The 57671-nt window shown below is 42.0% G+C and carries 54 protein-coding genes, 1 pseudogene and 3 riboswitches (1 of these 58 running past the window's edge); of the genes and pseudogenes, 20 read left to right on the top strand and 35 right to left on the bottom strand.

Features of this window, described 5'->3' with window-relative positions; translation table 11 throughout:
• Positions 1-235, bottom strand: partial view of a GntR family transcriptional regulator gene (locus FD05_RS01920; protein WP_020281380.1) — the 5' portion only. Its footprint begins 497 nt before the window's first position; only the first 235 of its 732 coding nucleotides appear in the window; the start codon lies at positions 233-235; the stop codon falls past the left edge of the window.
• A 119-nt stretch (positions 236-354) separates the two neighbouring features.
• On the opposite strand from FD05_RS01920, the gene ybaK reads away from it, so the two are divergent.
• Both ybaK and FD05_RS01910 read left to right on the top strand, forming a co-directional pair.
• Positions 355-855, top strand: a complete 501-nt coding sequence (gene ybaK, locus FD05_RS01915) for a Cys-tRNA(Pro) deacylase (RefSeq protein ID WP_020281381.1) — start codon at positions 355-357, stop codon at positions 853-855.
• A 4-nt stretch (positions 856-859) separates the two neighbouring features.
• Positions 860-1594 (top strand): hypothetical protein, encoded by a 735-nt coding sequence (locus FD05_RS01910; RefSeq protein WP_039932966.1) that lies wholly within the window; start codon positions 860-862, stop codon positions 1592-1594.
• Here FD05_RS01910 and FD05_RS01905 read toward each other — a convergent pair.
• From FD05_RS01905 to FD05_RS01885, 5 genes are all read right to left on the bottom strand, one after another.
• Positions 1587-2228, bottom strand: coding sequence for an HD domain-containing protein (locus FD05_RS01905; protein ID WP_020281384.1), 642 nt, complete (start codon positions 2226-2228; stop codon positions 1587-1589). The two genes, FD05_RS01910 and FD05_RS01905, sit on opposite strands and share 8 nt — an antisense overlap.
• A gap of 154 nt (positions 2229-2382) precedes the next feature.
• Positions 2383-3429 carry a hypothetical protein gene (locus tag FD05_RS01900; protein WP_020281385.1) on the bottom strand — a complete coding sequence of 349 codons (1047 nt, stop codon included), beginning with the start codon at positions 3427-3429 and terminating at the stop codon, positions 2383-2385.
• Between the two features lie 13 nt (positions 3430-3442).
• Positions 3443-5737: a DUF5776 domain-containing protein gene (locus tag FD05_RS01895; RefSeq protein WP_020281386.1), complete on the bottom strand. Its 2295-nt coding sequence runs from the start codon at positions 5735-5737 to the stop codon at positions 3443-3445.
• 195 nt (positions 5738-5932) lie between these two features.
• Positions 5933-6124, bottom strand: a riboswitch (cobalamin riboswitch).
• 182 nt (positions 6125-6306) lie between these two features.
• Positions 6307-8295 (bottom strand): glycoside hydrolase family 127 protein, encoded by a 1989-nt coding sequence (locus FD05_RS01890; RefSeq protein WP_020281387.1) that lies wholly within the window; start codon positions 8293-8295, stop codon positions 6307-6309.
• Positions 8296-8453: 158 nt separating this feature from the next.
• Positions 8454-9641 carry an MFS transporter gene (locus FD05_RS01885; protein ID WP_020281388.1) on the bottom strand — a complete coding sequence of 396 codons (1188 nt, stop codon included), beginning with the start codon at positions 9639-9641 and terminating at the stop codon, positions 8454-8456.
• Positions 9642-9815: 174 nt separating this feature from the next.
• Between FD05_RS01885 and FD05_RS01880 the strand changes: the two genes are divergently transcribed.
• On the top strand, positions 9816-10577 hold the full coding sequence (locus FD05_RS01880) for an AraC family transcriptional regulator (protein ID WP_020281389.1): 762 nt from the start codon (positions 9816-9818) through the stop codon (positions 10575-10577).
• Positions 10578-11045: 468 nt separating this feature from the next.
• Here the strand turns inward: FD05_RS01880 and adhE are convergent, their stop codons facing one another.
• From adhE to FD05_RS01865, 3 genes are all read right to left on the bottom strand, one after another.
• Positions 11046-13664, bottom strand: a complete 2619-nt coding sequence (gene adhE / locus FD05_RS01875; protein WP_020281390.1) for a bifunctional acetaldehyde-CoA/alcohol dehydrogenase — start codon at positions 13662-13664, stop codon at positions 11046-11048.
• 240 nt (positions 13665-13904) lie between these two features.
• Positions 13905-14432 carry a DUF1836 domain-containing protein gene (locus FD05_RS01870; RefSeq protein WP_020281391.1) on the bottom strand — a complete coding sequence of 176 codons (528 nt, stop codon included), beginning with the start codon at positions 14430-14432 and terminating at the stop codon, positions 13905-13907.
• A gap of 108 nt (positions 14433-14540) precedes the next feature.
• On the bottom strand, positions 14541-16919 hold the full coding sequence (locus FD05_RS01865; protein ID WP_020281392.1) for an HAD-IC family P-type ATPase: 2379 nt from the start codon (positions 16917-16919) through the stop codon (positions 14541-14543).
• Positions 16920-17093: 174 nt separating this feature from the next.
• Between FD05_RS01865 and FD05_RS01860 the strand changes: the two genes are divergently transcribed.
• Both FD05_RS01860 and FD05_RS01855 read left to right on the top strand, forming a co-directional pair.
• Positions 17094-17933, top strand: a complete 840-nt coding sequence (locus FD05_RS01860) for an aldo/keto reductase (protein ID WP_039932967.1) — start codon at positions 17094-17096, stop codon at positions 17931-17933.
• Between the two features lie 73 nt (positions 17934-18006).
• Positions 18007-18939 (top strand): AEC family transporter, encoded by a 933-nt coding sequence (locus tag FD05_RS01855; RefSeq protein ID WP_039932968.1) that lies wholly within the window; start codon positions 18007-18009, stop codon positions 18937-18939.
• Positions 18940-19037: 98 nt separating this feature from the next.
• On the opposite strand, the gene FD05_RS01850 is transcribed toward FD05_RS01855, so the two are convergent.
• Positions 19038-19403 carry a hypothetical protein gene (locus tag FD05_RS01850; RefSeq protein WP_020281395.1) on the bottom strand — a complete coding sequence of 122 codons (366 nt, stop codon included), beginning with the start codon at positions 19401-19403 and terminating at the stop codon, positions 19038-19040.
• 185 nt (positions 19404-19588) lie between these two features.
• Between FD05_RS01850 and FD05_RS01845 the strand changes: the two genes are divergently transcribed.
• The 3 genes from FD05_RS01845 (at position 19589) to nrdI (ending at position 24753) form a co-directional block, all read left to right on the top strand.
• Positions 19589-20995: a hemolysin family protein gene (locus tag FD05_RS01845; protein ID WP_020281396.1), complete on the top strand. Its 1407-nt coding sequence runs from the start codon at positions 19589-19591 to the stop codon at positions 20993-20995.
• Positions 20996-21099: 104 nt separating this feature from the next.
• Complete coding sequence (locus FD05_RS01840) at positions 21100-24216, top strand: YfhO family protein (protein WP_039932970.1); 3117 nt, start codon at positions 21100-21102, stop codon at positions 24214-24216.
• Positions 24217-24303: 87 nt separating this feature from the next.
• Complete coding sequence (gene nrdI, locus FD05_RS01835; RefSeq protein ID WP_020281398.1) at positions 24304-24753, top strand: class Ib ribonucleoside-diphosphate reductase assembly flavoprotein NrdI; 450 nt, start codon at positions 24304-24306, stop codon at positions 24751-24753.
• Positions 24754-24932: 179 nt separating this feature from the next.
• Here the strand turns inward: nrdI and FD05_RS01830 are convergent, their stop codons facing one another.
• The 3 genes from FD05_RS01830 to FD05_RS01820 form a co-directional block, all read right to left on the bottom strand.
• Positions 24933-26111, bottom strand: coding sequence for an MDR family MFS transporter (locus FD05_RS01830; protein WP_039932972.1), 1179 nt, complete (start codon positions 26109-26111; stop codon positions 24933-24935).
• A gap of 98 nt (positions 26112-26209) precedes the next feature.
• Positions 26210-26821: a sugar O-acetyltransferase gene (locus FD05_RS01825; protein WP_039932973.1), complete on the bottom strand. Its 612-nt coding sequence runs from the start codon at positions 26819-26821 to the stop codon at positions 26210-26212.
• A 206-nt stretch (positions 26822-27027) separates the two neighbouring features.
• Positions 27028-27753, bottom strand: coding sequence for an Ig-like domain-containing protein (locus FD05_RS01820; RefSeq protein ID WP_020281401.1), 726 nt, complete (start codon positions 27751-27753; stop codon positions 27028-27030).
• A gap of 279 nt (positions 27754-28032) precedes the next feature.
• On the opposite strand from FD05_RS01820, the gene zwf reads away from it, so the two are divergent.
• Together zwf and gndA are read left to right on the top strand one after the other, a co-directional pair.
• Positions 28033-29511 (top strand): glucose-6-phosphate dehydrogenase, encoded by a 1479-nt coding sequence (gene zwf / locus FD05_RS01815; protein ID WP_020281402.1) that lies wholly within the window; start codon positions 28033-28035, stop codon positions 29509-29511.
• 337 nt (positions 29512-29848) lie between these two features.
• Positions 29849-31282 carry an NADP-dependent phosphogluconate dehydrogenase gene (gndA, locus tag FD05_RS01810; RefSeq protein WP_020281403.1) on the top strand — a complete coding sequence of 478 codons (1434 nt, stop codon included), beginning with the start codon at positions 29849-29851 and terminating at the stop codon, positions 31280-31282.
• A 261-nt stretch (positions 31283-31543) separates the two neighbouring features.
• Here gndA and FD05_RS01805 read toward each other — a convergent pair whose 3' ends face one another.
• The 4 genes from FD05_RS01805 to FD05_RS01785 form a co-directional block, all read right to left on the bottom strand.
• Entirely contained in the window at positions 31544-31849 is a 306-nt protein-coding gene (locus FD05_RS01805; RefSeq protein WP_020281405.1) for a hypothetical protein, read from the bottom strand.
• Positions 31850-32278: 429 nt separating this feature from the next.
• Positions 32279-32584: a hypothetical protein gene (locus FD05_RS01795; protein WP_020281406.1), complete on the bottom strand. Its 306-nt coding sequence runs from the start codon at positions 32582-32584 to the stop codon at positions 32279-32281.
• A gap of 254 nt (positions 32585-32838) precedes the next feature.
• A complete protein-coding gene (locus FD05_RS01790) occupies positions 32839-33522 on the bottom strand; it encodes an NADPH-dependent F420 reductase (protein WP_020281407.1) in 684 nt (227 codons plus the stop codon).
• A 2-nt stretch (positions 33523-33524) separates the two neighbouring features.
• Entirely contained in the window at positions 33525-34571 is a 1047-nt protein-coding gene (locus FD05_RS01785; protein ID WP_039933007.1) for an LLM class flavin-dependent oxidoreductase, read from the bottom strand.
• A 171-nt stretch (positions 34572-34742) separates the two neighbouring features.
• On the opposite strand from FD05_RS01785, the gene FD05_RS01780 reads away from it, so the two are divergent.
• From FD05_RS01780 to FD05_RS01770, 3 genes and pseudogenes are all read left to right on the top strand, one after another.
• Entirely contained in the window at positions 34743-35009 is a 267-nt protein-coding gene (locus FD05_RS01780; protein ID WP_020281409.1) for a type II toxin-antitoxin system prevent-host-death family antitoxin, read from the top strand.
• Positions 35006-35353, top strand: a complete 348-nt coding sequence (locus FD05_RS01775) for a type II toxin-antitoxin system RelE/ParE family toxin (protein WP_020281410.1) — start codon at positions 35006-35008, stop codon at positions 35351-35353. Before FD05_RS01780 ends, FD05_RS01775 begins: the two co-directional genes overlap by 4 nt.
• A gap of 310 nt (positions 35354-35663) precedes the next feature.
• A pseudogene (locus tag FD05_RS01770) lies at positions 35664-35999 on the top strand (zinc-binding dehydrogenase); the annotation flags it as partial.
• Between the two features lie 1044 nt (positions 36000-37043).
• On the opposite strand, the gene FD05_RS01760 reads toward FD05_RS01770, so the two are convergent.
• The 15 genes from FD05_RS01760 to thiE form a co-directional block, all read right to left on the bottom strand.
• A complete protein-coding gene (locus FD05_RS01760) occupies positions 37044-37814 on the bottom strand; it encodes an ABC transporter permease (protein ID WP_020281412.1) in 771 nt (256 codons plus the stop codon).
• A 4-nt stretch (positions 37815-37818) separates the two neighbouring features.
• A complete protein-coding gene (locus tag FD05_RS01755) occupies positions 37819-38706 on the bottom strand; it encodes an ABC transporter ATP-binding protein (protein ID WP_020281413.1) in 888 nt (295 codons plus the stop codon).
• A 14-nt stretch (positions 38707-38720) separates the two neighbouring features.
• Positions 38721-39068 (bottom strand): hypothetical protein, encoded by a 348-nt coding sequence (locus tag FD05_RS01750; protein ID WP_020281414.1) that lies wholly within the window; start codon positions 39066-39068, stop codon positions 38721-38723.
• Positions 39065-39295 (bottom strand): helix-turn-helix transcriptional regulator, encoded by a 231-nt coding sequence (locus tag FD05_RS01745; RefSeq protein ID WP_020281415.1) that lies wholly within the window; start codon positions 39293-39295, stop codon positions 39065-39067. Before FD05_RS01745 ends, FD05_RS01750 begins: the two co-directional genes overlap by 4 nt.
• A gap of 210 nt (positions 39296-39505) precedes the next feature.
• A complete protein-coding gene (locus FD05_RS01740) occupies positions 39506-39817 on the bottom strand; it encodes a hypothetical protein (protein WP_051990620.1) in 312 nt (103 codons plus the stop codon).
• A complete protein-coding gene (locus FD05_RS01735; RefSeq protein WP_020281418.1) occupies positions 39811-40272 on the bottom strand; it encodes an ABC transporter permease in 462 nt (153 codons plus the stop codon). The genes FD05_RS01740 and FD05_RS01735 overlap by 7 nt, the downstream gene beginning before the upstream one ends.
• Positions 40265-41170, bottom strand: a complete 906-nt coding sequence (locus FD05_RS01730) for an ABC transporter ATP-binding protein (protein ID WP_020281419.1) — start codon at positions 41168-41170, stop codon at positions 40265-40267. Before FD05_RS01730 ends, FD05_RS01735 begins: the two co-directional genes overlap by 8 nt.
• A 52-nt stretch (positions 41171-41222) precedes the next feature.
• Positions 41223-41804, bottom strand: a complete 582-nt coding sequence (locus FD05_RS01725) for a helix-turn-helix domain-containing protein (protein WP_020281420.1) — start codon at positions 41802-41804, stop codon at positions 41223-41225.
• Between the two features lie 332 nt (positions 41805-42136).
• Positions 42137-42358, bottom strand: a complete 222-nt coding sequence (locus FD05_RS11925; RefSeq protein ID WP_020281421.1) for a peptidase S53 — start codon at positions 42356-42358, stop codon at positions 42137-42139.
• Between the two features lie 402 nt (positions 42359-42760).
• The gene (locus tag FD05_RS01715) at positions 42761-43165 is read right to left on the bottom strand and encodes a putative periplasmic lipoprotein (protein ID WP_152436173.1); all 405 of its coding nucleotides are present in this window, start codon (positions 43163-43165) and stop codon (positions 42761-42763) included.
• 31 nt (positions 43166-43196) lie between these two features.
• The gene (locus FD05_RS01710) at positions 43197-43439 is read right to left on the bottom strand and encodes a helix-turn-helix domain-containing protein (protein ID WP_039932983.1); all 243 of its coding nucleotides are present in this window, start codon (positions 43437-43439) and stop codon (positions 43197-43199) included.
• 16 nt (positions 43440-43455) lie between these two features.
• Positions 43456-43968, bottom strand: a complete 513-nt coding sequence (locus FD05_RS01705; protein WP_039932985.1) for a hypothetical protein — start codon at positions 43966-43968, stop codon at positions 43456-43458.
• Between the two features lie 382 nt (positions 43969-44350).
• On the bottom strand, positions 44351-45742 hold the full coding sequence (locus FD05_RS01700) for a hypothetical protein (protein ID WP_223602591.1): 1392 nt from the start codon (positions 45740-45742) through the stop codon (positions 44351-44353).
• Positions 45743-45747: 5 nt separating this feature from the next.
• Positions 45748-46479 (bottom strand): ABC transporter ATP-binding protein, encoded by a 732-nt coding sequence (locus FD05_RS01695; protein ID WP_020281426.1) that lies wholly within the window; start codon positions 46477-46479, stop codon positions 45748-45750.
• Between the two features lie 228 nt (positions 46480-46707).
• Positions 46708-47340 (bottom strand): thiamine phosphate synthase, encoded by a 633-nt coding sequence (gene thiE / locus FD05_RS01690; RefSeq protein ID WP_020281427.1) that lies wholly within the window; start codon positions 47338-47340, stop codon positions 46708-46710.
• 142 nt (positions 47341-47482) lie between these two features.
• Positions 47483-47575: riboswitch (TPP riboswitch) on the top strand.
• Positions 47576-47704: 129 nt separating this feature from the next.
• Between thiE and thiS the strand changes: the two genes are divergently transcribed.
• From thiS to FD05_RS01660, 6 genes are all read left to right on the top strand, one after another.
• On the top strand, positions 47705-47902 hold the full coding sequence (gene thiS, locus FD05_RS01685) for a sulfur carrier protein ThiS (protein WP_020281428.1): 198 nt from the start codon (positions 47705-47707) through the stop codon (positions 47900-47902).
• A gap of 26 nt (positions 47903-47928) precedes the next feature.
• Positions 47929-48576, top strand: a complete 648-nt coding sequence (gene thiF, locus FD05_RS01680) for a sulfur carrier protein ThiS adenylyltransferase ThiF (RefSeq protein ID WP_039933012.1) — start codon at positions 47929-47931, stop codon at positions 48574-48576.
• A 13-nt stretch (positions 48577-48589) separates the two neighbouring features.
• The gene (locus FD05_RS01675) at positions 48590-49366 is read left to right on the top strand and encodes a thiazole synthase (RefSeq protein ID WP_020281430.1); all 777 of its coding nucleotides are present in this window, start codon (positions 48590-48592) and stop codon (positions 49364-49366) included.
• A gap of 10 nt (positions 49367-49376) precedes the next feature.
• A complete protein-coding gene (locus FD05_RS01670) occupies positions 49377-50597 on the top strand; it encodes a M20 family metallo-hydrolase (protein ID WP_039932987.1) in 1221 nt (406 codons plus the stop codon).
• 17 nt (positions 50598-50614) lie between these two features.
• Positions 50615-51862 carry a dicarboxylate/amino acid:cation symporter gene (locus FD05_RS01665; protein WP_039932988.1) on the top strand — a complete coding sequence of 416 codons (1248 nt, stop codon included), beginning with the start codon at positions 50615-50617 and terminating at the stop codon, positions 51860-51862.
• Positions 51863-52063: 201 nt separating this feature from the next.
• Entirely contained in the window at positions 52064-52885 is an 822-nt protein-coding gene (locus FD05_RS01660; protein ID WP_020281433.1) for a hypothetical protein, read from the top strand.
• Positions 52886-53059: 174 nt separating this feature from the next.
• On the opposite strand, the gene FD05_RS01655 is transcribed toward FD05_RS01660, so the two are convergent.
• Complete coding sequence (locus FD05_RS01655) at positions 53060-53305, bottom strand: hypothetical protein (RefSeq protein WP_020281434.1); 246 nt, start codon at positions 53303-53305, stop codon at positions 53060-53062.
• Between the two features lie 72 nt (positions 53306-53377).
• Complete coding sequence (locus FD05_RS01650; RefSeq protein WP_020281435.1) at positions 53378-53722, bottom strand: hypothetical protein; 345 nt, start codon at positions 53720-53722, stop codon at positions 53378-53380.
• A 108-nt stretch (positions 53723-53830) separates the two neighbouring features.
• On the opposite strand from FD05_RS01650, the gene FD05_RS01645 reads away from it, so the two are divergent.
• On the top strand, positions 53831-55345 hold the full coding sequence (locus tag FD05_RS01645; RefSeq protein ID WP_020281436.1) for a multicopper oxidase family protein: 1515 nt from the start codon (positions 53831-53833) through the stop codon (positions 55343-55345).
• 57 nt (positions 55346-55402) lie between these two features.
• A riboswitch (M-box (ykoK) riboswitch) is annotated at positions 55403-55569 on the top strand.
• Positions 55570-56232: 663 nt separating this feature from the next.
• Here the strand turns inward: FD05_RS01645 and FD05_RS01640 are convergent.
• Positions 56233-57531, bottom strand: coding sequence for a cation:dicarboxylate symporter family transporter (locus tag FD05_RS01640; protein WP_039932991.1), 1299 nt, complete (start codon positions 57529-57531; stop codon positions 56233-56235).
• Between the last annotated feature and the right edge of the window lie 140 nt (positions 57532-57671).

Raw genomic sequence — 57671 nt, 5'->3', positions numbered from 1 at the left:
GAAAAATCGTCTGATTCTTTTGGTACAGCGGATTAATAAACGTGCCTGACCCCCGTTTTTTGAAAATAATCCCCTGATTTGCCAAAACATTCAAAGCTCGTTTAATTGAACTGCGGCTAACACCGTAGGATTCGCTGAGGCTGCGTTCATCCGGCAGCTTCTTTGACGCAAACTCGTTGGCCTGGATGCGCTCCTTTAAATCCTTCATGATGTTGCGATATACTAAATCAGCCATTTGTGCTCCTTATTAAATCGTTAAATTGATCTGCTGAAATAAAGTATAACAGATTATCTTCTTTTCTTCAGACAGATTATATCGCAGGTTGTGATAAAATATCTCTGAGGTGTTATGAAATGTCAAAGAAAAAGAAGAATCAGGTTCATAAAACTTTAGTTGAACAAATTTTAGATAAACACAAGATTCCGTTCACTCAAATGGCCTTTCCGACCCATAAAGAAGGCGACGTGGAACAAATCAGCGTTGACCATTTGGATACCGACGAACACCAGATTTTCAAGACGTTGGTGTTCTCAGGCAAAACGACCGGGCCGGTGGTGGGCGTCGTTCCCGTTGACGAACATTTGAATGAGAAAAAGCTCGCCAAGGTTTCCGGCAACAAGAAAGTCAACTTGGTGCCATTAAAGGATCTTTTGAAAACCACCGGTTACCAACACGGCGCCAACACGCCAATCGGGATCTGGGAAAAGTTCCATTATCCAATCTACGTTGACCAAGAAGCCAAAGAGATGGGCGATATCATCGTCTCGTCCGGACAAATTGGCCGTTCGGTTAAAGTCGACGCCCAGCAAATGGTTGACTTGATTGGCGGCAAGTTTGCCGACATAAAGGAATGATGGCATGCTCAAATATATTCTGACCAATATTGGGTTGGTACTCGGATTAGTGATCGGAGTGCCATTTCTTTTTATTTTCCTCCTTTCAGCAATCAACCGGAGTACCAAGCAGCAGATCGCCAATCAATTCGGCACCGGTGGGCAAATTGGGTTTGGCTTTCTTGGCATCATGATTCACGAAGCCAGCCACCTGTTGATGGCGCTGGTATTCGGCCACCACGTCGACCAGTTTCGCCTGGTGCGCTTTCCGACAGCTGAAAACAGCACCCTCGGATACGTTCACCACACTTGGAATAAGCGCAACCTATATCAAAATATGGGCAACTTATTCATTGGTGTGGCACCAATCTTTGGGTGCTGCTTATCAATTCTGTTCTTGGCAAAATTCACAATTCCGGAAGTCTATCAATCGCTGATCAGTTCCACTCAGCAATCCTTTAGCCAAGTGAGCTTCATGATGCCGACCTTTAACTGGCTGCCAATGGTCATCTTTCTGGTGGTAGCCGCAAATATCTGTATCGGTGGCTTTGACTTGAGTTCTGCAGATTTTGATAATTCCAAGCAGGGGTTCTGGCAGGCCGTGATCTTTTTGATCTTAGTCACTTTAATTATTTCCATTACGCCGCTCCAAGATGATCTGCTCGCCGTATTGAGCCACTTCACGATGATAGTTATCGTGATTTCACTTTTTAATCTCGTCATTTCAGTCATCATGAATCTCATATTTCGCTTTATTTAGTCCCATTCCATTCGTCGACAAATTCGCCCACAAAGTCTTGCATGATCTGCTGGCGGTGTTCGGCGATTTTTTTGGCGGTCGGCGTGTTCATCTGGTCCTTCAGCTTGAATAATTTCTCGTAAAAATGGTTAATAACCGTGCCGCGTTTACGGTACTCAGCCTTATCCATTCCTGTCCGTGGCATGATCCGCGGATTATACATAATTTCACCGAAGTGGCCGCCAAAGTAAAATGTTCGGGCAATTCCGATGGCGCCAATTGCATCAAGCCGGTCAGCATCTTGGACGATCTGCCCCTCAATCGACAATTGATGATGCGTCTTTAAGTTGGCACTGTATGACATGTTATCAATGATTTCGAAGACTTTTTTGACAAAATCGTCATCATAGCCAACCCCGATCAATTCGTTGGCAATCGCCTTGCGCTTGGCTGCAGGATTAGTCGTTACCTTATCGTCACTGACATCATGCAGGTAAGCAGCAATAATGACGAGTGCTTCATCGGCATCCTCACCCTTCAAAATCAGTTTGGCCAAACTAACGACCCGTTCAATATGCGTGTAGTCGTGGCCGGTTGTTTCGTACCCGAGTTCTTTTTGAACGAACCCGCGAATTTGTCTTAGTCCATTAATCATGTGGAAACTCCTTTTTACAATTTCTATTGACTATTGTTCATAGATTCACTTCATTAATTAGTATATCTTTTATTATTTAGAAAATCTTCAGAAAAAGCCTTAGCAATTTGATTTCTCGCATTGCTAAGGCTCCTTTTTAATCATATATTTTTAACTAATTAATGTTGTAAACCGACTGTCCTTTCAAAGCAGCCTTATAAGCTGCCACGGCCAAGTTCACCTGACCAACACCATACAGCTGGCTAGTGGCATTTTTGATCGACCCAGTCTTATTCACATACGTCAGCACCGCATACAGCGGGGTGGCCTTTTGACCCGACCGCATTGGACTAACATTGACATACTTCTTCGTTGTTGAATTATTTGACAGCGCAATAATCGCCTCTGCCGTTGAGTTGGCATTCGGCGTCGTCTTGCCGTTAAACGTGTATCCAAAGGCACCGTTACTTTGTGCAAGGCTATATAGGAACTGTTGCCCCTTTTGAATACTTGATTCGATGGAGCTGGCGCTTGACTTACCTCGTGATAAGCCAGTCAGCACCATGCTGGTGGTGTCGGCATCCTTGGCACCCTGGGCGTTATTGTAGGTCCAGCCATGATTCTTCAGCTGAACTTTAACCAGTCGGTAACTCAAGCTGGCCTTACTAAATTTCGCATGACTGGGCTGCTTGAATTTGCTGCTCATGGAAACAGCGATCAGCGTTTCCGCCTGCGAACTGGCTGTCTGATTGCTGACACTTGTCCGGTACAATCGTGACACCAGGTTAATTCCTGTCTTGTGACCATATGCCTTGTAGTTCTGGGCATTTAATCCCATTGCTTGAACGGCCATGACGGCGTTGGCCAATGTGGCAGCCGTACTGCTGTTTTTGATAACCAAATTCTTCCGCAGTAGATTCTTTTCACTAGTCGTAAATTTATAGTGATTACCCTTCAATCCCAGCAGGAAATCGGAATAGCCAGAAGCCGCGCCGGTTTCCGAATATAATTTATGGCTGAATATGGAACTGGTTTTGCCGGATAACCCGGTTTTGTTTTCTTTAAGCATCTTCTTAGCGTACGAATACGTGAGTGCAGTTCGTCGATGAATGGTTGCCGAACCGGCCTTATGGATGGACGCTGCGCCAACACTCGTGGTCAACGTGACCGTCATCAACACGGCACTTACGGATGCCAAAATACTTTTGGTTAATTTATTCATCATCAATACCTCTTTATTTATTGTAGTTCAGGGAAATGCGATCACCATTGGCAACCACATAAGCGCCGATCGACGTATTTGGCTGGTTGCCATTAATCGAGTACAGCCAACCGGTCATAGTACCTGCAGGTCCGGCGTTGTAGCCATTAATACCTTTGACATAAGCAGTGATGCCGGAACCGACCGTGGTGATTGATAAACCGTGTTGAGCTGCGAGCGTATTGAGCGCATCCAAAGCAGTCGCTCCCTTGGAAACTGTCACGCTCCCACTGGCAATCACGGATCCGTTGGCGTTAACGCTGACAGTCACCGTTTCAGTGGTTGGGTTGGTATTGGAACCAGAATTACTACTATTGTTTCCAGAACCATTTGTCGGTGTATTGTTTGAACCGTTTGAGGTACTTGAACTTGTGCCGGCAGGATTGGTGGTTGTACTAGTCGAGGTTGACGTGGTCGTAGATGACGAGGAGCTGGAAGTCGAAGGTGCCGGTGTAACCGGCGTCTCAACGGTATCCGTATTCTGCCCACTTGTCTTGGCGATCTTGGTTGCCATGACCAACTTTTTATTGGCTGAAATGTAGCGCCCGTTGGTCAATAACAACCGGGTAGTGTGTCCATACCCAACGACTTTTTGAACGGATAATGACTTGTTCTTCTTAACGTGCTGCTTCTTATTCGTTAAATCAAGATAGTTAGATTCATTGATTCCTTTTGGGTTGATCACTTTTACTCGAGTAACCTTTGCGGAATAGTAAGCCCCGGTTAAATATTTACGAGCTGACAACATGTAGCCGGTTTTACCGCTCTTCATGTCTTTAACACGATATACAGCATGCCCCTGTTTACTAGTAACTTGACGAAGGACTAAGAACATCGGTCGGTTGGTACGATGCTGTTTCTTGTAAGTCTTAGCAAGATTATGTTTGGTAAAATTAGTGCTCTTATACAATTTAAGGGTTGTTAAACCATAGACAACTGAGCCCTTGGCACTCTTGGACTTCTTGGTTGTGGTTGGTTTGGTAACGGTTGTAGTCGTCGACGAACTGGATGCAGCTGAAGGACTTGAGGCGCTTGGTGTACTGTTGATGATTGTCGTGTAGTTATTGTTAATTGTCGTTGCACTGGAAGACTCGGCACTTGAATCGACGACTTTCACGTTATTCATCTCGGCAACCCCGACTGCCCGATCCGCAATTGCTGCCTCACTGGTGGTATCAGCATTAATCTTGGTGATATAGTTCTCAAGTGTTTGATTAATCGTGTTGATGGCAGTGGCCTTATCACCTGCCGAGGCCTGGGAATCATTGTTAATCGCTTGCTGCTTCGTATTCGCGGCAGCATTTAATTGTGCTAGTTCACGTGGTCTGAAAGTGGGGTTTTTGGCAAAATCAAAGATCCATCCCTGACCACCATCCTTGGTAAATCGGGCCTGTTCCAGCGTGTAGGTTGCTTGTTGGAGCAGCATTGAATTACTGTCAGCAGAAATGTCTTTTTGATCAAGCAAACGTTGAACTGGTGCCACATAACCAGGTTTACCATTCAGCGATGTGTAGACATCCACACCAGCAGCCGCAAGGGCGTTGACCATGGTAATGTTGTTGTATTGGTCTTCTTGGTTGGTTTTATTGCCAAAGCCACCATTTTGCTGATAATAATTATTTTCAACCACGGTGACAGCTTTTTGAATGGCAGCCGGAACCCCAGGCTGGTTCATATTCATTGAGAGAGCTTGAATCGCCCGTCCGGTGAGGTCAACATCGCCCCAGGTAGACGTCCAAATACCGGATGTGGCATCACGGTCAGCTAAAATTTTCGCAGTCAACGTTGCGCGAGCAGCTTCACTTGTTTTGCCATAGCTGCCTGTGCTTAGGGCTTCAAGATCGTTCACCAAAGTGTACAAACTTGGCTTATCAATTTTGGCTTGGGGATCGTTAATCACCTGGCCAACCAAATCTTTCTTTTCAACGTTCGCTGGATCCTTATCCAGTGCGCGCAGGCCGATAACTCCGGCAACGTTTGAGACACCACTTAAATTCTGGGTGTTTCCGCTTAAAAAACCATTCGTGGTAACGATATCCTGATAGGCATTATCTGCTTGAGCATCGGTAATGCCGCCGTCGCTGGTTGCCAAAATGGCGGCATCCCAAGCATCCAATGTGTCTTTTTGTGCGGTCAGCTTCACGCCGGTCACGATCGCCGAATCGACGTTTGCCGCGGTATCGGCCTTGGCAAAGTTGCCGCCACCAATCGCTAGCAAGAACATCCCCATTACCAGGGATATCCAATAAATCAACTGTTTCTTCTTCATACGTCTGCTCTCCTCCAAATCATTAAATAGTGATGAAACCCTCAACCAAAAATGAACACAACAAAAAAGCCCGACTAGTTTAACTAGCCAGGGCCGTTTCTCAATCACTAATAACCTAAATTCAGACATTGAATTTGAGCATACAAAATATCCGAGAGATACGCTATTAATTGACAAAGCCGACCCTAAGAAGCTTTGCAATCGGCATAACAAGCGTATCCTGACTCGATATCTACCTAACACCGTCCTCTTTCCAGTTTTACCCAGTGAGTTACGACGGCGTAGTCAATCTTACAGTAGCGAAGGGGCTGTAAAGGCTTTTCACCTTTTTCCGTTTTATTATGCTTCTTTACATGGAAAAGTATAGCATATCATGAGGGATAGTTTATGGGCTTTTGGAAAATGAGTGTCAACTATTGTCTAAAAAACGTCATATCTTGAAATTGTCAGAAAACACTTAACGGCATGGCCCTGTGTCACATGGGTCATGCCGTTAAAGAAGTACATATCAACTAATTATTTAAGTGACTTATTATCTTTGAGGCAGACGATTCCCCGTAGATAACTGTCTATTTGTGAAGCCAAACACTCATCTGGCCTTCATCCCGGTTAGCCCATGAATAATATGGGATCAGGGTTAACTTGGTCGACGCTCTTCTAGGGGCCTGGTTGAACTGATACAAGCTTTCCGAGTCGGGCTCTGTTTCGACCTTGGTTGCATCGTTAGTCGTTAAGACACCAACGCCATTCAAAAGGCCTTCCTGGTAGGCAAAGTCAAAACTTGGAACTGTATCAAGCTGGTAATTCCAAAGATTACCAGGATTGTCAACTTGTTCTGCACAATAGACGATTGGGCCACGTTGAACCGCAACATCGTCAGCATTTGCACGAACCTTAGCGTTGGCATAAATCAAATTAGTCTTCATATCCAATACAACTTCAATCGATGTTTTTTCGTCCGTGATCGGAACGACAACAATGCCATCTTTTCCGTCTACATCAATCACTTGATCATTGACGGTGATTTTAAATGAGTCTCTGCTCCAATTAGGAATTCGAACCGCAAAATTGAAATGAACATTGTTTGGATTGGTAATCTCAAAGTTTGCAGTACCATCCCATGGTAAATTACTGTCCTGATCAATTTGGATACCATCACTAAAAGTGGTGGAATTAGCAATATATTGATGGGCAAAGATTGTGTTGTCCTTAATTTCATACAGGTAACGGTCCATCGATGCAATCAATCTGGTGATATTTGATGGGCAGCAAGCCGTTCCAAACCAAGCTTGACGACGTGGCAAGACGTGTTTCTTATCCGGATTCTTTTCAGATTCGCTAGGATTAACTTCCAACGGATTGACATAGAAATAATGAGTCCCATCCAATGCCATACCACTCAAAGCGCCATTGTAGATTTCCTTTTCGATTACATCACCATACTCACCTTTAAAGTCACCGGCAAGCATCTGACGGGCAAAGAAAGTCATTGCAACCGAAGCACAAGTTTCACCATAGTCGGTGTCGGTTGGCAGATCGTAGTCAAAGGTAAAAGCCTCTCCGGTAGATGTTTGACCAACATTACCAGTGATATACATTTGCTTCTTGACAATGTCATTCCAAATCCTCTGAGCAGCATCCTTCAAGTCTTGATCGCCAGTTACACAAGCAAGATGGGCCAATCCGGTTGCCAAGTATACACAACGCACGGCGTGTCCATGAGCATCGGTCTGTTCCGTCACGGGTTTATCTGCGTAATAATATTCGTTACCAATCGTATTCAGGTCTGGCCAAAAAGCATTATCCCAACCGTCGGCTTCGTTTTGCTTGTCAAAGAAATCGGGATCCTGACCGCGTTGGCGAATGAAGTAATTCGTCAGATTCAAATATTCTTCTTTTCCGGTGACTTCATAAAGTCGCATTAATGCCAATTCAATTTCAGGATGGCCACCATAACCGTGAATCTTATTATCTTCAAGTCCAAAGTTGTCCTCTAAACAAGCCGCCATCTTTTCTGCAATGTCTAGGGCTTTTTGATTGCCAGTTGCTTCAAAATAGGCAACTCCGGCTTCAATATAGTGTCCCATTGAATATAATTCATGAGATTGTTGGAGCCGTTTGAACTTTCTTTCGGGAAATTTGATTTGAAAAATCGTTGAAAGATAACCATCAGGTTGTTGAGCTTTAGCGATCAAATCAACGACCGCGTCAGTTTCAGCTTGTAAGTCTTTATCTGGATGGTATTGCAGCGTATAAGCTGCTGCTTCCAGCCATTTATAAACGTCGGTATCTTGGAAATTCATGCCGACGTGTTTACCCTTGCTGATGCCGGCAGCAATCTTCAAGTTTTCAATGGCGTGGCTTTGCAAGCCGTCTTGATAAGCTTCCTTATCAGTAAATGCATCGTCACCAATTGTCGTATCATTTTTGTCGCTGATTGTTTCATACTGATATGGGACCACCACGTTAGCGACTAAATCGCGGTATCTCTTCCAAAAATCAGATGTGATTTTAACTTGATTAATTGATAGATTAGTTGTTGCAGTTGGCTTTGTCATTTGAATTGTCCTTTCATATCCAAAAAGCAATATCCATAATATAGCTTATATTGTAAGCGAATTCAGAAGTGATTTGGGGCACATTTTCAATGAAATAGTGACAGTTTTTTAGTAACTAGAACCTTACATGTTTAATTAGTGACAATTAAAATGGTGCCTTATACCACATCATTTTTAGCTGCTTTGCTAAAACGATGAGTGATCCTAACTAAATAAGTTACCAACCCGAGCGATGCAATGGCAAATACTGCTGCACCGATCCCCAGACTGGACAAACCGGCAGTTAATAGGAAGGCCGATCCTACTGCGGACCCAACTGAAATACCTAAATTCGAGAAGATTGAATTAAACGACGATGCTAATACCATCGATTGAGGATAATCAGATTCTGCAATCTGCATAAAATGAATTTGGATGGGAGCATTTAGTAGATACATCGCCATCCCCATAATCAACAAGAGTGGGAAGCCAAGTAACTGAGAGTGAATCAGAAACGGCATTGTCAGAAATACTAATGATTGAATCACATAGACGAGTGGCATTCGAGATAGACTGCCATGGCTGGCAAGGAACCCGGAAAATTGATTACTGAATATTGAAGCAACACCATAAATCGCTAGTATCAAACCAAGTGATGCCACGGAGAATTTCATCATTTCCGTTAAAATCGGTTGTAAGTAAGTATAAACAACGTAGGTTCCTGCTAAATTGCACATGACCAAGGCTGACCCGATAATCACCCGCCGATCGCGAACGATTGCCAGTTGGCGCATGAGTGAACTCTTGGTTTGCCTGATGTGTTTTGGCAGCAGCCAAATAACAGCCGCAAGACAGGCGATCCCAATAACAGTAATTAATATGAATGAATACCGCCAACTAGTTGTATTGGCAATTAATGTTCCAACTGGAACTCCGACAACCGAGGCAATGCTAAATCCAGAAAAAATCCAAGATACCAGCATTGGCCGCTTTTCAATCGAAACGATGACGGTCGCAAAAGACATCGCCAGTGAGATGATCGGTCCTGCCGTTAGTGCCGTGAGCACTCTGGAGATAATCAGCTGATTAAAAGATGGTGCCAGAGCCGTATAAGTATTACCAACAATAAAGATTACTATCAAAACCACCAAAACTTTGAACCGGTTAAACTGACTGATAATTGTGTTCACTACCGGCGTTGAAAATGCGTATATCAAAGCAAACAACGTTACCAAAAAGCCGGCTTGCGATGTTGACACACTGAAAGTCCGACTGACGTCTGATAATATTCCAACAATAATAAATTCATTACACCCCAACACAAAACCAATCAGCACTAAAACGATCGATTGAAATTTGGTTTTCATATTCGTATTCCATCCTTATAAAAAATTGTGCACTTCACCGACAACTTCATCACATTTTATCCGTTGAAATAAGTTGGGGCACATTGCTTGACCTCTGTATTTTAGGCGTTTAATCTGTATTTTAGAATCCACAATTTTTAATAATTAGTCGCACTTTTTAAGAGGTGATTCATCGTGAGTTATCTAGCATTAGACATTTCTAAGCCCGCTTTTCTATTTTTTATCGGTGAATTTTCATTTGACGGCACTTGGGAGCATCCCGTTAACGCACATCAAGCCGATTTTGAATTAATATTGCCACAAACAGGAACGTTATCCATTCTCGTTAATGACCACCCGTTTATCCTCAAACCCGGTGATGTTCTGCTAGTTCCACCATACGCAAAGGTAACTGGTAACGGAACAATGACTCAACAAATCAATTTTTATTGGCTGCATTTTTATTGTGATTACAAAGTTGTTGATTCTCCCACTGATGGTTCAAAAGACCAGTTGATCTTTCCAAATCAATTTCGGATTAAGGACAATGGCGATATTCTGATTTTATTGAGCGAGCTCATGAATATGGAACTGGACAGAACGACTAATCAGCTACCATTAAATCTGCTGACGACTACCATCTTAGCTAAATTAAACGTTGAATACCACCGCAAATCGATTAACGCTCATCCATCAACACTAGTCAGCCAAGCATTGGAATGGATCCGTGCCAACATGTCGGTTGATCTATCCATTAAAAACGTTGCCGAACACTTTGAGGTCTCAAACGCGTATCTCACCCAACAATTTAAACGGGATTTGAATACCACCCCCCTTCAGCATCTGCTAGGATTGAAGATTCAAGCTGCAAAAGTCTTGCTTATCAGAACCAACTTACCGATTTATGAAATTAGCGCAAACATTTCGCATATCACCACCAAAATAATCCGTTTGTAGACCCAAGTATTCCCATTCCTCGTGAAATGCAGGAAAAGTATAATATTAAGTATCGTTGAATTGGCTGTTGCATGCACTGAAAAGGATTCAATTAAAAATACTCAAGTACTGTGAGTCATCACGGAACTGGGGTATTGGTGATCTGACAGTTCTAATTTATTGTGTTGTCAATGCTACAAATTCCTTTGGATATTTAAGCCTCTGCACCAGTGTAGACCGCCTTTGAGGACAGCTCCGACGACCCTGATCCCTACCGCATAACCGATAAAAGCCGCTAGCCACACAATTCGTGGCTAACGGCTTTTATCAATTAATAGGGTTGATTTTGTGTTTAGATATTGGACAAACTTACTACACTAGATTGGATATTTAAGCATCTTTTCTGGGTTAGTCTGCCTTTGAGGACAGCTCCGACGCAACTGGGAATCTTTGCTTATTTAGATAATGCTAAACGGTTTGTTCCGCTCACTACTTTTCCACATTCGTTCCCTCATAATCGTCAATCATCAATTGCTTCAGATCTGCGATTAAAGGTTCCTTAGGGTTAGCTGTCGTGCATTGGTCTTCGTATGCTAATACTGCAAGACGGTCAACGGCTGCGTCGAATTTGGCTTTGTCTACGCCCCAAGCCTTCAAGCTTAAGGTTACGCCAACTTCATGAGCTAACTTGATAATTTTTTGAACCAATCCTTCGATTAATTCATCGTCGTTCTTACCTTGAATACCAACATAACGAGCAATTTCTGCGTAGTCCTTGTTAGCACGGAAGTACTCGTACTTAGGCCATACGGCGATCTTTTCTGGTAATTTAGTGTTGTAACGAATAACATGTGGCATCGTGATTGCGATGGCAATCCCATGAGTTAAGCCAAATTTACCACCAAGTTTATGGGCGATTGAATGGTTGATTCCAAGGAATGCGTTACCAAATGCCATACCTGCTAAGGTTGCGGCGTTATGCATTTCTTCCTTGGCATGCATATTGCCATTGTATGAATCAGCCAAGTTATCAAATACCAACTTGATTGCTTGTAATGACAATGGACGGGTGTAGTCAGATGCCATGGTTGATACGAATGATTCGATTCCGTGGCACAAAGTATCCAATCCAGAAGCGGCAATGTTACCCTTTGGTACAGTTTCCACAAACTGTGGGTCAACGATGGCAACATCAGGAGTCAAAGCATAGTCAGCTAATGGGTACTTAACATGAGTCTTTGAGTCGGTGATAACAGCGAACGGAGTAACTTCTGAACCGGTACCTGAAGTGGTTGGGATCGCGATCATTTGAGCCTTCTTAGGCTTGTTGAAACGATATGCCCGCTTTCTGATATCGATGAACTTCTGTTTAGCACCGAAGAAACTAGTCTTAGGGTCTTCGTAGAATAACCACATGTTCTTGGCAGCATCCAATGGAGAACCACCACCAAGGGCAATGATTGTGTCTGGTTTGAATGCGTTCATTTGACGAACACCCTTTTCAACTGTGTCAGTGGTTGGGTCTGGCTCAACACCTGAGAACAGTGAGTATTCGATTGGGTTTGGACGGCGTTTCAATTCATCAAGGACCTTGTCGACGTAGCCAAATTCTACCATTTCTGGACTGGTTACGATGAATACCTTGTTGATGCCAGGCATGTCCATGAGATAACGAACTGAAGTCTTTTCAAAGTAAACTCGAGGTAACTTAATCCATTGCATATTATTTCGTCTCTTTGCGATAGTTTTGATGTTCAAAAGGTCATAGTCAGTTACGTTATGAGAAATAGAGTTAGCTCCCCATGAACCTGTACCCAAAGTCAATGATGGTGTCATTTCGTTGTAAAGGTTACCGATACCACCGAAGCCGCCTGGTGTGTTAACCAGAACTCGGGCTGCCTTCATTTCTTTACCAAATTCAAGTGCCAAGTCGTCATCCAAAGTCTGGATGCCGGCAGTGTGTCCCATTCCACCGAAGTGAAGTAATTCGTCACACTTCTTGAAACCTTCTTCATGGTTCTTTACCTTATATACAGAGATCACTGGGCTTAACTTTTCAGCTGATAATGGGTATTTAGGCCCAACGCCGGTAATTTCGGCAGCTAAAACTTTGGTGTTGTCAGGAACTTTGATACCAGCTAATTTGGCGATGACCTTTGCTGATTTACCAGCGATAGGGCCCTTAACGCCACCAGTCTTAGGGTTAAACATTGCTTCAGCCAACTTGTCTTGGTCCTTCTTTTCAACAAAGAAGACACCGTTTTTAACTAATTCTTTTTTAACTTCAGCGTAGATATCGGTATCGATGACTGCACTGTTTTCAGTGGCACAGATCATTCCGTTATCAAAGGTCTTTGAGAGAACCAAATCGTTGACAGCACGCAGGATGTTAGCAGTCTTTTCAATATAGACAGGGCCGTTACCAGGTCCAACACCTAAAGCAGGCTTTCCAGTTGAGTAGGCTGCCTTAACCATGCCTGGGCCACCAGTAGCAAGGGTACTTGCAACGCCGGGGTGGTTGATTAACTTAGTTGTTGCTTCAATACTTGGTTCTTCAATCCATTGGATACATCCTTCAGGAGCCCCGGCAGCGATCGCAGCATCACGGACGATCTTGGCAGCAGCGATTGATGACTTCAGTGCTTGAGGATGGAAGCTGAAGATGATTGGGTTTCGAGTCTTCATCGAAATAATTGATTTGAACAAAGTTGTTGAAGTTGGGTTGGTAACTGGTGTGATTCCGGCAAGAACACCCAGAGGTTCAGCAACGGTAATCAATTGACGTTCTTTATCATCTTTGATAACGCCAACGGTCTTGTGATCGCGAATGCTGTGCCATACTTCTTCAGTAGCGTACATATTCTTAATTGCTTTATCTTCGGCAACCCCACGGCCGGTTTCTTCATAGGCCATGAGTGCGAGATCCATATGTTTGTCTTGGCCGGCCATTACCATTTGGTGGGTAATGTGGTCGACTTTTTCTTGGTCAAATGAGTCCATAATTTCCAAGGCTTTTTGAGCCTTTGAAACTAATCCGTTGATGACAGCTTCAACATCAGTTGAGTCGGTCTTTGCTGCTTTGGTTTCTTTTACTTTATTATCAATCATTGATTTTCCTCCAATGAAAAGTTTGTTGGTTGTTTGTTCTTTGTTATCTTTTTCACAAGATTAATAATATCACGTATTTTAAAAATGTAAACAGTTTTGTTCAAAAAATCACAATTTATTTTTTGTAAGTGCTTGCAGGCTGATGTATCAATAAACAAAAAGAAAAGGGCTTGTTAAACAAGTCCTTTTTTTATGAAAGCGGTTCCATTATTTATATGTGAATGGTTTCACGACTTCTGATTATTTAGATATTTTAGTCAGTGGCTTTTGAATAATCGATAAAAGCTTTTCAGATTGAATTCTGTCGATAATCACGTTGACGGCCACCTGCATCAATTTATCGTTGAGATTTTTCTCTTCCAACGCGCGACTGTTTCGGCTATCCATATTCTTAAACGAGAATAATAATCTCTTGATGAATGTGTCATAGGCCTGCTGCGGGTAGATGTTTGCTGTGACCTGGTCGATCCCATGACGGATTGTTTCCAGTGAAAATGCCGGCTTCAATAAACTAATTAAGATGACGTCAGCTACCTGCATGGTTTGGTACTTCTTCTTAACCGGCGCCATGATGGCTTTGTTCTTAACGTAATTGTTGATCATCGCCGGAGTGACTTTATCAATCCCAATTGGTCCCAGCGTTTCGTTCACCAGTGCGACGAGTTGATCCATGTACAACTCAAATTTAGGTAAATCTGCCCACAGTGGCAACTCCACCAGTTTGAGTCTTTGTTCCCACTGTTCATATTGTTCTTCGTTGTATGCCATGTTATCACTCCTTCGTGTTTATTATACCACGTTAGCTAGTTTATAGCACTAGGTGAGATGAGGCATAAAAAAGACAACTCATCAAATTATCGAGTCGTCATTCAATGCTTATTGATTTTCAGCCTGTTTGGCTAATCGCTTCTTCTCTCGTTGGTTGAGGACCGTCGCAATCACACCTTGCATGAACATATAAAGCGGATAGGCCGTGGCAATCAACGGAATTGCATATAACCAGATATCCTTATCGAAGAAGGATACCAGCGAGAAAATGTTGTTGAAGAAGATGATGATGGCCAAAAATGCGACCAGCACCAAAATATCCAAGCCAATTTTTAGTCGGTTAAGCGGCCGAGAGACCATAACCAACGCCAGCCAGCAAATGGCTCCGGTCAGCAGAACACACAGAGTTGAAGTGAATTCGTACTTCAAGCCAAAGAATAGCCCAATGACCTCAATCAGCATGACGTAGCCGACAATACAGATCGCCGCCGGTGTTGAAATAATTAGGACTTGTTTCATAAATTGGTTAGTAATCTTGTGGAAGTTCGGTTCCAATGCCAGGAAGAATGATGGAATTCCCACCATCAACGAGGTGATTGGTGTCAACTGGATGGGTTCAAATGGATAACCCATTGCGAAGAAAACGAAGATAAATGACAAGGCAACCGAATACATTGTCTTAATCAGATACATAGAAGCAACCCGCTCGATGTTATTGATAACCCGACGCCCCTCTTTTAAGACGTCGATCATCGCATCAAAATTAGAATTAATCAGTACGAAGTCAGCGATACTCTTAGTACTTTCACTACCAGAAGCCATCGCAATACCACAGTCAGCCTGACGCAATGCAAGCAAGTCATTAACGCCATCACCGGTCATGGCAACGGTGTGCTTTCGTTCTTGAAGACCGGCAATCAATCGCTTCTTTTGATCAGGGGTCACCCGACCGAAGACGGTATTTTGGGCCGCAATTTCGCCAAAATTATCATCATCTTTGACAGTGGTCATGTCGATACTATTTTGAGCATTTTGGACCCCGGCTTGTTGAGCGATCGTCGAAACAGTAGTGGGATCATCCCCTGAGATCACCTTAATAGTCACATCTTGATTGTGGAAATACTGGAAAGTGTTGGCTGCATTGGGGCGGATCACATCAGAGATCAATACCAGGCCAATCAGCTTTGGTGTCTGAAGTGCTTTGCGGGGATCCAAATTATCGACTTGAGCGACGGCTAAAACACGGTAACCTTTCTTAGCATTCTTGGTGATTTCAGCCTGAACGTCAGCATCCAAATGTTCGAAAATAAACTGTGGTGCCCCAAAAACGTAGTCATGGCCGTCACTAAGCCCAACTCCACTCCACTTGCGATCAGAAGAAAATGGAATAATCTTTTCAGTTTTTAGTTCAGGATCGTCAATCGCATCCTTAATCGCGTTGGCGGTTTCGTTACTGTCACCGGTTCCATATGTAATCCCAGCGACTACTTTTTCAACTTCCTCGGCGGGAACATCGGCCATCATCGGAATGGCTTTAACAAACTTCAAATTACCACTCGTAATTGTCCCGGTCTTGTCCAAACAAATAACATCAACACGAGCAAGTGTTTCGATCGCCGGTAAATCTCGAACTAAAGTTTTCTTACGTGCCAAATGCATCGCAGAAACTGCCAGCGTCATCGAAGTCAACAGTACCAGTCCCTCTGGAATCATGCCAATCATTGCGGCAGCCGAACCGAGAATGGCCCGATTGATGCCAGTGCCACCGTATAATTTGGCAACGAACAAAATAATTCCCAGCGGAATGATGACATAAGTCAACACTTTGATAATGCGATTAATCGTATTTAATAGAATACTCGAGGTGTCTTCACCCTGCTTGGCTTCACTGGACAGATGGTTAACGAACGTGTCTGAGCCAACCTTGGTGACCCGCATTTTACCGGAGCCACCAACTAAATAGGTGCCTGAGGTTAAGACATCCCCGATATTTTTCGAAATTGTTTCCGACTCACCAGTAATTGGCGATTCATCAACTTCGATCCCGCGTGAGCGGACCACAACCCCGTCAACCGGAATTTGATCGCCACGGCCAAGTTGAATAATGTCGCCCAAAACGATATCTTCAGAACGAATCTGCATTTCCTGGCCATTACGCAAAACATTAATTTTACCTTCAGCCAAGAGTACCATTTTATCAACTTGGCGTTTTGACCGAATTTCTTGAATGATCCCAATAGCGGTGTTAAAGAAGGCAATCCCCAAAAATAGCAGGTTCTTGTAGCTGCCGGTATAAAACACCAGGGCACCTAGAACCACGTTAATCAGGTTGAAGAGTGTAAATGTGTTGTCTCGAAGAATATCAGAAACGCTCCGAGTCAGTGATTCCTCACCCGTATTTTGGTTGCCATCGCGGACCTGCTGCTGAACTTGACTATCGCTCAGCCCAACATCAGGATCGACGTTTGCAATGTTTACCTCTGCCATCTATTAACACCTCGCTTTACCATAATTGTACAAAATATACTGGAAAAATCACATTTATTTAGACCCTTCACATCAAGTTTATACTATTTTTATGAATTTGCTGGAAAACGTTGTCAAACATTGACTTGCGGGTATGCTAAAATAAATCTAACTAACGCGCAAGGGGGAAATGAAATGTTTCAACCAGATAAAAGTACCTATAAACTCGCCGATGGCCATGAAATGCCACAATTGGGCTTTGGCACTTACAAACTAGACAATCCAGATTTGATGAATCAATCCATTACCACTGCCTACGAAAGTGGCTATCGAATGTTTGATACCGCACAACTTTATCGTAATGAGAAAATGTTGGGTGATGCGATTAAGAAAGTCGCCCGCCGAGAAGATGTCTTCATTATTGACAAGGTTAGCGAAATGAATCAGGGACACGACCTGACCATCAATAGTACCGATTTTTCGCTTCAACAATTGGGTACCGATTATGTTGACTTGCTACTAATCCACTGGCCGGTTGCCGACCATTTCTTTGAAACTTGGCAGGCAATGGAAGAATTAAAAAAACAGGGTAAGGCCAAATCAATTGGTGTCAGCAACTTCACTCGTTCACAGTTGGAATTACTGAAGACCCAAGCGGATGAAATGCCAGTAGTCAATCAGATTGAAACCCATCCCTACTTGACCCAGCAGCCAATGCTTGATTTCGACAAGAAGATGTCGATCATCACCCAGGCTTGGAGTCCGTTGGGAAGAGGCGTCGTCCTCGATAACCCAATGCTCGATAAAATGGCTAAGCACCATGGCAAAACCCCTGCTCAAATTATTTTGCGCTGGGATCTGCAGAGAGGCATCTCAATCATCCCCAAGTCAGCAACACCCGCCAGAATTAAAGAAAATACGGCGTTGGATTTCGAACTGAATGACGATGAAATGAGCATGATTGATGTCATGAATAAGAACCAGCGAACCGGAAATGAACCTGAGCTGGTATATGAACTGGGGAAACAATACTAAGTTGTGAGGAGCAATGCGTGATGTTCTTTAAAACTCGTGAATAAAGTTTCGAACTTTATAAGGAAGTGATGGCATGGCCCTTGGTCAACTTACGAATCAAATTATTTTGATGTTTGTTCTGATGTTAATTGGTGTTCTCATCAATAAAGTTGGGTTCATGCACACCCAAACATCCAATGATCTAACAAATATTCTTCTATATATAGTTTCGCCCTGCCTGATCATCGGGGCCTTCGAGCAAAATTATTCTGCAGCTCGAATGAAACAGTTGATGCTGGTCGTCATCGGCATCTTCCTGTTTTACATAATCGAAATTATCATCGCCAAATTTGCTTTTGGCCGCATCAGCAACATTAATCTCCAGCGAATTACCAAGTATGGCAGTATCTATTCCAATGCGGGGTTCATGGGCATCCCACTGACAAGTGCTTTGTTCGGCAATGCCGGGGTGTTCTTCGCGGTTGCTTCGCTGGCAGGTTTCAACATCTTTAGTTGGACACATGGGGTTTCCCTCTTCAAAACGTCAAAAAAAGAAACTGACCACTGGCAGAACTTCAGAGAAATCATCATTAATCCAAATATCATTGCGATTTTTCTGGGACTGGCGATTTTCCTATTGTCTTTTCGGATGCCTGTGCCGGTTGATCGTGTCATTCACTACGTCAGTTCAATCAACACGCCGTTATCGATGATCGTCATTGGTAATAGTTTGGGCAATATTCGAATCAGCCGCCAACTCATCGACTGGCATTTGTGGCTGGCAATTTTCTTTCGGAATTTACTATTCCCGATCGTGGCGATGTTCATCCTCCAGGCGCTTACCGTCTCCGGTGTGGCCTTGGACACCACCGTCTTAATGGCCGCTTGTCCAACTGCCGGCCTGGTGGTTTTGTTCACACTGCAGGCGTATGGGGATACCAGTCCTGCGGTGGCATTGATGAGTTTATCAACGATTTTAAGTCTGGCAACGATTCCGATCGTGTTCGCACTCATGATGGCATTATAAAAAAATCGGGCAGCCAAAACGGCTACTCGATTTTTTAGTTGGCAAAATTCGCAATCTTAACTGGATTGTTAAATTTACCAAGTGTTTAATTCAAAAGATTAACGAACAATCTTCTTGCCCAAAACGTCTGCCAACTTCTTCAAAGCATCGTCACGGGTCTTAATGACATCCATGTTCCAAATGAAAGTGTCAATTTCACCACCGGCAAAATCAAACTTCTCATAATAGATGTATGGGTCCTTGTCGCTTGCTTTAAATACGTCATCAATTTTATCAGCGAATCCCTTTGACCAGTCATCGTCATCCATTTCTGGAATATCTTTTTTGGTCACGTATCCCTGTTCGTTAATCAGATCAACTGCTTTTTTAACTTGATCGTCAGTGTAGACGAGCTTTTTATCATTGTCGCGTTCTTCTGCATCGGCTTTCTTTTCGGCAGCACTTTCTCTTACTTTTTCAGCCATAATAACATCCCCTTTATTTTGGTCTACCTTAATGCTAGCACTGATTTAACCTAAAAGTTAAGAAAAACGACTATTCTGATCAATAATATTCTAAATCACTTAAAAAATACCTTGCACGAGCGTATAATGAAAAGTAATCTGTAGATTGCAGATTATGATTGTTTTTACTATATTCAATTTGTGAAATGAGGAATCGAATTTTGGACGATAGCCAGATACTGACTAATCTAATTATTGTCATCGTTACATTTTTCTTTGCTGCATTCTTTGTGGCAAGTGAGTTTGCTTTGGTACAAACACGCCCGAGTGCATTGGACGAGCGCAAAAAGAAACTAATTGAAACAAAAGGCAAACAAGCCAAAGGTCTCAAAAAGCTTAACCGGCAACTCCACATGGTTACCAACCTAAATGAATACCTTTCAACGACCCAAGTTGGTGTCAGCTTGGCTGGTATTATCTTAGGTTATCTGGGTGAATCATTTGTGGTAACCATTTTGGTTGACATTATGGAAATTCATAATTCACCAATTGATCCAACTGCGGCTCACGCTGTGGGTGCTGTACTGGGGATCATCATCCTGACTTATTTGGAAGTGGTTTTAACAGAAATCGTTCCAAAAAACATCAGTATTGATATGCCAATGCAGGTACTTTCATTCATCAGTACGCCATTGCATTATTTCCACGTCATGTTCTATCCATTTGTTTGGTTACTTAATATTTCCGCAAATGGAATCGTCAAGATGATGGGATTAAAAGTTGCCAACGAAAATGACGAGTCATTTTCACAAGCTGAAATCCTCAGTCTTTCTAAAAGTGCCGTTAAGAGCGGTGCTCTGGAACAAAACGACTACTTATACATGCAACGAGCCTTTCAGTTAAATGACAAGGTTGCCAAGGATATCATGATCGACAGAACTCAATTGGTCGTCATCGATATTACGACAACCGTTAAAGAAGCCGTTCAGGTTTACCTCCAGCAGAAGTTCAGTCGAATTCCCGTTGTTGCCAATGGTGATAAGGATAAAATTTTGGGTTACGTTTATAACTACGATTTGATTCGTCAATCCCAAGTCAATCCAACAATTAAAATCGACCGACTTCTCAGAGAGATTACCACCACCCCTGAGATGACACCAATTACCGATGTACTCCACCAGATGATTCAAAAACGGACACCTATTGTGGTGGTTGTCGATGAATATGGTGGTACTTCAGGAATCATCACTGACAAGGATATCTATGAAGAGTTGTTCGGAACTGTTCGAGATGAAATTGATCCTTCCATTACCGACTATATCTTTAAGCAACCCAATGGCTCTTTCCAAGTCAACGGAAAATTAACAACTCATGACTTTGAGCGTTATTTCGACGCAGACTTCCCCGAATTCACCAATTCGGATGCCGTTACTTTGGCCGGATATTTCTTGGATAATTATCCAGATATTAAGGCTGGCGATGTTATCTCATTTGAAAACTTTGACTTTAAGATTGTTCAATATCAAAACTCGTTTATCAACTGGTTCGAAGTTACCAAGCATAAGCCATCTTCAAAGACCAACAATGATGAACAAGATAATGAAGATCATTAATTTTTGAAACTTCAATAAGACTGTGACAAGACATTTGTTTTGCGAACAGTCTTTTTACATATAGAGACGATTTAGACATATCAAGTTTAAGGGGGATCTAACAAGTGAAAAAGCTATGGCAAAAAACACCAGCTTGGATCACATACACGGTGCTATTTACCGCGCTGATCTGTGTTTTAGTCGGTTGCTTGTTCTTAACAGGTAGATCAATGATTTGGGAACTGGACGGAATGGCTCAGCATTATCCCATTTTGCTCCAACTCCGTCACATGATATTAACGTTCCTGCACAACCCCAGTGGTGGTTTTACCCACTGGGCTTGGAACATCAGTTTAGGCTCCGATCAATTGACCAATCTTGCATATTATGTGATTGGTGACCCATTTAATTATCTGATTGCATTATTTCCAAAGAGCCAAATTGAAAATGTCTTTGCATTCCTTGTATTTTTGCGAATGTACTTCTCAGGCTTGAGCTTCATGCTGTGGGCATCATCATACAAATTCAAAAAAAGTAGTCGAATCATCGGTTCCTTGGCCTATGCCTTCAATGGTTATGCATTGGCAACCGCTCTTCATCACCCATTCTTCATCCTACCGTTGATTTTCTTCCCACTGCTGTGTTACGGCATCGACCGAGTCTTACACAATAAGTCGTGGCTGCCACTCATATTTGCAGTCTTCATGGTCTTTTTGAGCAATTTCTACTTTGCCTGGATTCTGGGCTTTGGTTCAATTGCCTATGTCATCATCAGAATGCTCAGTTTAAGAAAATGGGCTGACTTCGAACCGTTAAAATCTTTTGGAAAATTAGTTTTATCCGCAATTATCGGCCTCGGGATGTCTGCAATTGTCTTTTTGCCAACGATCATTTTGGCAATGGGGTCGACTCGGCTAAATGATAATTTTGCCAATGGCATGCTCTTCTTCCCACCACAATATTATTTAGACATTCCTGGCGCAATTCTGCCAACCGGTCGGGCGATGAACTTCTGGCTGGTCATTGGCATTTCCGGTTTATCCTTCCTCGGACTTGTGTACATGTTAAGACACTTTAAACGTTACCTGTGGCCAAACGTTGCTTTGATGACCATGCTTGTTGGCATCATGTTACCAGCTGTAGGTGCGATCATGAACGCCATTTCAACGCCTTCCAACCGCTGGGTATTCCTGGTGAACATTCTATTTGGTTTTGCAACCATGGTCTTCATTGAACACATTAGCGATTTTACCAAACAAGACATTGCCTGGTTCAGCTGGGCATCAATTGCCCTAATCGTTGTCGTCTGGGCATTTGGCGGGTTTTTAATGAACCTACAGCCCCACGATTTTATCGTTTATGGATTCTTACTCCTCACAGTCATCGTGGTCCTCTGCAGTCTCATCTTTGATTGGAAAGGATCAACTAAAGTCGTTCTGGTTTCAACAGTCTTCATGCTGAACCTTTCTGCCAATATCATCGGCATCTACAGTCCCCACTCCAGTAAGCTGGCACTCCAACAGCTGAACCGAGGATTAGCCACCCGCTTTAGTAACGATTACTTTAGTGGTGCTCAAAAGTACCTCAAAAAAATGCCCGGATTCTTCCGAGTTTCAATGAATCCTCGTTACCACTACAATACGCACATTCAAAATTTAGCCAATTATTCAAATACCAACACCGATTTCCCAATTAACAGCGGCTTAAACGACACTTCAGTATATCTCACACTGCAGAACGGCTATTTGGGCAAATTCTCGCAATCCGTTGGCAACAGTCAGTTTTCAATGAACACGCCGATTGCCCAAGGTGATTATCGAACTGCCTTCAATAACTTGCTGGGTGTGAAATACATGTTCGCCAAGGCCAACACGAAAAAAGTACCGGTTGTTCCCTATGGCTATAAGCCGGTTCGTGACAAGAATGGCCAGATTAAGGTCTTTCCTGCCAAAGCACGGACTGATGCCGTTCAAGCAATTGAAAACATGTATGGCACCACAATTTACAAATCAAATAACGCCCTGCCACTGGTATATACCCAGTACAAGACGGTTTCACCATCAACGTACAATAAGCTCAGTGAGGTCGATCGCGAACGCGTGATGACCCAAGGTGCCGTTGTGAACAAGTCTCAATACAACACACATCCCCTGACCTACAAATCACCAAAAAAGAAGATTGATTACACCGTCAAAATGGACACTTCCAAGATCGTTTACAATGGTCGCCAACTGACAAAGTACCGATTAGGAATCATTAACAAATCCAATTCAGACCAATTAGTTGACCAGCCTCATGAACAAGTCAGTCTCGGCGCTAATTTGGAAAAGACCAAAGATCTTTTGGCAACTAACCGATCAATCATTGAAACGAATCATTATAAGAACATTGACGGCTTAAAAGAGATGACCACTGATGTTGTCGGAAATCCAATCGACTATACGTTGAAGGTTAACAACCCCAAGGCCACTAAGAATACCGAGTTATTCCTAGTTCTGTCCGGAATCAAGCAAACTGAAGGAACCCCCGCCGAACACCGACAATGGATGGCCAACAAATTCTTGTTAGATAACAAACTCTATTCAAGAATGGGCAAAATGGATGAATACCGCCATAGTATTTTGCATCCAACCTTTGGCGGGTACATGTTCAATGTCTTTGCTAAAGATCACAAAAATGGTTATAACCAGTATGACAACAATAATCTCTCTAATTACCGCCAGATCAATAACATTGTCCTCAACTTAGGTTATTCAACCCATCAGCGAAAGAATATTTCACTGAACTTCAATCAAGTGAAAAACATTAAATTTAAGTCTGCCAAACTCGTCGCAATGCCGTATAACAAATCATATGACACCCAGATGCAAAAATTGAAGCAGACCAAACCGGCTAATTTGAAGGTGAATGGCAACCACGTCAGTGGAACTACCGACAATCCACGCTCTGGCACCATGGTCACCTCGATTCCTTACTCAACTGGCTGGAAACTGACAATTGATGGCAAACCTCAGAAGACTTTTGTGGTCAACAAGGGCTTCGTTGGTGCAAATCTACCTGCCGGCAATCATCAGATTAAGTTGGATTACACGACACCAGGAATTGGTGCCGGCAAGCTGCTATCCGCGGTCAGTTGGTTAGCATTTATCATATTGTTGGGATTTGGTATCATTGGTAAGCTGCTTCCAAAGCCAACCAAAGAACGTCATACACCTAAACATGGCAAGGGTTCCACAAATTAAGGTTGCCAAGTCTCGTTGCAATCGGTAGAGTTAAGATATTCAATATCATGTTCGATTATTACTTTTCAAAATATGAGGAGGTCCACCTTGAGCCCAATAAACATTCTATTCATCTCAATTGAGGGAAATACCCGCGCATTCGTCAAAAACTTAGCAAGCTATGCCACCGGAATGCACGATCAAGATCCAGCCAACCCGTTGGTTGAATCAAAAGAAATCAGTGAACAGACTGATTTCGCTGACGAAACAGAACCGTTCTTCGCTTTTGTCCCAACCTACTTGGATGGTGGCAACGGCATCGATAACGGTGTCAAAGAACTAATGACAAATGCTTTAGGGGAATATATCGCTTACGATGACAATGCCAAGTTGTGTCACGGGGTTGTCGGCAGTGGCAATAAGAACTTCAACGAACAGTATTGTCTGACTGCCAAACGTTATGCATCTCAATTCAACATCCCCTTCCTTGCCGATTACGAATTAAGAGGAACCGGTCGCGATGTTGAACGAATTTATAAGTTGTTAGCCCAAAGCTAAGCATTAGTTAGGGAAATATCAGATGAGTCAATATCGAGAAATATTTGGGTGCCACCACTCAGACACAGTATGTCGATCATGATCATCCAGAGGTTAAATATTAAAAATAATTCGAACTCAAAAGGAGCGTCTCGTCGACATTGACGAGACGCTCCTTTTGAGTTCGCTATTAATCAATTTTACTCAATCGCTTGCCGTTGAACTCTGCGCTTATTCATTGCCCACAGGATTACCGTAAAGATGATAATCAACCCGGCAGCAAATGAGAACAGTTCCTTATAGGACGCAAAATCCAGGACAATTCCTCCAATCAGTGGACCAACTGCCCGGCCACATGACATGAACAGGTTGTACAATCCTTGGAACTTACCCCGCTGTTGCGGCGTGGATAAGCTGTCGATCCAAGCCGGAATCCCCGGGAAGCCAATCATTTCACCAATCGTCGTCACAATCATGACTAGGACAAACGCAGTGTAGTCGCGGGCAAAAATCAGCCAAATAAATGAGGCCGCAAAGATTGTCACACCCACATAGGTTTGCGTGCTGAGCTTAAAGTGGGCACCAATTCGATTAATAAAGGGCTGTCCAATCACAATCATCAGACCATTTAACGTCCAAAGCAAACTGTAGTTTTCAAACGGAATGTGCAAACTGGTCATGTGAACCGGCAAGACACTTTCCCAAAGGGCATATGCAAGATAAACAGAGAGCACAACCCCACAAATCGCCAGAATCATACCACCCACCCGCGTTTCCGCAGGGGCACCTGGTGTCACCGGCTTGGCAGGTGCATGACGGTTGGCCTTGACGTTAAACTCTAAAATCGTAATCACCACTAAGGCAGCGTAGAACACTGAAGTGACAGTGAATACCAGTGTCACACCATGTTTGAGCAGGAAACCGACCATCAACGTCCCAATAACAATCCCGAGATTTTGACCAATATACAGGATATTAAAAATTGCCCGGGTCGATCGGGTCTTAATGCTCGCAGCGTATGAGTTGAGCAACGTCAAACAGGCGCCATCACCAAATCCGACAAACAACAGCATAATCCCAAACATTGGCCAGCCATGGAAAAATACCAAAGTGATAATGGCGGCTGTTGAAATTAACGAACTAATAATTGTCGCCTTATAGGGAGACCAGCGATCAAACAGGTAGCCACCAAGATAGTTGCCAAGCATCATAAAACACGACATCGCCAGCAAGACCATCCCTGCCAACGTCAACGACTTATGTAGGTAGTTATGGAGATAAACGGTTACCAAAGGCCACATGAACGCGGCCCCCGCGTTTAGAATCAGCGAATAAATAATGACAGAATTAAATCTGATTTCACTTCGTTGCTTAATCAATTGATCAGTCCCCTCTTAACTTCATTTTTAAATCATTAATCTATTAACTCTATTTTCGCATACTAGGGTCGGAAACTGTATTCATAACTGAAGATTCTCTAAAATAATTCCTTCTTCAGGCGAATATCATCTTGATCGGTAATTTTCCGCAGAACACGGCACGGATTCCCGACCGCCAACGAGTTGGCTGGAATGTCTCTGGTCACCACACTCCCAGCGCCAATGACCGATCCATTGCCGATGGTAACACCACCGACCACAGTCACATTGCTGGCAAGCCAGCAATTATCCTCAATCGTAATTGGTTTGGTGTATTCTTTACCTGGCAAGTCACTGTTGGCATTAAAATTGCGGTCTTGGTATCGCAGTGGGTGCATGGGTGTTACCAAACTCACATTAGGTCCAAGCAATACATTATCACCAATAGTAATCATCCCACTATCCAGAAAAGTAATGTTAGTGTTGCCGTAGAAGTGGTCGCCAATCTTGATGTGCGTCCCGTAATCCACAAAAATCGGTCCCTGCAGGTAAATACGCTCAGAAGAATTGGGCAGCAACTCTTTTAATAATCGGGACCGCTTTTCTGTTTCATCATCGAAGGTATCATTGTACATTTTCGTTAATCGATGCGCTAGTTTTTGGCGTTTCAACAGCTCCGGCTCGCGGGGGTTGCTTAATTTTCCGGCAAGCATTCTTTCATTCTCGTTCATGACTAGGCCTCCAAAATCTCTACTTTACAGTCATCATAGCATAAGGCATCCACGTTACACCGAAAATTTGCCCAGCAAAAAGAGAGTGCGAAAAAAGGCGTTTTGATCCGGCCATTTGAGCACGTTTTGACTTATGTAATAATGAAACCACTAAAAAAAGCTGAGGCAAAAGTTTGCACTTTTGTCCCAGCCTTCATCGATGAAAATTATTTTACCAGCGCAAATTTGTAATAGTGTAATGGTGTATTACCATACTGCACTTTAATGGCGTGGTTGGCTTTGTTGACGATAATGAAATGGGTGTTATCAGTGAATCTCAAGTAAAACTTATGATAAGTCTTGCTGCCGCGTTCGCGGTAAGTGATACCCCAGAAAGTCTTTGAATAAGTCGTTACTTTGTAATTTGCATAGTTGATCAGCTTCTTTTGATACTTGCCATTCTTGTACAGGCCTTGGTTCAAGCCGCCTTTTTGGCTGAAGTTGGTAACGACGCTGTAACCATTATTGTTACCTGATTGCCAACGGCCAGTTGGTTCTGAAATCTTGATCTTGCTGCTTGAAGATTTTGAACTTGAACTGGTTGTCGTTGCAGTTGAAGCCTTTGGTGTCTTAACAGTCATAATCCGGTAGAAATATGAAGTTGATGACTTACGAGCATAAACGTAAAGCTTCTGGTTAGCTTTAACGCTGGTATGAAGTTCAGCACTGAATTTACCAGTGGAACGATTAGCTGTCGTGCTGGCAAGCGTTGTCTTGTTGGTGTTTCGCACGATAATTGAAACACCCTTCGTAGCAGTTCCAGTAACTGCCTTTGAAGTGGTGTAAACATTATTGACTTTAAGTGACGGAGAACTTGCAGAAGCGCTGACACTGAACCCAATTAAGAATGATGCAAGGACAGCGAAGAACGCGATAAACTTAAATTTCTTCATTTGATATTGCTCCCTAATCTTTATTTTGCATGATTCATTATAAGGGATCAGCGCTTAAAAGCCGTTAAATCGGTTTCCATTTATCCTTTTCTTAAGAAAGCCGTCACGGAATCGACATACAATTTAATGTCGTAATCATGAAAATGATATGCTTGTAAATTTTATTCATTTACATGGTGAATTCGCTTTCGTTGGGCTAGCATGTGTTATATAATGTTGGGGAACTGGTATAGACATATGCCAAATTACTTAGTTAATATTCTGATAGGAGTGAACATTTTGCCAACTGAAAGACGTTCTTTGATTATGCTCTTTGGAGCAACTGGTGACCTTGCCACTCGTAAACTTTATCCCGCAATGTTAAAGCTTTTCGAGAAGGGAAATATTCGTGACCACTTTGCTGTGATTGGGACTTCCCGTTACAAGTTTGATGATGAAAAATACCGTGAGATGGTAATGAAATCTGTTTCTAAGGAATCAACTAACAAGAAGCAAATTGCTGATTTCGCCAGCCATTTCTATTTTGTAACGCATGATGTGACTGATCTTGAACACTATTCTGTTCTAAGAGATAAGGCAAATGAACTGGACAAGAAGTACGAATTGAACGGGAACCGTGTGTTCTACATTTCAATGGCCCCTAACTTCTTCGGAACAGTTGCCAAAAACCTTAAGGCTCAACACCTTCTCTCTGAAGGTAACGGTTTCAACCGCTTAGTGATTGAAAAGCCATTTGGCCGTGATTTCGAATCAGCTAAACAATTAAACGATGACTTAAGCAATGCCTTTGACGAAGATCAAATCTTCCGAATCGACCATTACTTAGGTAAAGAAATGATCCAAAATATCGAAGCCATTCGTTTCGGTAACACTATTTTTGAAGCACTTTGGAACAACCGTTACATCGACAATATTCAAGTGACCCTTGCTGAAAAGTTGGGTGTTGAAGAGCGTGCCGGCTACTACGACAACTCAGGTGCCCTTCGTGATATGGTTCAAAACCACATTATGCAAATTGTCAGCCTGCTTGCGATGGAACAACCGGTTGCTTTCAAGGATACCGATATCCGTGCTGAAAAAGTCAAGGCATTACGTAGTCTCCGTGTTTACAACGTTGCTGAAGCATCAAGTAACTTTGTCCGCGGTCAATACGCTGCCGTTGGTAACGACAAAGAATACCGTGAAGAAGACGGTGTTCCAAAGGATTCAAATACTGAAACCTTCGTTGCCGGTAAATTAATGTTTGATAACTACCGCTGGTCAGGCACACCATTCTACATTAGAACTGGTAAGAAGCTTGCCGATAAGTTCACTCGTGTCGACGTTGTCTTCAAGAAGCCACTGGTTGACATCTTTGCCTTCCCACAAAGCGGCAGCACACCACTGAACGCCAACGTTTTGACCATCTTCATTGAACCTAACCAAGGCTTCTCATTGATGGTTAACGCCAAGAACAGTGAACAAGGATTCCATACTGAACCTGTTCAGTTGCAATTCCTTGAAGATTCAAAGAGAACTAAGGAAACCCCACAACCTTACGAACGTTTAATTCACGACGTTTTGAAGGGCGACGGTACCAACTTCGCCAGCTGGCCAGAAGTTGCCAGTGCATGGAAGTTTGTTGATCAAATTCGTCGAGTTTGGGATATTCAACAACCTATGTTCCCTAACTACATTCCAGGATCAATGGGTCCAGTTTCAGCTGATGAATTGCTCGCCCGTGATCACCGTGAATGGGTATACAAATTGAACAAGTAATCTTTAATTCTTAAAACTGGTGGCTAACGAACTCGTTAACCATCAGTTTTTTAGTTTGGAAAAGTTTTTCGAAATGATTAATTGTAAATTTTTTACTATTTTGACGTAAATATGAAAGCAATCCATGATCATATGAAAATAATTAAACCCCTGTACCTGTTGCTGGCAACTCATTTTGAACTATGTAAGCGTTTCCTACTCAAGACCTTTTCATTTTCACAATCTTTCTGGTAACAAATTAGGCATACCGTTCTAACAGGTTTTTGTTTCACTTTTAGTTTGTGAGATGATACACTAAACGTGTAGTAATTCTATTATAGAAAAGGATGGTTTTGAAATGGCTGATCAAAAAGCAAACATTGGTGTTGTTGGTATGGCTGTTATGGGTAAGAACTTAGCCCTTAACATCGAAAGCCGCGGTTACACTGTTGGGATCTTCAACAGAACCGGCTCCAAGACTGAAACAGTTATGAAGGATCACGGAGATAAGAAACTTGTTCCAAGTTACAAGATTGAGGATTTTGTTAACTCACTTGAAACACCTCGTCGAATTATTTTGATGGTTAAGGCTGGTAAACCAACCGACGCCGTTATTGATGAATTACTCCCACTTCTCGATAAAGGCGATGTCCTGATCGATGGTGGTAACACAAACTTCCACGATACGATGGCTCGAAACGCTCGTCTTGATAAATCAGGAATCAACTTTATCGGCATGGGTGTTTCTGGTGGTGAACTTGGAGCTCTCCAAGGACCTTCATTGATGCCAGGTGGCCAAAAAGAAGCTTATGATTTGGTTGAACCAATTCTTAAAAAGATCGCCGCAAAAGCCCCTGCAGATGGTGAACCATGTGTCACCTACATTGGGCCTAATGGTGCCGGCCACTACGTCAAGATGGTTCATAACGGTATCGAATATGGTGATGAAGAGTTAATTGATGAAAGTTACAATATTTTAAGAAACCTTGCCGGCTACTCAGTTGATGAATTGGCTGACATCTTCAAAGACTGGAACAAAGGCGAACTCGACAGCTACTTAATCGAAATTACCGCTGATATTTTGACTCATAAAGATGATCTTGGTGCTGATAAGACTAAGCCAATCGTTGATATGATTCTCGACCGTGGTGCCAACAAAGGTACTGGTAAGTGGAGTTCACAAGATGCCCTTGAAGTCGGTGTTGACCAATCAGTCATCACTGAAGCTGTCTACGCTCGTTACATTTCAATGATCAAGAACGAACGTGTCGCAGCATCGAAAGTTCTTCCTAAGCCAGAAGGCAAAGTTGACTTCGACAAGAAAGAAATCGTTGAAAAAGTTCGTGAAGCCCTCTACTTCGGTAAAGTAATGAGTTATGCCCAGGGCTTTGCTCAATTAAAGGCCGCTTCAGAACAATACAAGTGGGATATCAAGTTAGGCGAAATGGCTAAAATTTGGAGAGCCGGTTGCATTATTCGTGCCCGCTTCCTTCAAAACATTACCGATGCATATGACAAGAATCCAGATTTGCAAAACCTGCTGCTTGACCCATACTTCACTGATATTGCAAAGAAGTATCAAGAATCAGCACGTGACGTCGTAGCATTGGCAACCAAGGCTGGCGTACCAGTACCATCATTAGCAGCTGCTGTATCATACTACGATTCATATCGTTCAGAAGTTGTTCCTGCAAACTTGCTCCAAGCACAACGTGACTATTTCGGTGCCCACACGTACGAACGTGTCGACCGCCCAGGTAACTTCCATTATACTTGGTATGAAGAACAGTAGTGAGCGACGAGGGCTGGTTGACGCGGTTTCTAAGGCAGAACTGATTAAAATCCTGGGTTTGGATTTAAATCAGTTTTGACTTAGAAGTTAGCGTCAGGCCCGTCGGAGCTGTCCTCAAAGGCAGCCTAAACCAGAATATACCCATAAATGCCAATCAAACTTTTAAGCATGAATTGGCAAAAGACAGTAATCACAATCTCAGTGGTTACTGCCTTTTTAATTGTGTAACAAAATGGAGTACAAATAACTGTCAGCCCTTAACTATTTTCCTGTGAGTAAACCCAAAGCAAAATAAGCTAAGACCCCGACAACCACCAAGAAAATGGCCGACAATAAAACACTGATATAGACATTCCAGCCTCTTCTGGCAAGGACAATTGCTACCAAATCAGCCCATCCAAACAATGAAATATCCAAAACAATTGATGCAACCTGTTGGAGAGAGTCAAAAAAATACAGCCCAAGCGAAAGTAAAGTAACTAAGCCAAGTAGAAGTGGCAATCTTGCCAAAGTTTTACCACCAAATTGGTTTGTGATGTTCTCAGTGAACTTTTGTGTTACTTTCAAGTTATTATCCCCTTCTTGAACTATACCAACTATGAAGAATGTTTGATTTATGTATTTAATTTGTAATCAGAAAATTTATAGCGTTACTTGTGTTTATGATTATTAACTACCAGCACATAAACGATTATGATCAATAATCCAAAAAGCTCTAGCCACCTGTGCTCAATAAAATATGACCCAAGGAGCCACAGCCCCATCACAATAACAAAGATATTTACTAATGTTTTCTTGATCACCAACTTCAACTCCCAATATGTCAACTTGTTTCGTTTAGTGCCAGACACCACCAATCGTCGTATTTTACAGACAAATGTCGGTATCAAACAAAGCCGGCTTCCCTTCGGCAAAATAGTCCGAAAAGCAGCTGGCTCCTTTGTGTATAAACAATTTTATCAGGTTCAAAGTAATCAGTAAACTCAGTCAAAAAACCTACTTAAAAATCTTCTTGCCATCATTGTACCCGGCAATAAACTCGGACAATTCCTGCATCTTATTATCAGACACCTTATTGCCTAAATTAACCAACTTTTCGGGATATACCTTGAAGGACTGATTCTCCTCATGATCCTTGAGTGCCTGACTGAATCCCATTTGATAATCATCAGTTGGATCTGATCGATACTCATACGCTTCACGGCTTGAGTAATCCTGATGGTTGGGATTATCATACTTACCCTGTTCGTAGTTCTTTTTAACATAGTCGTGCAGTTCACCAAGCTTCTTTAATGCGTCCATATTTCTTTGCCTCTCTTCTCTTTCTCTCTGCGACGTGACTGTGGAACATTTTTGAACTGTATAAAATTTTTCAGGCTATCGAACGGAATTTGGAACAAAGTCGTATACATATATAAGCATGATTAATTTTATAGTGAGATTATACCCCCCCCATCATAGAAAAAGAAGACCATCACTCAACTAAAAAAGGCCAAGTAACTTGAGAAATCATCTCTCAAATTACTTGGCCTCAAATTATTAGTAAACATCAAAAACTAGCCCTGTTCTTCCGCCTTAATCTTCTTCCCAAAATCAGTCTCATCAAAATGATCAATCACATTCTGCAGATCAGCTTTGGTCAAACTGGCACCGAACAATTCACTGCCGGGCTCAGTCATAATGCCGTCAGCGATATCATAGTGAACCACGGTGTCAAAGCCCATGGTATCCACAAATTCGGCAACTTCATCAACGGCTTCTTTGCTATCGCCGGTCACAAACAAAGCTTTGCGATTCTCTGCCCCCGCCGGTTTAGCCTCTTCTTGCAAGTTATGGTAACCCATATGATTGAAAGTTTTGACCACTGTGCTCTTATTGAAATACTTTTGAACCTGCTCGCTGGAAGTTGATGACGGATCCAAGACTTCTTCTCGAATCCCGTCAGTTTCCCACCAGTAGTTCATCGCATCGATGACTAATTTGCCCTTAAGCAGCTTCGATTTAATGTTCTTATACCGACTAAGTGGAATTGCCAAAATAATCAAATCACTTTTGGCAACCACCCCTTGATTGGTCGCCGGGGTTGCCCCTGGCACCAAGGTTTCGATGGTCATTGCGATTTTTTCAACCGATCCCGATCCAGAAATCCGCACATGATAGCCAGCCTTTAATGCCAACTGGGCTAACACGATGCCTACTTTCCCGGCACCCAGGATGCCGACATTTTTAATTTTCGTCATGATTAGCCCTCCTCGGACAGGATTTCTTTAACACGAGGAATCACTTTTGTCCCGTATAATTCGATCATGCGCTCACGTTGAGCGGCGGTCTGATTACCTGCGCCATAGACGAGATCGAAACGACCAAGGTTCATCAAGTTGATCGTCCGAGCCATTCGTTGGGCAACGTGTTCTGGATTGCCCACATAGAACGAACCGACTTTAGTTTCACCATCAAACTGCTCACGGCTCATTGGTGCCCAGCCACGGGTTAAGCCAATTCGATCGAAGTTGGCCTTGATGTTCTTCCAAGCAACCTCGACAGCTTCGTCCTCGTCGTCAGCAATAAAGCCATGAGAATGAACGGCAACGGGTTGAACGGGCATGTTATATTTTTCAGCTGCTTTCTTGTACAAGTTCAAGTATGGCACAAAGCGATCAGCCTGCCCACCAATGATCGCCAGAATAACTTTGTAGCCATATCGGGCAGTTCTGATAATTGACTCAGGCGAGCCGCCAATCCCAATATAGGTTTCAATGCCATTGTAATCAGTCTTTGGATAAACATCTTGATCCTTGAGTGACTGGGTAAATTTACCATGCCAAGTGATCGGCTTTTCTTTGATCAATTGGCTGTACATTTCGAGTTTTTCATTGAACAAATCATCGTAATCAGTTAAATCATAGCCAAACAGCGGGAAGGACTCCGTAAATGATCCCCGGCCAAGCATGACTTGCGCACGGCCTTCGGATAATCCTTCGAGGGTGGCAAACCGCTCATATACTCGGACTGGATCGTCGGAACTCAACACGGTAACGGCGGTTGCCAGCTTGATGTGTTCAGTCACCGAAGCGATGGAGCCCAAGACAATTTCAGGACTTGAAACACTGTAATCAGGACGATGATGTTCACCGACACCGAAGACGTCAACCCCCAACTTGTCGGCTAATTGGCCTTCCTTGACGATTTGGCGAATTGATTGGCCAGCGGTTAAGAGCTCACCGTCCTCAGCCGAAACAATATCACCAAACGTTTCCAGCCCAAATTGTAATTTATCTACATCAACCATGCTCATGCTTTTTCCTCCTGTCGCTTACTATTTGTAAGTATGATAATAGATTATAGTAATTTGGGGGAAATTGCAACTAAAATAGCTGATGAAGTTACCTCAAGAAGTTATGTTCACATTTCGTTGCAAATTTGCAGCGTCTTGCGTATACTTACATCAGGAGGTGGATATATGAAAACACCAAATCTCGGTATTAAAAACATCAAGCCCATTTCTGAGCTGCGTTCTTATAATAAACTTTTAGCCGAAGTAACACCTGACAATCCTGTCATTCTGACTAAAAATGGCTATGGTAAGTATGCGATTGTTGATATTGATGAGTTCGAAAAGTTTGAGCAAAACCAAGTAGCTAATGAGTTGATCCAAATTGTTGATCACGCACGCAAAGGCTCCTTGCATTCACTAAAAGATGTTGAAAAGGAAATCATGGGCCGATGACGTATTCTTTAAACCTTTATGATGATGCCGTAAATGATCTAAAATCAATCACCACTTATTTGGATAATCAGTTTGACAAATCTGTCAGCGACAAAATATTATCAGACATTTTTAACCAACTCGAAAATTTAAGAGACTTTTCAAGAGCTGGCAAACCCACAGAAACTATCACAAGCAAAATTAGTTTGGCAGGGGTTTACTATCTTAGAACTCCCAAGAACACAGTCTTATATGAAATTGATGATAATAAATTAGCAATTAACGTCCTTCGTATTTTAGATAACCAACAGGATGTTGCTGTTCGATTGACCAAATATCTGATTGATTATAAGTCAAAAAAATAATGTATTACAAAACGTCTCTCAGCAGCTGCCGAGAGACGTTTGTCGCGTTTCCCAGGTCATTGCGTTACGACTGTCCTTTATCAATCAAAAAAACACCCGCAAAGGACAACAGACCACGTACTAATCATCTCATGTGAGCGCAACAACCCCATTTTGATTGTCAAAAATTATTATGGTATATTTGTCTACAAAATATGAGGTGACACCATGACAAATGCCAATATTGAAATACGGCCATTAAGACAAGATGAATTAATTCAATTCTGGCAGCTCGCTTTTAGCGACCCTCAAGCGGAATGGACAAAGTGGAACGGTCTTCGACGGTGTCGGCAGTACCATTCCTTTGAGCTTGAAATTAGCAAGGAGAAAGGGCAAAGTGGTCTTTTTTGGAATGGCCGGCGGCAACCCACCCCGAATTGATTTGTTAGATGTCATGGAAAAATCTCAGATTATTGCCACTGGTGACTTGTGGGATTATCTCACCAGTTTTGAAGAACGACAAAAGCGAAGTAAACGATTATTTGATTATTTTTTTAATGGAAACATAAATTTAAACGCCCCAACCATCTTTAAGTTGTCTGAGGGAAAAGAAGCTCATGATCTCTTGGAATCGGGAAAGAGCTCCGGGAAGATATTGTTGGTGTGAAGAGGTGGCGACTTGGTCCACAATGAAATGGCAATCTCGTTTGAAGAATCATTAATATTGTTTCAACGTGTTTTATAATTTTTGCCGTTACTAAAGGGCAACCCCTATTTTACTGAAAATATGGATTGTCCTTTTATGTTGTCTAAAAGCTAAATTCTAAAACGCAAAGGCCTCAGCTGCATAAACACAGTAACTGAGGTCTTGTTAGTCTGGCACCTGGTCCTTGAGCTGCCCAAACGTGATCATATTTGAAAAAAATAAGTGTAAAGAGGCTTGTTGAGTTGATAAATTGTGCTTGAAGCCACGAGCTGAATCACTGCATTATCAATAGTACAGTCCGACCGTAAACCCTATTAAAAAGGCTAATCCAATCAGCAGAAGAACTGGGAGTATATGAATCATAAACTGCAACAAGATTTTTAAAATTTGATCTTACCTCGCATTTTAAGTATTAATATAGTAGTGTCCAGTACATGTATCAAACTATGATTTAGCACATTTGTTAATATTCATTGAACTCGGGCTGAATTAGGCATAACACTTCGAACATGAAGGCATTCTTGATATCCGCAATATTCCATTACTCACCATGACACGCAGAGAGGCCGATCAATCAATAATAAAACAATTGATTGATGGGCTCCTTAGCATAAATGGACATTTTTCCTTAAATATTATATTAACAACTATATTTTGCTCCCGTTATGTTTTCTTTGCTCCCTGTATATAAATATTGTTTGGACCACAAATATGATAAACAGGACAATGGCAACAAAGTACCAATTCAATCGGACGTCTGTACTGCCTGATAGTGTCACAAAGAAATAAATTAGGAATCCACTGCTTACCCATGATAGAAATATGCCAAAGCTCTTTATGATTACTTGCATGACTGTTTCCCCTTCCTGTTAATCTTTCATCAAAGTCACAGGGTCACTAAGTTTAACTAGCCTGACTTTCCAACACTCACAGTTAATCTAATGTGAATGTTGCATATCTACTGAAATATTGATAAAAATTATAATTGGTCATGTTTCTGAAGGATCAGACAGTTCGATGCTGGAACACAAGATACCCTGCTGCCAATATTAAAACAATATAGACGAGATTTCCTGAAAATAACTGAGTCAATGTCAACCGGGTCAGATGAATTTCACTGGGAGAAAGAATTTGATCCGGATATTGTAGCATATTCAAAGGATTCCATTTTAGCCATGGCCATTTAATAACTAGCTGGGCACTCATCCCAGACATTATATTAGTGACAAAAGAACCGATAATTCCAACAGAAATCGCAGCAGCAGAATTCTTAAACAAATTACTGAGAAGTATTACAATGCTTAAGATCAACCATACTGTTAACAGGTTGGCAAGATCAACCACAATTGTACTCGTCAACACCGTATACCCATGACCTAAGTTTGCACCTAAGTCTACTTTTGGAAACAGGATAAACTTAATTAACAATGAACTAATATTGATCCAGACAAGCCACGCAATTGAATAAACCAGAAGGGTGATCCACTTGCTAATTATGATTTTGCCACGAGAATATTCCCGATATAGTAAATTTTTAATCGTTCCATATTGGAATTCCATCGTGATGATCGAACTACTTGCAGCAATAAGATAGAAAACTAACAATGTTGTCGCATAGTATCCAGTTGTATAGGTTTCTTGTGGATTGAACACATCTGGATGAATCTTAGCCATTACTGCAAATCCAATCTGAATTACCATCATAACAATTAATGAAATCCATGTACTGTGCTTCTTAAATAACTTAAAAAGCTCTTGTCGAATTAAAATCATCATGACCCTACACCTTCTCTTCTGCCAATACTGTTAGCAACGAGTGTTCTAAGTTACCTTCATTATGCTGAAAATCGATGACTTCGATATTGTTTTCTGAAAGTAAACTTAGTATTTTAGCAACTTCATCTGATTCACTTTCAATAATTGTCAATGGTTGACTGGCAGTAACTTGATATCCTGCATTCACAACAAGACTATTTGCTGCACGGTCGTCACTGGTCTTCAAAATAATAAAGTGACTATCTCGGTTCAACATTTCTTTCATACTTGTATGCTGAATGATTCTGCCTTGCTTTATCACGATTAAATCATCAGCCAGTTTCTCCAATTCACTCAAAATATGTGATGAAATCAAGAAAGTTGTTCCATTCCCAGCCATCTGCTTAATCAAGTCTCTCAAGTCTTTAACCGATTGCGGGTCCAAGCCATTCATTGGTTCATCCAAAATGACTAGGTCCGGCTCATTAACAAGGGCCAATGCGATACCAAGCTTTTGTTTCATCCCCAATGAGTAATGGCCGGCTCGTTTCTTAATGTAAGAATTCATATGAAGCTCAGACACAACCTTTTCAACGTTAGCTGTTGATGTAGCAAATAGTTTCAAATTATCCCAACCTGTGAGAAATGGATATAGACCAGGATATTCAATTAGTGCACCAACTTGCTTCAATGGTCTATGATCTTGAAAAGAAGTATTAGTTCCGGCAACAGTGATCGTCCCTGATTGATAATCCGACAATCCCAGAATGTCCTTCATAATCGTCGACTTTCCTGCGCCGTTTGGGCCGACCAACCCAACAATTGTTCCACTTTTAATATCAAAAGAAATGTCATTCAGAACATGTCGAGATCCAAACGACTGGTTTAAATTACTTACAGATAAAATTTTCATTGCTTTGGCCTTCTTTAGTTGCTTTTACGATAGACAGCAAACAGGTAAATGTCTGCAGCTAACATCCCAATTCCATATTTAAGAACCTCAAACTGTTTCAGCAAGTATTCGGTTGGAAATATGCTTTCACACACAATGACGACTACAAAGCACAGCCAGGTTGCCCTTAGATAAATCCGATCAGTTCGCTCATCGCTCTTGCCAATCTTTTTGTAAAGATACCACCAGGCCCCCAGGGCAAATAAAACCTCAATCATAATCAAGGATAAAAATAAGTTATAGTGGTTGTAACTGGAATCCGTCCAAGTCTTCAATGGATAAAATAACCAGGCCGGAATATCAGACAGTGAATGAATTTTCATTGCTCTTCGTCTCCTTTGTGATAATTAAAAATATCAGTAATTGATGCTCCAAAATAATCGGCTAATCGGAATGCCAGAATTAGTGATGGGGAGTAATTTCCTTTTTCCATAACCAATATCGTTTGTTTTGACACGCCAACCGCATCCGCCAGCTCCGACTGTGACAGATGACGTAAAACACGATACTCATATACCTTGTTATCTATCCGATCGTTGCTATCCTTCATTCGACTCATTGACTTACCCCCAATCTTCAAAAGCACCGGTTTCTTTTTGAATTGTCTATATAGTATACCCATCTTTTCTTAAAGTAAAGTATACTTTTCTTTTTGCTATGTTTTATTTGATAACGTTCGAATAAACTTTACTTTTTAAGGTATAAAAAAGTGCTAATCATCAAAAAGATAATTAACACTCAACTCATTTAAATGAGTCACTCAAATACGCTTTTTCTTGAATGCATAATACCCAACAGCAATAAATAATGCCGCCCAAACCAGATTTCCAATAATGAGTTCACCATCACTCAATAATGACGTATGAATCGTGCTTGGCGTCAGGAACTGAAAGGCAACATTAAACATATTTCCTGGATTCCATTTAATGATTGAAGAACCATTGCCGACCATGCGAATTAACAAATTCGAAATAGGCGTTCCCATAAAAATAAATAGTAAACCAACTACTGCGGCAATTGAGTTTGTGCGGCTTAAACTGGCAATTAAGAACACAATTGTAATGATCAGCAAACAAGAAAAAAATTACTAAATAAAAATGTCATCAGGTTTTGCATTACTGTTTGATTGTTATCATATATCGCCCCAAATGGGTGAGTTGATCCATATGAAATATATTTAACAACGATGGTAAAAATAAACATAAAGCCATGTAGGACAACACAATACGCACTCACAACCATCATCTTGGTAAAATAAATCAAGAAACGATTGTTGTGCTGGGCAATCATATGTTTAATTGTGCCATGTTCAAATTCCATCGTAACGATGTTAGCACTAGCAATAATCAGCAAAATATCCAACCACTCTCCGCCAGCAAACGATTGAGTGGTGTAATAATTCAAGTCTCCAGTGTGCTTGCTTGAGATTCCAACAAAGAGCATCAACCCAAACAAAACCAGTGGCGAAAACAAGATGCCCTTTTGATGAACCAACTTAAAGAATTCCTGCTTCAATAAATCAATCATTGTGAACCCCCCTTGAACCCTTAATATAACGTAGAGTAGCTGTCTCAAGATCCATCCCCTGATGGGAAATATCCAGCAATTCAATATGGTTTTCAATTAAAACGGTCAGGAAATCATTTAACTGACGTGCGGAATTATCAATCTGAATAGAACTTCCATTATCAGCAACAACAAAGCCATGTTGAAGCAACAGCTTTTTTGCAGCCTTATTGTCATTGGTTGTGAGAATATAAGACCTTTGACCGAGACCCCGTAGCTCTGGCATTGTGGTTTGAAAAACCATTTTACCATTATTAATTAGAATGATATCATCGGAAATCTTTTCGAGCTCGCTTAAAATATGACTAGAGACAATAAAAGTGATTCCTCGCTGAGCTTCGGACATGATTATCTTTCTAAGATCCAAAGTTGCCATCAGGTCCAGTCCATTCATAGGTTCATCTAAAATTACTAGCTCTGGCTTGTTAATTAACGCTAATGCAATCCCAAGCTTTTGCTTCATACCAAAAGAATATCTTGTAACTTTTGAGTTGATATACTTTCCCATACCCATTAAGTTCACGACGTCAGCTACGTCAGCCTTTGTTGCTGAATATAGCTTAAAATGCTGCATGCCTGTTAGAAATGGATAAATCGATGGGCTCTCAATTAAGGCACCAGTTTTGGAACTCATTTGGTTAACGTTCTTGCTCGTAATTTTCTGCCCTTCAAAATAAAGGGCGCCTTGTTCATATGGATAAATGCCTAGGATACATTTCATAATGGTAGACTTTCCAGATCCATTAGGACCGACCAAGCCAACGACATGTCCTTTGGGGATATGAAAAGAAAGGTTATCCAAAACCTTATGTTTGCCAAATTGTTTCGTTAAATTCTTAAACACCAAAATATCAGACATCACAATCTCTCCTAATAATGCAGAATGTGATCAATATTTGGCTAGAAGGAACTCACTTCAACTCAAACTTGTGGCGAAAAATTAAGAACAAATTAAGCAATCCCAGGTATCCGGAAAATCCAATACCATATTGTAAACCGAACCCCATATTAAATACATATACATATGCGCTAACAATTGCCACAATCACAAATATTATATAGGCTCCAAGGAACAAATCAGATTTTAAAGAATGAATTCCTCTTATTCCTTTTCTGCTTGCTAAAATTCTTAACCCAAGTATCCAGAAAATCAGGATATCGGCCAGAAGAAATCCAGCACGAGTCGAATACTGAGTTACCCGTTCAGCTATAATGATTGCAAGCATCACTACTAATGAATTACGGGTAAACCGTATAATCCCAGAATTTTGGTTTTGATCAACCTTATCAGCATCCGACACTAATTGATCCAGTGAAATATGATAAATTTTGGCCATTTGACGGAGAATATCAATATCAGGACGATTACGACCAGTTTCCCAACCAGAAATCGTTTTGCGTGAAACATTCAGTTTGTCTGCAAGTTGTTGCTGAGTGAGTGATGAATTCTTTCTTCTTGCTTTGAGTTGTTGAGCAAAGTGGTCATCAACCATATCGATCCTCCTCAATGTAGTTCCGTCTATTATATGTATCAAGCTATGCTTTAGAGCATGTGGTAATATGGATGCCTTCGATTTAGAGCATCCCTGTCAAATCAGTGCTTATGCGTCTAATTATTGATGATAAGTGTTTGTTTTTCGGCCACTATTTGGTTTGCGGAAACCGAAAACCTATCTTGAATCCGTTGTTAAATAACATTATATCACTGGCAAGGAAGCAACAAATGGCTTGAAAAAAAACGATTGCTTTGACACATCTGCTCATGCAATTAAGTAAAACAATAGAGTCACCCTCCACTGTGTAAAGTAAGGATGACTCCATCATGTTATTTATAATCTTCTGCCAGCTTTGCGAAGTCCGTTGTTCCTAATCCACTTGCTTGATTGTAGACTGTTCCTGGCTGACCAGTATAATACAAATTTGAATTATTAGTTGTCCCATTTAATGGGTGGAACGGTGAATCAGATTTCTGGGCTAGCTGATAGATTTGAGCATTCCAGAATCCCATTCGTGCACGACCAGGCTGGCTATTAATAACAGCTGCCATTGCGGCATATTGAGGCGCAACAATACTGGTTCCACCACTTGGAGGCCACTGAACACCATCTTTTTTGTAATATACCTTGTACCCTGTTTCGGGGTAAGCATCTGCAGAAACATCATGCTAATTTCTTCCGGAATCCGTTCCATGGACTAGTGGAGCTCCTAAAACAAACTGATTCATATTTGAGACATAATTTCTTGCATTAAAGGTATTCACACCAGATACCCCTGTTAGTAAGTTGGGGTACTCGTATGTTTATTAAGGCCGCCACTACTGCCTCTCAACCAGCGATCGATTCTATCTGGAGCTTGAACAAGTCTATCCGGATTGCCTACCCTTCGTGAACTTTTGGCTTTATAAATAATTTCTTTCAATCGAGCCGAGTATTATTGATCCCACACAGCTTCAGTTGAAACTGTATGGACTGCTGAATTTTCCATAATCATGTTGGTCCAATTTCCAGACCGAAGTTGGTAAATGTTTTAAAGGATTTAGTTTGACGTATTTATTTGTGTATACAAACCATGTAGAAGTGATATTAGAATTCTTTTGATGGCCAACATACTTGAGCTTGAGCTTAGATCCATGTGGTACTTTATGCATTTTTGCATTTCCACCACCACTGCCAATTTCATCAGAAAAATAACCAATAGCCTTTTTATTGGTCAACGTGACAATTTTTTCGCCAGAATTATTATAAACTTGAATATAATCATAAGAATGTGTCGGCTGGCTCGTGTTCTGAGACTGATTTGAAGAACAACCGCCTAACACTAATAGTGTCAAAATCAACATAATTGCTTTCTTCATTAAGTTTGTACCTCCGAAGTCCAGATAAGTTTTATGATTCATTTGGAAAATTTCCTTTTCCCTCGTTGCTTTCATCAGGAGTGTATTCCAATATATCCCCAGGTTGACAATTTAATGTGGCACACAATTTATTCAATGTATTGAAACGAACCCCCTTTGCCTTGCCTGTTTTAAATTTTGATAAGTTAACAGTTGTTATTCCAATTTTCTCTGCTAATTCTTTTGAAGTCATTTTTTGTTCAACTAAGACTCTGTCTAGATTGACTTGTATCATTATAAGCACCAGCTTTCTAAACGAAATCTTCGTTTTCAGTTTTGAAGGTCAGTCCCTTACGGAAAATAATGTAAACTGTGTAGACTGCAAACCAAGCGAGTAGTTCCGTAATGATAGATTGTCCATGAGAAATTCCAATTTGAAATCGGAAAAATTCCCAGATTATGAGCAAGATTCCATCAGCACCAACCAAGCCCGCAAAGGAATGGGTACATCGCCGTAAGTAATGAAGATTCATAACAGTAAAAAAGTGTTCATGTGAAAATTCATGCAGCATTTTGTAAATCGATAATAGGATAAAAGCCCTTAAAATCAATACGATATACAATACAATTGTTGTCACAATCGTTAAAGAAATCTGATGTTGACTTTCCATAAACGCTCTGGCAGCTCTGGGGTAAGCCGAACTATCGCCATTGAACAACATAAAAATAAATAGTCCTGTTAAAAGCACCATCAATGCACAGCAAAGCCAAAATCCAATATAACTGACAAGTGATAGAAATTTGATTGTTCTTTTTTCATTCACGAAACCATCTCCTTGAAACCATCATAATACGATAATTAATTAATGTATTACGATAATTATGTTTCAAAAAAGTTTATTAACAAACGGAACACACCGAAGATTGATCTCTTTACGGTCTTAACACTATCCAACACAGCACAAAAAAAGTTGTTTAGCCAGTCGCTAAACAACTCCATTTTTCGGTCATTATTTGGTTGTGGAAACCGAAAACCTATTTTGAATCCGTTGTTAAATACTAGAATTCCATCCACTATCTGAAGTGAAGATGACTTTGTTTAGATCACTGTGATTTTAGGAAGTGTGATATTCAAACTCTACCACACAGGCTCGTACCCAAACGCTCAAACTTGTGATAAATTCCAGACAGCTATTAAATGCCCTTTCATCCAATAGCCAAAACATTCTTTTTAGAAAATCTCCATACCTGCCAGCCATCCACGATTACAATAAACAATAGCATTGCAACGAATAGCCACATTGGCCAGTACCAAATTGAAGACATTGAAAGTGTCCGTATGTTATGGGTGTTCATAACGATTTGTCGTACAGTCAAAAATAACGGCAAATTTACAAGTAAGGAAAAAATCAAAAATGTGAAGGAATATATAATTGACTCCCATACCTTTTCTATAAAAGCCCCAACAGCTGTAAATCCCAATAACGACATCAAGTTCAGATCAGCCGCATGCTGTTTGCTTACAATAATCGTAATAGTCAACACATTCGCTAAGATGATGATTAATGGTGCCCCCAAATAAAATGCAAACGAAAGTATGGCATTAATAAATTGTTCTTTTCCCCCACTTCCGGGGAATGTCATCGTAATATAAGTCACCCCAGTCAGTAAGAACTCCCCACCGAGTACTGGCCCAACAAGCGACGAGGCATAACTTCTGTCAAATAAAGTGTTTCGATAAGCCATATTGATATTGGCATCCCTCCGTCGTGGCAAAGTTACAGTCCACCCTTTAATCAACCAAGGTAAAACAATCGGTGTTACCGCGGTGAAGAAAACGATCCCCCAAAATAATATTTCCATCATTGGCCCAACATACTCACTAATCGCTTCCAAATGATAACCATTTCTAATAGTATTTCGTACAAGTGGCGTAACAGTCAAAGCACTATGATAACTCTGTAGCAAAAAGCCTCCAGAAACGACTAAAACGATTAATCGGATAATCGAATATGGACGGACACTACTCTTCTTAAAATTAATCATTTCATTTCGGGTATTGACAAACAGTTTGTGAGAATGCATGAATCCTGCCCCTCCACAAATTACTGTAATAGACAAAACCGTGGCCATCAGTGCGAGCCAAGAAAATGTAAGATTTCCGTCCGGCAACCACGATTTGCCCACCAAACTTTGTGCCCACGAATAGAAATAATTAACTGCTGGGATCGAGATAAAGTATCCAATCACACCACTAGTCGCACCAGTTAAAGCAACTTGGCCACCTATGATCAAGGATAATTGCCGTGGATTTGCTCCTAAAATTTCCCATTGTTGATACTCTCTACTTAAAATTTGGACCATGAGTCTGACAACACCACTCAACACCATAAAAAGAGTAATCAAACCAAATATTGCTGGAAAAATAAATACTGGCGTGGGGTTGTGTGGACCTAGCGCAGCTTGATTTACCATTGCAAAGCTTATCAAGCCGGTATAACTCATACCCATCAAAATACTAGAAATCAGGAAAAGTACACTGGAACCCAACCAAGCTTTCCAGGAATATTTAAATTGTAACCAAATCATTCTAATCATGGTTATCACTTCTCTTCATCGCTCAGAGCTTCAAACAACTCCTGGGCATTCGGTTTATTTAATATTTTTCTTAGCTTTCCATCCCTCAAAGTGATTGCACGATCAGTTCTAGCCGCCATTTCAATATCATGCGTCACCATCACAACGCAAACGCCTTGCTTGGTCAAATCTCGTAGCAATCCAAATATGATCTTTCCAGAAACAGAATCCAAAGCGCCAGTTGGTTCATCAGCAAAAATCACTTTGCAATTAGAAACGAGTACTCGTGCAATTGCAACTTTCTGGCGCTCCCCACCTGAAAGACTTGAAACAAAACTATCTGGATTTGCATCAAAGTTGATACTTTTTAATAATTGATAAATTTTAGCTTTATCAACTTTCTTTCTAGATAACCTTAAGGGCAGAACGATATTATCAAATGCAGTTAGTGCAGGAAGCAAATTATATGATTGGAAAATAAAGCCAACTTTAGTTCGACGAAATACTGCTGACTTAGCTGGGCGAAGCTTGTAAGGATCAATCCCCAAGATATTTACTGATCCAGACGTTGGTTTGGACAACCCAGACATACAATGCAATAACGTCGACTTCCCCGAACCTGAAGGACCCACTATACTTAAAAATTCACCAACATTTGCGGCTAATGAAACTCCGTGAAGAATTTCAAGCTTCTCACTCCTACGACCGGTTGAAACGCTCTTGGCTATATTTTGAATATTGATAACTTTATCGACCATAATGATTCACCGTCCTCTACCAAATGTTTTATCAGGATATTCAACTCAACAAACCCTTCTTAATTGCTATTTTAGTTCATATCTGCGCAAACATCTTAATAGACGATTATTTATATTTCTTATGTTCGAATGCCCATTAAAGTCAAACAATAAAGCACTTAAATGCTCTTCATATTGTCAGATGCATTTAAGTGCCATGTTAATCTGTTCAAATAAATATTTCTAAAATTACCCAATCGCTTCCTCAACCGCATCCCGTAGCTCCCGAGAAGCCTCCGCAGGATCCTGCGCCTTCATAATCGCCGAAACAACGGCCACGCCGTCAACATGCGCGCCATCAATCGCTTCCACGTTATCAGCTTTAAGTCCGCCAATCGCATACACCGGAATATTAACCAAACGTTTAATCTTCCCAAGGGTTTCCACCGAAGTATGGACCGTCTTAACATGGGTGGTGGTTGGAAAAATCGCCCCGGTTCCCAGATAATCGGCTCCCATCTCTTCGGCTGCCTTCGCCTGCTTCAAAGTCTTCGCGGTCGCTCCGATAATTTTCTTTGGTCCAAGAATTTTGCGGGCAACGTCGACAGGCAAGTCGCTTTGACCAAGATGGACTCCGGCCGCATCAACTGCTTGGGCAATATCGAGACGGTCGTCAATCAGCAATGGAATTATATATTTGTCGGTAATTATCTTCACCTTTTGCGCCAACTCAAAAATTTCCCGACTGGTTCCCTCTTTTTGTCTTAACTGAACCATGCCAACACCATTTTGGCATCCCTGTTCAATTGCGTTAAAGAACTGTTCATCCGTTAATCCCGTATGATCCGTCACCAAATACAGTGGTCGATTTGTCACTTTCACAATGATTTCCTCCAATAATTTCGCGTTTGCCATCAGTGTAATTGAAGACTGCCAAAAAGTATAGCAGTATTTCTGACTTGACTTTCAGATTGTAAGCGGTTATAAATAGATTATGAGCTTGTGAGTTTTCAAGCCTAATTGAATATTTCGTCTGGGGTGCCTGAAAAGGCTGAGATAACACCCATCGAACCTGATGTAGTTTGTACTGCCGAAGGAAGAGCGATTTTAACGTCGATTTTATTGTGACTTTAAACCTTCTTTTTGCGGAAAAGAAGGCTTTTCTTTTCTGTAAATTGAATTTTTGAACGACCCGTGCCAAATCAGCGACCTCTTTCTTCGGAACTTGAAGAAAGGGGTCTTTTTTATGGTAATGGTGAATGGTGAGCAGGAATATGGCGTGGTTGGCCAAACAATCACCGAGTTTCTGACTCAACGCAGCGCGCCGATTGAAAATATCGTCGTCGAACAAAACGGCAATATTGTTCACCGTGCTGATTTTGATACCACCAAAATTTCTGAAAATGACAAGCTGGAACTAATTTCGTTCGTCGGTGGCGGCTAGGAGGAAGAATCATCAATATGAAAGAGATGCAGGAACCAGAAATTCAAGGATTAATGATTAACGATGTTTATCAGGGCATGAAGGAACGCAACGTCAAAGACTCAACCGACAAATTAGCAGCGGCACACGTCACCATTGCCGGTGCTGGTGGTTTGGGATCCAACATTGCGATTGCCCTCACTCGAATTGGCGTTGGCCATCTAACTCTGATTGATTTTGACACAGTTGAGCTCAGTAACCTCAACCGCCAACAATTCAAACTCAGTCAAGTGGACATGCCAAAAGTCGTCGCACTCAAACAAAACTTGCGGGAGTTCAATCCGTTTGTGGAAATTACCATTCACCAAGTTGAGGTGACGCACGACAACGTCAAAGACTTATTTGCGGATGCGGATATTATCACCGAAGCATTTGATAATCCGGCAGCCAAAGCAATGCTACTGGATGCGGCCTCGGAATTTTATCCCGACAAACCAATCGTGATGGGAACCGGAATGGCCGGCATTCATAGTTCCAACACCATCATTACCAAGCATCCCCGCAAGAATTTGTACATCGCCGGCGACGGTGAAACCAAAGGCGCCGAAGGGTTAATGGCACCACGGGTCATGATCGCAGCTGGCCACGAAGCCAACATGGTCACCCGTTTAATTTTAGGAGAAACAGAAATCTGAGGAGGATTTATTCATGGCAAACGACAAAGATGAATTAATGATTGGCGGACACGCCTTCACATCTCGATTTATTTTAGGTTCAGGAAAATATTCATACGACTTGATCGATTCAGCAATTAATAACGCTAAAGCCCAAATCATCACGATGGCTTTGCGTCGTAACAAGACCGGCAAGGAAAATATTTTAAATTACATTCCAAAAGATGTCACGATCTTACCCAACACATCCGGTTCAACCAACGCTGAAGAAGCGATTAGAACCGCTCGAATTGCCCGTGAGCTGAGTGGTAGTGACTTTATCAAGTTGGAAGTTGTCCCCGATAAGAAATATTTGATGCCGGACAACTACGAAACCTTGAAAGCCACTGAAGTATTGGCCAACGAAGGCTTCATAGTCATGCCTTACATGCTGCCAGACTTGAACGTTGCTCGCCAATTAGTCGATGCCGGTGCTGCAACCGTTATGCCTTTAGGCGCACCAATTGGAACCAACAAAGGCTTATCAACTAAAGACCTGATCCAAATTTTGATCGATGAAATCGACCTGCCAATTATCGTCGACGCTGGAATTGGCCGTCCAAGCCAAGCTGCCGAAGCAATGGAAATGGGTGCCGCTGCCGTCATGGCCAACACCTCAATGGCAACCGCCGGCAACATTCCGTTAATGGCCGAAGCCTTCAAGCTGGCTGTGGAAGCCGGCCGCAAAGCATATTTGGCAAAACCAGGCCGGGTCATCGAACACGGTGCTGTTGCCTCATCACCACTTACCGGTGTCAGCGCGGTGAAATAGGGGTGGTCAGATGACAACAACCCAGCTCAATGAGCTAACACATCGTTTGGCGACTATCAATGATTTATCTGAGGGTGAAATCGGTCAAAATCGGCTGGTTTATTCGCCTACTTGGATTGAAGCACAAAAACAAGTCATTCAATGGGCGCTGAAACTTGGTTTGACCGTCACCGTGGATGATTTCGGGACCGCCTACATGGACGTTCCCGGAACGGATCACCCCGATCAAGTCATCGCAACTGGTTCACATATTGATACCGTGGCCCAAGGTGGCCGTTTTGATGGCCTTTATGGCGTCCTCGGCGGCATGCAGGCAATTGAAAACTTGTTGGTAACTGAAGGTCACCCCAAGGAAACACTGCGACTGATTTCCTTCAGTGAAGAAGAAGGCAGTCGTTTTCCGGACACATTTACCGGTTCAAAACACTATACCGGCGCCAAAATTAATTTAGCGATGACCGATCCTGATGGTATTCACTTCGATGATGCCAGGCAAACTGCGGTCGCCCAATTAAATCTGCCCGGAGTCAAACACGATTTACCTGATTTACCGGACACATTTACCGAACTCCACATTGAACAAGGTCCAAGGTTAATCGATCATCAGCTCCAAATTGGCTTGGTCACAGCGATTGTTGGCCAAAGACGGTTTACTATCACCGTCAAAGGCATCGCCAATCACGCTGGTACCACCCCGATGGATGAACGAGCCGATGCACTGGAGATGGCTGTTACTTTGATTAGTCAATTGCGCGACCAGGCGCATCAACTTGATTCAGGGTTAACGTTCACGGTTGGTGAAATGCACATTTCACCTAACACATCCAACGTCATCCCTGGTCTGGTGACATTTACCATCGATACTCGCAGCAACGATGAACAGATTTTGGATAATTTTGAACAAATCATCCACCAAGTTGTTGCCCAACATCAAGAGCCAAAGATTACCAGTACCGTTAACCGCTGGGCCAAAAGTGACGTCACCCATTTGGATGACCAATTGCTGGCAGCCAACCAAAAAACTGCTGACAAGCTTGGTTTTAGTTCCACCCAGTTAGCCTCGGGTGCCGGCCATGACAGCCAGATTATGGCCAAAGTGACCCGCACCACCATGATTTTTGTCCCAAGCATTGATGGGATCAGCCATGCGCCTGAAGAAAATACAGGACAAGTTGACTTGCTCCACGGGGTTGAATTATTAACGGAAAGTCTTCACCAACAAGCCTATTAACGTTTGGGGGAAGTAATGTGAAACGCATTAGTATTACGGCACAAATCGGTATTGGTATGATCGGCGGTGCGCTTCTTGGACTGGCATTTGGTCCAAAAATCGCCGGCATCCAATTACTGGGAAATATTTTTCTCCGCTTAATCCAAATGGCTGTGGTCCTGCTGATATTTGGTGCTGTCATTGAAGCCCTTGGTAGTCTGAAATCCGATCAACTGGGAAGATTGGGTGGCAAAACTGCTATGTGGTTCTTAATCACAACACTGATTGCAGCAGTCCTCGGCTTGGGGATTGGTTACGCGGTCAATCCAGGCAGCGGCATCAAGCTGGCTTCGGTCAGCACGTCGGGAACCGTTGCCAAAGCGACAACAAATTTTAGTCAAACTGTCTTGGATTTCTTCCCGACAAATATTTTTGACGCCCTCGCCAAGGGTAACGTGATTCAGGTGATCATTTTTGCCATTTTATTTGGGATCATCCTGAACCGCGCCAATACGGATGGCAAATTCAATCAGGTGTTAAGTTTTGTCAAACAGATGAATCAGTTAACTGTCAAACTGGTCATGCTGGTCATGAAGCTGGCACCAATTGGAATTGCTGCCTTGATGGCATGGGTAACCGCAACCAGCGGGATTAAAGTGATTCTGCCGCTGCTCAAGTTCCTAACCGCATTTGGGATTGGCAGTATCGCTTTCTTGATTGTCCTGTTTGGTTTTATCAGTTGGTACGCCAAAGTCCCGCTGAGAGGATTAGTCCGCGGTTTCTCAAGAATTATTTTGGTGGCCTTCACCACCACTTCTTCGGCGATTTCATTGCCAATTGAAATGGAAGACGCCGAAGATCGACTGGGGGTTGAAAAATCCATCAGTCAGCTGGTCTTGCCACTGGGAATGGCACTGAACAGTAATGGACTGGCGATGTACCTGTCGCTGTCCTGCTTAACATTGACTCAATTGTACGGAATGTCTGTTTCACCAATGTCGATGGTTAAAATCGTTTTGCTGTCAGTGATTGCCTGCCTGGGAACGGTCGTCGTTCCCGGCGGCGGCCTGGTTGCTTTAACGATTGTTGTCCCGACTTTGGGACTGCCATTACAAAGTATCGCCATTTTGGCTGGAATCGATTGGTTCTCCGGGATGTTTCGGACGGTCCTCAACGTGGTTGGAGATACGACAACCGCGATTGCAGTGGCATCGGACGAAAAATTGCTCAATAGAGAACTTTATCGGGTTCATGTCGACAAAATGGCACCAAAGCACAACTTGTGAGATCACTTCTTCGATTTTATGTACCATAGTTTAATGCGGGAAACCGCAACACTTTTCTACCACAAACAAAGGACCCACAGACCAAATGGAAACTGGTCTGTGGGTCCTTTGTATAATTTGCATATAATGCACGCACAAATGACTAAATTTGAAAATTTAATTAAACTATCGGATAATGACTGATTGAAGGGGGATTTAAACATGCAAAAACGATTTGTAAAATTCTTGTCGCTTGCCTTATTGGCGATGGGAATCGGTATGGGTACCCAACAGGTCACTTCTCATGCCTGGACATCGACTAACAAATACACGTGGCGTTCTGGAAAGGACCAGGCAGCAATCTACTATACGAACACCAAAAAGAATGCGTACATCTGGAATTCTCGTTTCACGAAAAAGCTGCACAACTTAAAAAATTATCAGTATACAACTTGGTATGTAAACCGCTCATTTGTCCGGAAGAATAAGGTGTACTATTCGATTAGTAATTTGGGCAGCAAAGTCAAAGGCTATGTTTGGCACGGATATGTAACACCAGCCGTCGTCAAAGACATCAATCGTTTCAATAGCGATAGTGACTATCTCAATTACTTAAACACCGATAAGTCGCAAAAGCTTTCAAGGGCATTACTGAAATTAATCCCCAACGCAAATGTCGGTCTCGATTTATCTAAGCAGGCTGCCATGAACAAAATCACCGATTATCAAGATGTGATCAACTTGGGAATGGTCAGCGGAACGGTAACTGAGGGAATGATAACCACCAAGACGATTGTCCATGACTTCTTAATGGCCCCTAACTCTAGTATCTCTGGCAGAGCAATAACTGTTGGCAAAATGCTGGCTGCAAAAGGATACACCCGTGATAAATTGGCTTCATTAATGAGTCAAGGTTATCAGGTCGGTATTTATGTAAATGACGGTGCCGCAAATTCAGTTGGCAAATCTGGGTATCCAAGTACTATTAGCTTTTCCACATCGGTTCAAAATAACATGGCACTTGTTCTTGCTAAGGCAAAATAATGTTTAAAACAAGATCCGTTTGGTAGATGACTGAATACATTCATCTACTGGACGGGTCTTGTTTGTTTGGTGGGATTTGTTGGTGGTATTTATGAGTGACGAATTCTTGTTTGAGCTTACATTCTCTCTAACCGAAACGTGCTCCGGGGTCAAAACGGGTCTCGTCGCACTCTGTTACTCATGATGTCCAATTCCACCCAGACGTTCAATCGTTTCTTGCCTTAGATAGTAAGGGGTAATTCCATCATCAATGGCCTTGGTCAATAACCCCTGGGCTTCCTTTTGCGCAAGAATTGTCGGTACCTTCAGCGACATCACTGATTTGTTGATAACCATTTGATGGACATCAACGTCAGTCTTGTACTGAAGTTTCTTTGGACTTGCCTTCTTGTTTGATTTTTCGGTCTTTCCTTTAGCCATGAAAATCCCTCCCCACTACTATTTATCTAGCTCAATCATAGCAAATTCACAATTGAAAGTATATTCAAAAGCCTAGTCGCGACTGGAAATCTTTTCAAATTTTTCATGATACCACTGATCCCATGAACCTGTTGCTAAATTGCCATTCTTATCGTACTTTGGGTTGATTACTGAAACAACGTGTTTAAGATCAGTCCCGCGTTGTTTGAGTAAGTCTTTAATCATCTGTTCCGGAGTGAAGGACTTGTTTTCAAAAATGTAGTGGTTAATATCAGCCAAATAATAATCGATCTTGTATTCAGCCAAAATTTCCAAATCATTTTTCTTGAACCATCGAAGGTAAAATTCGATAAAGTCTTCCACTGCTTTATTGGTCGCTGTTTCATCTAACTTGTCGAAAGATATTGCGTCTGCCACAGTGCCACCTCCTCTTGTAATTCCATTATGCCACAAATCCTGTATCACCGTCACATTAAGTAGTAAGATTGAGGTGAATCCAAAAAATAATCAAAGGATGCGGATATTATGTCAGAAAGAAAAGTTTACACGGATTACTTTTTTGATGAACCTGCTTACAATACTCATGATGGTGGGTTTGTACCATTGGAGGAGCCCAAAACACCCCAACAACCGTTAAAAATTCCAGAACTATTGAAGCCGGATAAGGAAACCGATACCGATATGTATTACACGGTAATCGCCCAAACCGGTGAGGTTCAGTTATTACCAGGTAAGAAAACGAAAACGTGGGGCTATAACACTGACCTCTTGGGCAAGACCATTTTGTTCAAAGAGGGCAAGATGATTCATATTACCCTTAAAAATGAACTGCCAGAATTAACCACATTTCACTGGCATGGTTTAAACGTACCCGGTCCTGTTACCGATGGCGGCTGCCATGCACCCGTTTATCCCGGCAAGAGTACCCAGATTGAATTTAAATGTGACCAGCCGGCCGCAACACTCTGGCTGCATGCTCATCCATGTCCATCGACCGCTCAACACGTCTGGAAAGGGTTAGCAACGGCCGTTGTCGTCAAAGACGATGTTGAAAGCAAGCTGCCATTCCCTAGAAACTACGGTGTCGACGATATTCCTGTCATTTTGCAAGACCGTCGCTTCCACAAGGACAACCAATGGGATTACATGGCCGACTATGACCCTGACGGCGTGCAGGGACCAACTGCGATGATTAACGGTACCATTAATCCATACTTTGATGTAACGACACAGCGGCTCAGATTACGCCTCCTGGATGGTGCCAATCGTCGTGAGTGGCGACTACATTTTAGCGATGATCTAAAATTCACTCAGATCGCATCAGACGGTGGTATTTTACCAGAACCAGTTGACTTTACCCACTTGATGCTCACTTGTGCCGAACGAGTTGAAATTATTGTTGACTTTGGCAAATATAAACCAGGCGATGAAGTCACCATGTTCTGTGATGATGTGCCGATCATGCGGTTTAGAATTCATGAATTCGCACCTGACAACACCCAGTTACCTGATCATCTCGTTGATATTCCAGATCCCGATGTGACACCCGGAGCTCCTGTCCACAAGGTTGTGATGTCTGGAATGGATGAAGAAGTCATGATGAACGGTAAGAAGTTTGATATGCAGCGAATCGACGACAAGCAAAAACTCGGTAACGTTGAATACTGGGACATCAGCAACACCAATGATATGACTGGTGGCATGGTTCACCCTTATCACATGCATGGAACTCAATTCAGAGTTGTTTCCAGAAATGGTCATGCCCCTTACGCTAACGAAAATGGTCTCAAAGATACCGTTGGTGTGAACCCTGGTGAAACCGTCCGTTTGAAAGTTTGGTTTAATCATTTGGGTGTCTTCATGAACCATTGCCATATTATTGAACACGAAGATGGCGGTATGATGGCCCAATTTGAAGTCTACGATCCAGATCATCCTAAGCAATATAAGTTGATGGATATGGATACTTTGATGAACGCCTTTGCGAAAGAGCGTGGCGTTAAGGTTGAAGATCTCAACATTCCTGGAATGGATATGTAAGCCTAATTGTTGCGTATGATCGAGTGACGTGATATTATAGCTTATGGAATGAAAAATGAATATAGCTGTTAGGTGAGGCTCCTATGTGAAAAATGCTACTGCTCAGAAACGTCGAAAGACGCCAATGAGTCAGCTGTCCAGGTCAAAGTAAGGCTTGGACTAATGTGGCTGTTAGATATTTAACTACATCACATAGTGCTAAAGCTCAACGACTGGCCTAAGTGTTTTAATGTGTCCAGTCGTTCAGCGGCTGGACACTTTTCATTACCAAAATAAATCTTTGAAGAGGTGAGAGTTATGACAGCAGAATTTATGGACCCAGGAGCGACGAAGCATCAGTCTACCAAGGGAAGCTCGGTTGTGATAACTCTTTCGCAGCTTAGATTTTAACGAGAAATTGTTATCACCGATCTTCCCGAATTAAATAAATGTTTGATGAATCTAAACGTTTTGTTTCTTGCTTAATAGCCTTACAGCTAGATGGTTCACAAGAAATTCCCCGACTTCGTTTGTTTAGAGGATTCAACTTTTTGGGAATTCGGTTATTGCAATTTCTCGGTGGTCTCGAACATATAGGTACTGGCGTACTTGTGGTCGGTCGACTACTCTTAGTCGAAAAACACTTCACCTTTTAGGAAACTAATTGGGGAGGAATCAATTAATCGAACTAAATTGCCACACATAAAACGATAATAATAGTAATTATGAGGACGAAACCTCCAAGAATCCGGTGGAAACTGATTCTTGAACAATGACTGCTATCTTATCGAACAATAACATTATAAGGCCGTCAACGTAAACTCGTTGACGGCCTTTAGTTTGTCTAAATAAAAAAAGTGGCGGTATGCAATGCATATCACCACTCACTATCTTTGACTATTTAGAAGTTACCCGACTTCTTCAACGGCCTTCTTCTTTTTAAATGAAGCAATGTATTTCTTGGATTTTTCTTCGTCAAACTCTTTTTCTGATTTACCAATGACGACTGTTGCAAGTGAATTACCAACAACGTTAACAGCCGTCCGACCCATATCAACAATTCGGTCAATTCCAGCAATGAAGGTTAACCCAGTAACCGGCACACCGATTGTCGAGATAGTAGCCAGTAAGACAACGAATGATGCCCCTGGCACACCCGCCATCCCCTTTGAAGTAATCATCAGTACAACTAGTAAGGTAATCTGTTGACCGATTGTGAGGTTGATGTGGTACGCCTGAGCGAGGAACAGAGCAGCAATCGACTGATAAATTGCGGAACCATCAAGGTTAAATGTATATCCGGTTGGAATGACAAAGGAGACAATCCCCTGGCTTGATCCAAACTTGTCCATTTTTTCAATCATCTTAGGTAGCACAGCTTCGGAACTGGCGGTTGAAAATGCTAAAATGATTTCATCTTTGATCACCAACAGTAAATCAAAAATATTAAAGCCAAATATTTTCGCAACAATTCCCATGACGACTAAAATGAATGCGGCCATCGTCACGTAGGCAATCGCTACAAAATACCCTAGTGGAATTAAAGCGCCAATTCCCATTTCAGCCAAAGCAACACCGATCAACGCACAGACTCCGATTGGTGCAGCATGCATAACCCAGTTGGTCACTTTAAACATCACTTCAGCAACTGCGTTTAGCCCATCGATCAGAATCTTTCCTTTTTCGCCAATTGCAGCAATTCCTAACCCGAAGAATACTGAAAAGAAGATAACCGGCATCATGTCACCATTTGCTAATGATTTGAAGATATTGGTAGGAATAATCCCAATTAGTGTTCCCCAAATTCCAGTGTGTTGAGCAGTTTTGGCAGTTGCCATATACTGACTGATGTCCGATCCATGCAGTGAATGAATATCAATCAACGTTCCAGGATGCAGAACGTTAGCAACAATCATTCCAAGTGCGATGGCAATGGTTGTCATTAGCTCAAAATAAATGATGGTCTTCAATCCAACTCGACCAAGTTTCTTAATATCACCCATACTGGCGATACCAACCGTTAAACATGAAACGACAATTGGTAATACAATCATTTGGATCAAGTTGATAAACATGGTTCCAATGTTCTGCATAACCGTTATTGCGGCGTTATTTTTATAAAAGATAACTCCAAAAAAGACACCAAGTACCAACCCAATAACGATCTGCCAGCCTAAACTCAGCCGGTAAGCTCTATATCGTTTCATAATTTCACCCGTTTTTCTTAAAAATATGTACTATTTTAATATAAAACAAAAGCCTTCAATAGTAAATACCATTGAAGACTTTCTAAATTGCGTGGCAACGTCCTACCCTCGCAGGGGGCGATCCCCCAACTACTCTTGGC

The organism is Lentilactobacillus otakiensis DSM 19908 = JCM 15040, assembly GCF_001434145.1.
Lineage (GTDB): Bacteria > Bacillota > Bacilli > Lactobacillales > Lactobacillaceae > Lentilactobacillus > Lentilactobacillus otakiensis.
The sequence above is the reverse complement of the archived record's forward strand: the minus strand, read 5'-3'. Positions and strand labels throughout refer to the sequence as shown.

Bases quoted from the DNA above. Each gene is read 5' to 3' on its own strand.
- ybaK (WP_020281381.1), top strand. From the start codon at position 355: ATGTCAAAGAAAAAGAAGAATCAGGTTCATAAAACTTTAGTTGAACAA.
- FD05_RS01910 (WP_039932966.1), top strand. From the start codon at position 860: ATGCTCAAATATATTCTGACCAATATTGGGTTGGTACTCGGATTAGTG.
- FD05_RS01905 (WP_020281384.1), bottom strand. From the start codon at position 2,228: ATGATTAATGGACTAAGACAAATTCGCGGGTTCGTTCAAAAAGAACTC.
- FD05_RS01900 (WP_020281385.1), bottom strand. From the start codon at position 3,429: ATGAATAAATTAACCAAAAGTATTTTGGCATCCGTAAGTGCCGTGTTG.
- FD05_RS01895 (WP_020281386.1), bottom strand. From the start codon at position 5,737: ATGAAGAAGAAACAGTTGATTTATTGGATATCCCTGGTAATGGGGATG.
- FD05_RS01890 (WP_020281387.1), bottom strand. From the start codon at position 8,295: ATGACAAAGCCAACTGCAACAACTAATCTATCAATTAATCAAGTTAAA.
- FD05_RS01885 (WP_020281388.1), bottom strand. From the start codon at position 9,641: ATGAAAACCAAATTTCAATCGATCGTTTTAGTGCTGATTGGTTTTGTG.
- adhE (WP_020281390.1), bottom strand. From the start codon at position 13,664: ATGATTGATAATAAAGTAAAAGAAACCAAAGCAGCAAAGACCGACTCA.
- FD05_RS01870 (WP_020281391.1), bottom strand. From the start codon at position 14,432: ATGGCATACAACGAAGAACAATATGAACAGTGGGAACAAAGACTCAAA.
- FD05_RS01865 (WP_020281392.1), bottom strand. From the start codon at position 16,919: ATGGCAGAGGTAAACATTGCAAACGTCGATCCTGATGTTGGGCTGAGC.
- FD05_RS01860 (WP_039932967.1), top strand. From the start codon at position 17,094: ATGTTTCAACCAGATAAAAGTACCTATAAACTCGCCGATGGCCATGAA.
- FD05_RS01855 (WP_039932968.1), top strand. From the start codon at position 18,007: ATGGCCCTTGGTCAACTTACGAATCAAATTATTTTGATGTTTGTTCTG.
- FD05_RS01850 (WP_020281395.1), bottom strand. From the start codon at position 19,403: ATGGCTGAAAAAGTAAGAGAAAGTGCTGCCGAAAAGAAAGCCGATGCA.
- FD05_RS01845 (WP_020281396.1), top strand. From the start codon at position 19,589: ATGAGGAATCGAATTTTGGACGATAGCCAGATACTGACTAATCTAATT.
- FD05_RS01825 (WP_039932973.1), bottom strand. From the start codon at position 26,821: ATGAACGAGAATGAAAGAATGCTTGCCGGAAAATTAAGCAACCCCCGC.
- FD05_RS01820 (WP_020281401.1), bottom strand. From the start codon at position 27,753: ATGAAGAAATTTAAGTTTATCGCGTTCTTCGCTGTCCTTGCATCATTC.
- gndA (WP_020281403.1), top strand. From the start codon at position 29,849: ATGGCTGATCAAAAAGCAAACATTGGTGTTGTTGGTATGGCTGTTATG.
- FD05_RS01795 (WP_020281406.1), bottom strand. From the start codon at position 32,584: ATGGACGCATTAAAGAAGCTTGGTGAACTGCACGACTATGTTAAAAAG.
- FD05_RS01790 (WP_020281407.1), bottom strand. From the start codon at position 33,522: ATGACGAAAATTAAAAATGTCGGCATCCTGGGTGCCGGGAAAGTAGGC.
- FD05_RS01785 (WP_039933007.1), bottom strand. From the start codon at position 34,571: ATGGTTGATGTAGATAAATTACAATTTGGGCTGGAAACGTTTGGTGAT.
- FD05_RS01780 (WP_020281409.1), top strand. From the start codon at position 34,743: ATGAAAACACCAAATCTCGGTATTAAAAACATCAAGCCCATTTCTGAG.
- FD05_RS01775 (WP_020281410.1), top strand. From the start codon at position 35,006: ATGACGTATTCTTTAAACCTTTATGATGATGCCGTAAATGATCTAAAA.
- FD05_RS01760 (WP_020281412.1), bottom strand. From the start codon at position 37,814: ATGATGATTTTAATTCGACAAGAGCTTTTTAAGTTATTTAAGAAGCAC.
- FD05_RS01755 (WP_020281413.1), bottom strand. From the start codon at position 38,706: ATGAAAATTTTATCTGTAAGTAATTTAAACCAGTCGTTTGGATCTCGA.
- FD05_RS01750 (WP_020281414.1), bottom strand. From the start codon at position 39,068: ATGAAAATTCATTCACTGTCTGATATTCCGGCCTGGTTATTTTATCCA.
- FD05_RS01745 (WP_020281415.1), bottom strand. From the start codon at position 39,295: ATGAAGGATAGCAACGATCGGATAGATAACAAGGTATATGAGTATCGT.
- FD05_RS01735 (WP_020281418.1), bottom strand. From the start codon at position 40,272: ATGATTGATTTATTGAAGCAGGAATTCTTTAAGTTGGTTCATCAAAAG.
- FD05_RS01730 (WP_020281419.1), bottom strand. From the start codon at position 41,170: ATGTCTGATATTTTGGTGTTTAAGAATTTAACGAAACAATTTGGCAAA.
- FD05_RS01725 (WP_020281420.1), bottom strand. From the start codon at position 41,804: ATGGTTGATGACCACTTTGCTCAACAACTCAAAGCAAGAAGAAAGAAT.
- FD05_RS11925 (WP_020281421.1), bottom strand. From the start codon at position 42,358: ATGGCAGCTGTTATTAATAGCCAGCCTGGTCGTGCACGAATGGGATTC.
- FD05_RS01715 (WP_152436173.1), bottom strand. From the start codon at position 43,165: ATGAAGAAAGCAATTATGTTGATTTTGACACTATTAGTGTTAGGCGGT.
- FD05_RS01710 (WP_039932983.1), bottom strand. From the start codon at position 43,439: ATGATACAAGTCAATCTAGACAGAGTCTTAGTTGAACAAAAAATGACT.
- FD05_RS01700 (WP_223602591.1), bottom strand. From the start codon at position 45,742: ATGATTAGAATGATTTGGTTACAATTTAAATATTCCTGGAAAGCTTGG.
- FD05_RS01695 (WP_020281426.1), bottom strand. From the start codon at position 46,479: ATGGTCGATAAAGTTATCAATATTCAAAATATAGCCAAGAGCGTTTCA.
- thiS (WP_020281428.1), top strand. From the start codon at position 47,705: ATGGTAATGGTGAATGGTGAGCAGGAATATGGCGTGGTTGGCCAAACA.
- thiF (WP_039933012.1), top strand. From the start codon at position 47,929: ATGCAGGAACCAGAAATTCAAGGATTAATGATTAACGATGTTTATCAG.
- FD05_RS01675 (WP_020281430.1), top strand. From the start codon at position 48,590: ATGGCAAACGACAAAGATGAATTAATGATTGGCGGACACGCCTTCACA.
- FD05_RS01670 (WP_039932987.1), top strand. From the start codon at position 49,377: ATGACAACAACCCAGCTCAATGAGCTAACACATCGTTTGGCGACTATC.
- FD05_RS01660 (WP_020281433.1), top strand. From the start codon at position 52,064: ATGCAAAAACGATTTGTAAAATTCTTGTCGCTTGCCTTATTGGCGATG.
- FD05_RS01655 (WP_020281434.1), bottom strand. From the start codon at position 53,305: ATGGCTAAAGGAAAGACCGAAAAATCAAACAAGAAGGCAAGTCCAAAG.
- FD05_RS01645 (WP_020281436.1), top strand. From the start codon at position 53,831: ATGTCAGAAAGAAAAGTTTACACGGATTACTTTTTTGATGAACCTGCT.
- FD05_RS01640 (WP_039932991.1), bottom strand. From the start codon at position 57,531: ATGAAACGATATAGAGCTTACCGGCTGAGTTTAGGCTGGCAGATCGTT.